Below are 57671 nucleotides of genomic sequence, written 5' to 3'. Positions count from 1 at the left end.
ACGGGGGCGAGGAAAAGGTGTACACCGCCTCCGCCGACTGGATGAGCCGCAACCTCGACCGGCGGGTAGAAGTGGCCTTCCCCATCCTGCAAGAGGATCTGAAAGCCGAAGTCCGCCACCTGCTCGACCTCCAGCGCCAGGACAGCGTGAAGTCGCGCGACTGGCAGAATAACTTTGTGGGCTCCACTACCGACAGAGCCGGGGAAGCCGAGGAGGTACGTGCCCAGTTCGAAACCTACGCTTACCTGCAACAGCTGGCCAAAAAGAAGCGCAAGTAGAACGCTGGCACGCGGTGTTTGCAACGCAACAAGGCCGTTTCCCTAGCCGGAAGCGGCCTTGTTGCGTTGGCCTTCGTGGCCCGGCCAGACGTTGGGCTACCGCGCCGCAACAAGGGGGTAGCAGCGCGGCACTGCGCGTTTCTGCATTGAGCGGCATTGAGCGGCATTGGCCACCGGCCAACGCCAGCACCTTCTCAGGCGTGGGCTTTGGCGCGGGCAGTTTTGCCGGCTTGTCGCCCGGCCGCCGCTTCCGCCGTTGGTTCCGGCCCCACCCGCGCTGGGTGCAGCTTGGTGAGCTTGCCGGCCAGCTTGCCGGCCGATTGAGTGATGACGCGCGTTACTTCCGGGGTGCGCGCCAGCTCTTCCGCTCCGTGAAGGTGGGTATCGAGCAGGCCGGCCAATTGGTCGGTGAGGGCCTGGCGGGTGGTTTTGGCAGCGCTTCTCTTAGCCCGCTGGCGCAGAATCTGGTCGGTGAGGTGCTCAATGGTTTTGCCAATGTTCTTGGGCAGCTTGCTGGCACTGGGCAGCGCCAGGTGGGGCAACAGCACGATGGTGAGTTGGTCGAGCAGTAGTTTTTTGGAGGCTTTCATGGGTGGCAGTGAGGAGGAAGGCCACGGGGGCCGGCCGCAAAAGTACCACCACCGCCCCCTGCCCCAGGTTAGTAAATCATCATCTGTTCGTTATGCCTTGGCACCGGGAGCCGGCCATCCGGCTTACTCAGGCCCTAAAAATCTGCTAGTCAGAGACTCCGTATAGCCCCGGCAACCGGCCTGCCCGTGGCCGGTAAGGAGGAAGCCCCGGAACACTGCGCCCCTGTTGCGTGTTGCTGGCCGCATACTGCGTATATTCGGTTAACACGGCATGATCATCAGACCGTATTCCGATTCACTCCTGACGTTTCTTCCCCATGACTACCACCTTTTTTCCAACCGTCGCCGCCCCATTCACCACGCCCGTTCACGAGCTGAAAGTGTGGCCCGCCTGCTTTGCCGCCGTTGAGCAGGGAAGCAAGCCCTTCGATGTGCGCCTCAACGACCGCAACTACCAACTCGGCGACGCGCTGCTGCTGCGCGAGTACGAACCCGAAAGCGAGCAGTACAGCGGCCGCACCGTGGAGCGCTGGGTCAGCTACCTCATGCAGGGCGGCACCTTCGGCCTCGAACCCGGCTGGTGCGTACTCGGCCTGGCCGAACATCCGCCCCTGCCCCCCGGCGTGAGCGACACGCGACTGTGGTAAGTCCCGCCTGCCAGAACGGCTCCGCCCCTGCCCGGGACGGAGCCGTTTTGGCAGGCAACCAGGGGGCCAGGCGCAGCGGTCGGGTTAGCGGCGTATCTTCCCCGCTTTCCCGGCCTTCCGCGTCGCCTATGCCCCTGCCCTTGTCCGAGAGAAGCCGCGCCATCCGGTCTGCCCGGCAGGGGCAGCGGGCCACCGAAGAACGGGCCGATGCCCGGGCTTTCCGGATGGCTTTCCTCGGGCAGTACCGGCAGTTGCCGCCTCCCCTGCCGCCGGCCACCGTCTACATCGCGCCAAACCAAAACCGCCCCCGTTAGTTAACCCCCATGCCATTACCACCCGCCCCCGACTCCTACACGGCCGACTACCGCCCCGACCTGGGGGTGCTGGTTATGCGCTGGCTGCGCCCCCATTCGCTGCCCGAAACTCAGGCCTCTTACCAGCACCTGCTGGCCCTGGCCCGCCGGCACCGCTGCCCCAACTGGCTCCTCGACGGCCGCCGCGACGGGCCGCTGGTACTCGAAACGGCCCGCTGGCTCGGCCAGGACTTTCTGCCGGCAGTGGCCCGGGAACTGGCCCCGGAGTTGCTGCGCCTGGCCGTGTTCAGCTCGCCCGCCCGCCTGGAGCAGCGCTTGCTGGACGCGGAAGTGTCGCCGGCCGTGGCCGAGGCCCTGGCCCCTACCCAGCCCTACCGCACGGCCCTGTTTCTGGATGAGGGCGAAGCCCTGGCCTGGCTCACCGCCTCCCAGCCCTAGCTCAGGCAGTCTGCACGCGTTCTGATGGCCCCCAAAAAGCCCCGCAGCGCTGCCAACCGGGGCAGGGTACTGCGGGGCTTTTGGGGCCATCAGAACGGGTGAAGGCAGATTTTAGCGGCCCTGGTTGATTTTCTTCAGGAACTTGCGGGGCGGCACCAGGAATACCTCGATGCTGGCGTAGGGCACGGTACCCAGCGTGTTCTGCACCACGCGGTTGCGCGAGCCGCTGAAGAGTTGGGGCAGGGTACGTTCGTTGCTCGCCGCGTCAACGGCGTTGAAGTTGACGTTGTAGCGGTAGCCGCCCTCAATCCCGAACCAGAGGAAATCATAGATTTCCCGCTCCAGACGGAGGCGGAACTTCAACTCCGTTTCCCGCAGAATCAGCGTTTGCAGGCCGTTGGCCAGTGGCTCCCGCAGCTTGATGTTGTAGTTCATGCCATCGACGGTGTAGCCCCCGAACAGCAACGTTTTGGCGTTCAGGTTGCGGCGCACCGTCACGCGGGCCGGAAACAGCGACTCCACGCCCCAGCGCGGGTTGAACGTGCGGTTGTAGAGGATGACGGGGTAAATACTCTGCCGCCCGAACGTGTAGCCCACCTGCGCCCCCACGCCCCAGGACAGGTAGGGGCTGCGCTTCCAGCCGTAGATAAACTCGCCCGACATCTTCAGGTAGTCCTGGATGCTCAGCTCCGAGGAGGTGTAGTCGCCGTTGAGTTCGCCCTTCACCCGGGCCAGGTACCAGTGCACTTCATCCACGGGCCGGATAACGGCCAGTTGGGTACCGACGGTTTTAAGGCCCTTGTCTTCGAGGTTGCGGTAGAAAGAAGCGTTGTCCGGGTTCTGGAACTGGAACTCCTCCCGGTCGTAGTTGAAGCCCAGAATAACCTTGAGGTGGGGATGATTCCAGACCGGAATATAGCCCTTGATGAAGGCCCGCCGGTTCTTGACAACGGTGCTGCTGGCCTTGCCGGCCGGCGTCTGGTCGTTGAGGTCGGAGTTGATCTTAAAGTCGGCCAGTCCTTCCAGGTGCGCAATCAGGCCCTTGCTAGGCCCCTGCCCCACCACCGAGGGCACGGCAAACTCCTGGGACCGGCCTACCTGGTCGGCGCGCAGCGTGTCGTTGGGCAAGGGGGCCGGGGGCGGATACACGGGCGGCGTGGTGGGCCTTACCTGGGCCTGGGCCGCCAGGCCCCCGGTAAGTAGCAGCACCGTGGACAACGGTCGGATCAGGGAACGGAATCGAGGGGAGAGAAACGGCATACGCGGTCAAAAGAGATGTTACCGCCTTAACGGCTTTTCGCGCAAAAGGATAACCCTCCAGTGTCCAGTGGTCAGTTGCCAGTTGTCAGTTGCTAGTTGTTAGTTGCTAGTTGTCAGTTGTCAGTTGCCGGTTGCCGGTTGCCAGAACGACACTGACAACTAACAACTGACAACTAACAACTGACAACTAGCAACTAGCAACTGATAGTATTTAGAACAGGAAGTCGAAGCCCACGAAGACCAGGTTTTCCTCGCCCACCGAGTAGGTGGCGTTGATGACGGCCTGCTTGAGCACATCCACCCAAACGCCCCCGCCGTAGGCCTTATGCAAGGCCTTGAGGCCGGTTTTGGTGTCGTAGGCCGAGTAAACGCGGGCCGCGTCGGCCAGGCCCAGAACCCCAAACTTGCCGGGCAGCAGGTAGGCGTTGAAGCTGAAGAGCTGCACGCGCACTTCGCCGTTGGCGTACACCGATGAGCGGCCGGCGTAGCGGGTGCGGCGGTAGCCGCGCAGGTTGGTGGTGCCGCCCAGCGTGTTGGCCTGGTAGAAGCGGTAGTCGCCGAAGTTGCGGTTGGCCCCGATGCGGCCGGCCCAGGTGAGCTGGAAGGGAAAGTTGGGCGAGAGGTAGAACCGGGCCTCGCTAGCCAGACGGCCGTAGCCGAGCTTTTCGCCGTTGAGCTGGCGGTTGTACTCGGCCGAGTTGTAGATGCGCAGGCCGATCCGCGGGTTCTTGGGCGAGCTGGCTACGTCGAGGTTGAGGTAGGTTTTGCCACCCAGGTAGCGGTTGAGGCCGAAATCGGAGGCCCGGATGCCCCGGGCCGCCTCCCCTAAACCGTTGTAATTGCCATTCTGGTCCAAGCCAAGCTCAATCTGGCGGCCGATCTGGTCGCGGTCGACCCGGAACTGGTCGTACTGGGGGCCGAAACCGAATTTGAGGAAGCTGAACACGTCCTTTTCCAGCATCGGGCTGACAAAGAAGCGCGAGAAGCGGATGCGGTAGGTGTCGTTGATTTCGCGGTTGGTTACCCGGTCATCGAGGCCGGCCAGCACGTTCTTGGTGTCGTTGCCCTCGCCGAAGTAGTTGTACAACAGCTGGGGGCCGTAGAGCTGGGAAGTGATGCGCAGGTCGAGGTCGCCGAAGATATCCACGAAGTGGCCCAGGTAGCGCACGTTGTAGGCGCTCTGGGAAGGCGAGTAGTTGGCCGCCAGGCTCTGCTCGGTGGCATAGGGGGCCTTGCGGAACCCGTAGGTGCGGTACACCGCCCCCCCGCCCAGAAACAGGCGGTCGTCCACGTTGTAGCCGAAATACAGGGTCGGGCCGAAGTAGTTGAGCGTGTAGTCCTTGCGGTCGGTGCGGGTGTGCTGGTCGTAGCGGCTCACGTCGAGGCCTGGCTTGAGGCGCAGGCGGGCGTCGGGGCCGGGCACGATGACGTTGCCCGAATCGGCGTCGTACACGTGCAGGCGGTGGCGGAAGCCGGCCACGTTGGAGCGGTCCACGATGGAGTCGCGGTCGGTACCCCCGATGATGCGCACCAGGGGGCCGCTTTTCACCTTGCCGGTCAGCTCGTACTGGTCCTCGCCCTCGAAGCCGTAGAGGCGCAGCTCCTTGGTCACCTTGTTGTCGAAGGTACGGTCGAAGAGCATCTTGGTCAGCTGGCCCTCCTTGTTGATTTTTTGCACCGTAACGTGGGTTTTGTCGCCGGGCAGGCGCTCCACCACAAACCGTTCGCGCTTCCTGGAGCCCTTCACCTCCGTTACCTTGCTGAGCATGGTGTAGTAGTCGGCGGCCACCTGGGGCAGCAGGTCGCGGCGGCTTTTGAGCTTGGCCACGATTTCGGCCCCGTGCAGGGCATAGATATCGGCCGGCCAGCGGTCCTTAAACGTCTGCTCAATTACCTGGTCGGTGAGGGCGGCTTTCATCTCCTGGGCCTGCTTTACCCACTCCTCCCTGCTCACGGAGGCCAGGTACACCCGGTCGTTGCTGAGGGCCGTCAGGTTGAGGCCCTTCCAGTCGGCGTAGTCCTTGCCGAAATTCTGAAAGTTGCGGATGGCCCACTTGCGCGAGGCCAGGTACGGGAACAGCCCGTCGCCCTTGAAGAAGGCAATGTCGCGGTCTTCGGGCACGGCCGTAAACTTACGGTCCCCGTCCTTGTCCTTCTTCTCAGCCCAGCGCCACTGGTCCTCGTGCCGGTCCCAGTCGCCGATCCACATATCGAAGAGGCGGGAGCGGGCAAAGGCTTTTTCGTTGACGCGGTTATCGTTGTCGTCGGTGATGCGCTGGAACACCTTGTCGGTGCCCACCAGGTTTGTGGCGTTGCCCAGGCTTTCCACGTTGGCCTGGTCGTCTTTGGCATCCTCCTCCAGCGCGCCGGTGGTGTTGCCGAAACGGGGCAGGTACTGGCCCAGCAGCGGGTCCTGGGGGATGTAGCGCAGTTCGGGGTTGGTGTGCAGAATGCCGGCGGCCGAAGCCAGGGGCGGAATGGCGATGGAAGCGAACGGGTGCTGGGCCGAAATCTGGTCCTGCAAAATGTCGGCGGCCGCGCCCGAGCGCAGGGCTTCGGGCAGCACGGCGGCAGGATCCTTGTCGAGGCCGCGCAGGGTGTAGAGGCGGCCGGCTTCGTTGCGCAGCTTCAGGGAAGCCGTCTGCTTACCGCCCCCGATTTTATACGGGGTCAGGCCACCCTTCTCTGTGCCCAGGTCCAGGACCGGGAATTTCACGGGCGTTGCCCACTCTTTGCGGTAATGGTCGCCGAACAGGAACTTGTGGAAGCGGCTGCGGTCGGCGTAAGCCGGGTTCACGGCCGTCGTCACGGTGCTGTCGGCGAAGTGGGGGCGCTTGAGGCCCCGCTGGTCGGCTATTTCCTCCACTACGTCCGTTTTCTGGGCATACATGGACGTGCGGAACACCCGGCGGCCGGTTTCGCCGGTGCCTTCGGGCACGAAGTATTCCACCCACACCTCCCCGTTGTCGTAGTAATTGACGCGGGCAAAGCCTTTTTCCTTGTCCGAAAACAGGGCCTCGCCGCCGCTACCGGGCTTCACGTGCTGGGTTTTGCAGCCCGAGCCGCTCACGATGTGGTTGAGGCTGCCCTGCTTGAAATATTGCAGGTTGTGCTCGTGGCCGGCCGCGTACACCACGTTGGGGTACTTCTGGAAAATATCCATCAGCCCCTTTTTGTAGGCCTGATACAGCGGGTGGGGCAAATCCTGGCTCACGCCGCCGTACTTGCGGGCAAACGGGTAGATGGAGCCGATGACGGGCAGCGGCACGAAGGCGTACTTATAAACAATAGAGAGCGGGAAGAAATGGTCGGCCAGGGTGAAGTAGCCCCCGTGGATGCCGTCGGAAAACAGCGGGTGGTGGGCCACCACGATGATGTTCTTGCCCTTGTTGCGCTGAATGATGTCCTCCATCTGCACGAAGAACTCGGTTTCGTTGGCAATGCCGCAGCCGCTGTTGGTGCCGTAAGGCCGCTCGCCGGTGGTTTGCAGAAACCACTGGGAGTTGATGGCAATCATCACCACGTCGTCCTGGAGGCGGATTTCTACCGGCCCGGGGCAGGCGTCGCGGGGCAGCAGGAAGTCGCCGGTGTAGGGGAAGGCCGCCGAGTCGGAGCGCAGATAATCCTCCACGAACTGCTGCTCGCGGTTGACCTGGGCCACGGCCCCGCGCTGGCCCTGCTTCCAGTCGTGGTTGCCGGGTATCATGTACTTCTCGCCGTCGTAGTCGCGCAGCACCTTCAGCTGGTCCACAATGCGGCGCTCCGATTCCTTGCGGTCGGAGGCGCCCTCGGTGGGCAGGCCGTACTCGTAGATATTATCGCCCAGGTACACCGTGGTGCTCTTAGCGCCGGCGGCCAGAATCTGCTGGCGCATGAAGTTGAGCGAGGGCTCACCGCCTTCCGCCTGGGGGGCGGGCTTGCCCACGTCCCCGATCAGAAACACCGAATACCGGATGCGGGCGCTGTCGGGCGGGGTTTTCGACTCCCAGTTAACGCCCTCGCCGCGGTAGTTGGGCCGGGTGGGATGGGCCGTTTGGGTGGCGGGCTTCTGCTGGGCCAGCGCCGGCACGGTCAGGCCCGACAAGGTCAGCAGCAGGCAACAGTTCAGGAAATATTTACTCATACAGCAAAGGCGAAACGGAGTCGGCGCGTCGGCGGTTCACCAACGGGTAAAAGGCGTAATTAGAAAAGATTGCGGTAAACTTACCCAACCCAACGCGGAGAGCACTCCGAAGGTAAGCCTGGTGCGCTGCCCTACGCAAATCGGCCGGCTACGGTTAGGGGGCAAACGGGCCGGGCCTAACCGTAACCGGCGCATTTGCGTTGTAAGCCGATACCGCCCCGGTCGCTCCTTATTTGTTTGCCCCCTTCGCTCTGATGGAACCCACTCTTACCCCGAAACCGGCCAAAGCCGAGATTATCAGCCAGGCCAAGTCGTACGTGCTGGCGTTGCTGGAAGACCAGCTCCCCGGCCAGTTGGTGTACCACGCTCCCAAGCACACCACCATGGTGGTGAAGGAGGCCCGCGCCCTGGGCGAGGCCGCCGAGCTGGCCGCCCCCGACCTGGAAGCGCTGGTGCTGGCGGCCTGGTTTCACGATGTGGGCTATATTGATACCTACGACGGCCACGAGTTTCGCAGCGCCGAGCTGGCCGGCGAGTGGCTGAGCAGCCAGCACTACCCCCCCGAGCGCGTGGCCCTGGTCCAGCAGCTCATCAAAGCCACCCACCGCGACGCGGAGCGCACAACCGACCTGGAAAAACTCCTCGTGGATGCCGACATGAGCGGCATGGGCCGGGAGGATTTCTTCGCCAACGGCGAGCTGCTGCGCGCCGAGTGGGAAACGTCGTTGGGCAACGTTTACTCCAACACGGAGTGGGCCGAAAGCCAGCTGGAGTTTCTGACCGGCAGCAAATTCCTGACCCGGCCGGCCAAAGACCGCTACCGCCGCCAGTTCAAAGACAACATCAAGGCCCAGCGGAAACTGCTCAAGAAGACCGCCAAGAAGCAGAAGAAGAAGGTGGAGGAAGAGCAGGGCACCTTCGCCGAGCCCAAGCGGGGCATCGAAACCATGTTCCGCACCATGTACAGCAACCACATGAAGCTCTCGGACATGGCCGACAAGAAGGCCAGCATGATGATTTCGCTCAACGCGGTGCTCATGTCGCTCATCATCACCTATTTCGGGGCCAAGCTGGGCAGCAAAACGGCCGCCCTGGCCAACGTGGGCGTCCTGCGCAACCCCATCATTGCCGTGCCCATGGGCATTCTGCTGGCCACGGCCCTGGCGTCCGTCATCACGGCCATCCTCTGCGCCCAACCCGACGTGACGAGCTTCAAATGGCTCAAGCGCAGCCCCCAGATTGCCACCAACCGCCGGGTGAACCTGCTGTTTTTCGGCAACTTCAGCAAGCTCAGCCTCGACGACTTCCAGAGCGGCATGACCGAAATCATGAGCCAGCGCGACGCGCTCTACACCAACATGGTCACCGACATTTACTACCTCGGCGACGTGCTCACCAAAAAGTACCGTCTGCTGCGCCTGAGCTACACTATCTTCATGGTCGGCCTGATTCTTACGGCTCTCTCCTTCGGCATCGCCCTGCTCTATAAGATGTAGGCAGGCAGTGGGCGGAGTGCCCCCCAAGCAAATAGAGAAAAGGCCGGTGCCCAACTGCGGGGACCGGCCTTCCTTTGGGTAACAGCGTATCGCGGCTTACCTTCGGGCTAAATGCATTAGCATTATCCAGCGCTCAACGAAACATCGTCGGGCCTCTACCACCCGCTAATATTCTGATTTTGACCCTCCCCTTGTTCCCTCCAACCACAGTTCAAGAGCTATATACTACGCTACGTGACCGTAGTGCTCACTGGCGCAACGAAGAGGAAGTCCGCTTCGGTTGGATGAGTGCCATTCAGAGCACGCTCAATATTACGTTTGACTTGGAGCGGGGCCGGCGCGACTCCAGCTACAACAACATCATTATTGAGTTCAAGGGCAAGGGTTTTTTCAACGGGCGGGCCAACAGTGCCAAGTTCCGGGAGGCCATGGACGACCGGCTGGCGAAGTACATTCCTCGTCTGGCCCAGGAGCAAAGGTTAGACCCGAGCGACTACATCGGTATTGCCATTGACGGCAACCACATTGCCTTCGCCCAATGGCTGAATGGCGGATTGCAGGCCGGCCCGTTGCTCCCATTGTCGGCTACTTCCGTGGGCTTGGTGTGCGCCGCCATTAAAGCCGGTTACCGCCGTGCCGTTACCAACCAAAACCTGATTGCGGATTTCGGCCCGGCTTCGCCCGCTGGTATTGGCCTGATGCAAGAATTGGCCGACTTGCTTTCCACGGCACTTGCCGAGGAAGGAGGCAACAAAATCACGATGCTCTTCCAGGAGTGGCGCACACTTTATGGACAAATTTCTGACGCCGCGCGGCGGGCAGCGGAAGCCTGTCAGGCCGAGCTACGGTTTCAGGTTGCCGTATCCGCCGACTTGCTGGTGCCGGCCAGCCTGTTTATCATCCATACCTACAATTCGCTTTTGATGAAGCTGCTGGCCGCCGAGATTATCGCCAGCCACGGCCTCACTGCTTTCCCTTCGTTCAGCCAAAATGTACTAGCCCAGCCGGCCGCCCAATTGCCCACCACGCTGGCGCATGACATAGAAGGCGGGGCCTATTTCAACGCGGCCGGCATCAAGGGCTTTGTGGAGGAGGCTATTTTCTCGTGGTATCTGTCGGCCTTTACCGATGATCAGACCAACGAGCCCCTGCTGACCGCCATCCGGACGCTCCTGGCGCGGCTCTCTCTTTATCGCACCGATAAGCTGGAGGTGGCGCAGGCCACCGATGTATTAAAGAGCTTTTACCAGAACCTGGTGCCCGACGTGCTGCGGCGTAGCCTGGGCGAGTTCTACACGCCCGACTGGCTCGTGAAATACAGCGTGGATAAGGTAGCGCCCGCTACCTGGCAGGGAGTACGGGCTCTGGACCCTACCTGTGGCTCGGGGTCGTTCCTGCTCGAAGTTATCCGCCGCAAACGGCAGCAAGCCCAGCAGGCCGGGCTAAGCGCCGGGGAACAGCTCGACGAACTCATGCAAACCGTCTGGGGCTTCGACCTGAACCCGCTGGCCGTGCAAACTGCCCGCGTGAATTACCTCATCGCGGTGGCCGACTTGCTGGCGCAGGTGCCCGGGCATGAGATTGAAGTACCCGTGTTGTTGGCCGATGCCGTGTATTCGCCGGCCCGGCAACCCTACGAAACCGAGGATGTGGTGCGTTACCGGGTGGGGTCGGAAGTGGCCGATCTGGAAGTGGTTCTGCCCGCTACCTTATCCTTAGACCGGCCACGGCTGGACCAGGTTTTTACCCTGCTGGGTGCGGCGGTAGAACTTGATAAGGAGCCCGCCGACGCACTGGCAACCCTGGTAACCCACCGGGCCATTACGGCAGCCGAGGCGCAGCAGTGGGCCGGCTCACTCACCCAAACTTACCAGAACGTACTGCGGCTGCACCGCCGTAACTGGAACGGCATCTGGTTTCGTATCGTGCGCAATTTTTTCTGGTCAGCCACGGCCGGCGAATTCGATGTCATCATCGGCAACCCGCCCTGGGTACGCTGGGCCAGCCTGCCCCCTCTCTACCGGGAGCGGGTTAAGCCAACCTGTGAGCAGTACGACATTTTTTCCTCCACTCCGTTCAGTGGCGGAAACTCGCTTGACATTTCCGGCCTCATCACCTACACCGTAGCCGACAAATGGCTTAAACCCAATGGCAAGCTCGTATTCGTGCTCACGCAAACGCTCTTTCAGAACCCATCTTCCGAAGGCTTCCGGCGTTTTCAGATCAATGCTTCTACCTATCTCATCCCGCGCGAGATAGATGACCTAAAGGCCCTCAAGCCCTTCGCCGACGCCAGCAATAGTACGGCCGTGGCAGTATTCGAGAAAACCACGGTACCCGAAGACCCCTACCCGGTTGCCTACCGCGTGTGGGACCGGAGCGAAAAAAACTCCCGGACGATTCCGGCTTTACTCAGCCCGGCCGAAGTAATGGCCCGAGTGATGGTTACGCCCCTGGAAGCCCGGCCGGTAGGAGGCCTGGGTTCGCCATGGGCTATTTTGCCGGCGGGTCGTCATCAGCAACTGGCCGCCCTGCAAGGCACCTGCGATTGGGTGCAGGGGCGCAAGGGTATAACCGCCGACCTCAACGGCATCTACTTCGTAACGGTTGACGCGGAAAACGCAGCATCCAACCGCGTGCAGATTACGACCCGCCCTGAAGCTGGCCGTACCGACATTGGCCCCAAACGCCAATTCTGGATTGAGCCCGATTTGCTGTATCCCCTTCTGAAAGGCGCGTCGGATATCGGCCCTTGCCGGCTTACCCGCGCTCATAACCTGTTCACGCTGGTTCCCAACCAGGGTATTTCGCGTCAGCAGTATGCTACGGCTGAAAACCAATTAGCCGTTGATTTGCCGCTTACTGCCCGCTATTTCCAGCACTACTCCACGGCCTTGGCCCGGCGCTCTACCTACCGCCTGCGGATGCCGGGTGCCCCCTTCTACGCAGTGTATAGCGTGGGTTCCTACACGTTTGCGCCTTACAAAGTGGTATGGGCCGAGCAAGGCACGTTTGGGGCGGCCGTAGTAACGCACGCCCCGGTTCCATTGCAGGGAGAGAAGCCGTTCGTACCTGACCACAAACTTTTCTTCGCTGATTTCGACCACCCCGAGCCAGCCTACTATTTGTGTGGGCTGCTGAATGCGCCCAGCGTGAAGGAGTACATCGAGAGCCACAACATTTCCATTCAGCTAGGCGACGTATTCAAGCACCTGACCCTGCCGGCTTTTGATGAGCAGAATCCCCAGCACACGGCCCTGAGTGCGCTGGTAGAACAAACGCACTCCTGCGACCAGATCGATTACCCTGGCTTTCTGCAACTAGTAAAGGATACCGCCGACGCTATTTTGGTAGTAAGCTGACCGCTTTTCACTTAGTCAGGTTCCCACCCACTGCGTTTGGTAGAAGCCGGCTGTTGGGTTTCAAGCCCGCTTAGTACGTTACGAAAACCCTATTCCAATGGACCGCAAGAAACTGCAAGCCCTCCGCGCCAAAATAGAGGCTATCGACCTGCCCGCCGCTGACCGCTACGGCCGGAATTACCAGGATGAAAAGCTGCAAAAGGAGTTAGCTGCCGCTGCAACTGCGGCCGTGGGGCTGCTGGCCAAAGCCAAGCTGGTACGCGGAGCCAACCACCAGAAGAAGCTGATGGCCCTGGCCGACAAGCTGAAAGTAAACCCTAACTCCTTCGGGCATTCGCTGGTAGACACGGCGACTTTGCGCACGGCACGCACTGCTTTGCTCAAAACCCTGAAAACCGTGGATGCCGAAAGCCGCAAGGTGTTCATCGTGCACGGCCGTGATGAGGCCATGCGCCTGGCGGTGCAGGCATTCCTTCACCAAGTAGGGCTTGATGACGTGGTACTCAGCGAAGCCCTCAATAAAGGCGATACCATTATCGAGAAGTTTGACCGGGAGGCGCGCGACTGCGGCTATGCTATTGTACTGTGCAGCCCCGATGATGTAGGCGGGCTGAAAGCCGTTGGTAAGGCCGCTTCACCCTTAGCCCCCCGCGCCCGGCAAAACGTAATTCTAGAGCTAGGGTATTTCGTGGCCCTGCTGGGCCGTCGCCATGTATTCGTGCTTATGGCGGGCAGCGTGGAAATGCCCAGTGACTTTAGCGGCGTTGTGTATGAAGGCTACGACAAAGCTGGGACCTGGAAGCGCCGCCTGGCTGATGAACTAAGCGAAATGGACTTTTACATTGACCCCGCCGTACGCAAAAAGCTATAAATCCGGACCGGGACAAATTTCCCCATCTGCCCCCGTGCCCCTTGGCGCGGGGGCAGTTCGCGTACACGGGAGCCACCTTTGGTAGAGTCCGGTTTATTTTTTTACTGAACTCTACCGCCGGGTAGAGTTGCTTTTATTTTTTAACCGAACTCTACCCAGCGGTAGAGTTGCACTAGGTATTTTGTTCAGCTCTACCTACTTTACCCCGGCTATGCCCAACCCTGCCCTGCCTTCGCGGAGTGCCTGCGCTTTGGTGCGGGCGCACTTTGGCCTCACCCAGGCCGAGCTGGCCCGGTGGCTGGGCGTGAGCGCGGGCATGGTGGCCCACCTGGAAACGGGGCGCAAGCCGCTGAGCCTGGCCCTGGCCCGCCGCCTGCGGCCCCTGGAGCTGCTGCTGCCGCCCGCCGCCGGGGGCCTGGGACCCGAGCCGCCGCCCCCGCCCGACCCGCTGGACCTGACCACCCCCGCCCCGGCTGCCCTCCCGCCAGCGCCCCCCCTGGAAGCGGCCCCGCTGCGGGCGCGGCTGCGGCGGGTACGCTACCTGGCCGGCAAGGCCCGCTTCGAGTTGGAGGGCCGGCAGATGCTGGCCGGGCAGGCCGCCCGCCGGGCCTGGGGCCTGGGCGTGCTGGCCGCCCTGCTGGCCCCGGAACCCGGCACCGGCCCCGTGCCCGCCCCCCTGGCCCCCGACCCCGCCCTGCGCCCCGCCGAGGATGCCCGCTGGCTGGCCCGCCTGCGCGCCGATACGGCCCCGCCTCCCCTCACCCCCACCCGCCGCGCCCTGCTGGCCCTGCGCCTGCACCTGCTGCTGGAGGAGGCCGCCGCCCTGGAGGCCCTGCTGGCCGCGCCCGGTTCCGCAGACGCCACCTGAATGCCCAGGTAAACAGCTCGGCGACCTGGCTGGGGCACTGGCAGCGGGAAACCGCCCCCGGCTCACGCAAGTCCCCGGCGGCGGCTCCGTGTTCGCTCGGAATGACGTTCACTCACTCACTCACTCACTCACTCACTCACTCACTCACTCACTCACTCACTCACTCACTCACTCACTCACTCACTCACTCACTCACTCACTCACTCACTCCTTACCGCTTCGCCACCAGCTCCGCCAGCCCGATCAGGGAGCGGCCCAGGAAGCGGTGCAGGCGGCGCAGCTGGCCGAAGCGCACCAGGCGCAGGTCGCTGGCGATGTGGCCGTAGCGCAGCTCCAGGGTCAGGAAGCAGGTGTCGATATCCACTACTTCGAGGTGGTAGAAGAGCAGGGCGTTGGGGAAGAGGCGGAAGTGGGAAATCTTCTCCACGTAGGTGATGTGGCCCTCGTCGTCGTCGAGGCACTGCACGGTCTGGAAGTCGATCTGGCCGTTGAGCACGTCCACCTTGTAGCTGGTGCCCAGGCGGCCGGCCTTGGTCACGTCGTAGTGCACGGCGGTGGCCCCTTCCATCCATTGGGGGCGCAGGCGGAAGTTGCTGACCACGCGCAGGGCGTAGGCGGCCGGCACGGGCAGGGGGCGGCGCACCTTCAGCACCCGGCCCCGGCCGGTGGGGGCGCTGTCGCTCGGGGCGGCCGTGTTCAGCAGCAGGCGCAGGGGCGAGAGGTAGGCGTACTGGTAGGGGGTTTCGCCCAGGTACTCGTAGAACGTGGAACCGGGCGAGAGCCGGGTCCAGTCGAAGGCGGCGGCCAGCGCGGCCGGGGGCTGGGTGCGGGTGTAGCCGTCGGAGAGCAGCACGTACTCGGAGCCGGCAATATTGTTTTTCAGCAGCCGGTGCACCACAATCACGTCGCGGCCCATCAGCTTGGTATGCTCCCGGATGCGGGCCACGCTCACGCGGCCGTAGTGCACCACAATTTTGAGCGTGAGGGCCAGCTCCTGGAGGGCGGCGGCCAGCTCCGAGCCCGTATCGCGCTCCACCAGGCGCAGGTAGTTCTGAAAGTCGAGGTAGATGCGCCGGCACTGGCGGACCAGGTCGGCCACCGAGGGCGGCGGCCCGAGCCGGTAAAACAGCACCGCATCGCCCTGAATCTCGTTCACTTCCAACTCCAGAATGTTGGCCTCGATGAGAATTTCCAGCAGATCGGCCACCAGAAACGGCGCCTGCGGGCTGCCCGATTGCTCGATGAAGCGGGTGAAGCCGCTGATGTCGGGAATCAGCAGCAGCGCGGGCTGCTGCCCGTCGGTGGCCAGGGCCGAGGCGGAGCCCACTACCCGCCGCCGCGCCCGCAATTCATCCAGTACGCCCATCTGAGTCAGCTAACCGCTCCTGGATAGCGGCTGGCGCCACTCCGAAATACCGGCCTGCCCAACGGGGCCTCAAACTCCTCCATACACCAGTTGCTGACGAACACGTAACCAAAAAAAAGCCGGAGCCCCGAAAGCTCCGGCGCGAATATACGCCCCTCGTGGCCCCGGCCCCCGCCCCGGGGTTTGGGCAGCCCACGCTTTCGGCGTAGCTTTGTCGAGGCACAGTTGCCGGGCTGCGTAGTTCAACGGATAGAATAGGCGTTTCCTAAACGCTTGATATGGGTTCGATTCCCGTCGCGGCCACTTATGGTGAGGTGGTAAAATGGTGAGTGGGTGTTCGGCCGGCCCTGGGGGCACAGGTTGCGCGTTCAGGAACACCGAACATCCACTCACCATCTCACCTTATTCAATCAGTCCTTCCGTCATGGCGAGGCGGATGAGGGAGGCGGTGTTTTTGGCCTGGGTTTTCTCGATGATATTCTGGCGGTGGGTTTCGATGGTGCGCTTACTGGTGAAGAGCTTTTCCGAAATTTCGGCGTTGGTGTAGCCTTCGGCAATCAGCTGGAGCACTTCCAGCTCCCGCCCCGACAAATCGGCCCGCCCGGCCCCGGCCGCCGTGTTTTCTGCGGGGGCAAACACCCCCACCGGCCCGGCAGCGGGCGGGCGCTCCATCAGGCGCGTGAGCAGCGCCAGGCCGATTTCGGTGCATAAGAAGGGCCGGCCGGCCGCCACCGTCCGGATGGCGTGGATGATTTCGGTGCTGTCGGCATTTTTGAGCATGTAGCCCAGGGCCCCCGCCCGCATCAGGCGGTACACGTAGTTCTCGTGCCCGAGCATGGACAGCACCAGGACGCGCACCTGCGGAAACTGCTCGCGCAGCAACGGCATCGTGGCAAAGCCATCGAGCACCGGCATATTAAGGTCCATCAGCACCACGTCGGTGGGCGTGGTGGCCAGCAGCTCCAGCAGCTGCCGGCCGTTGCCGGCCTCCCCCACCACGCGCAAATCCGTTTCGCGCGACAACAAGGCCCGGATGCCGTTGCGCAATATGGTATGGTCGTCGGCGAGTAGTATTCGGATCATAGCGAGTATAACGAAGATGCCGGCGCTCCGGGTTGGGCTGAATTCGAGCCGGCCCCACCCGGGCAATAGTACGCAAAACCACCGGCTTTGCCGGACCCTTCCGGGCAGGGCACCGGGCTATCCGGAGTACCAGCAACCTCCCGGCAAGCGCAAAAGGGGTATAACTACCCCAAGCAAAACAGGTATTTTTACGCGAAAATCACTCTACTCTGGTGCTTATCTTTGGCAGGTTGGGTTCAGGCTCAACGGCTTATCCGCTCTGAAACAGAATTCTTTCCCTACCATTGCCACACCTCACATGGAAGTTTATCGCGAGATTCTACCCGACAGCTACCTGCTGATGCTGACCAGCCCGGCGGAGCCGGCCGATGCCATTCATCTGACCCAGGCGCTGCGGTGGGCCAGCCAGAGCGGCAAGCGTAGTATATGGGTGGATTGCAGCCAGCTACCCGCCCTGCCGCCGTCGTCGTTGCGGGTGCTGTTGCGCTACTACCAGCGGCTGCGGCGGCGCCAGATTCCGCTGGTGCTCTGCCACCTCAATGAAGCAGCCCGCCACTGCCTGGACGCGCTGCCCAGCGCCCAGCGCCCGCCGATGGTGGCCTCGCTGCTGGAAGCCGAGCACTACTGCCGCTTCACCCACCCGCTGCTGGCCCGGGCAGTAGCCGCATAGTAGCCGCATAGTAGCCCCCCGTTGCTGGCTGGTTCGGCCCGGCGGGCCGGCAGCATTCCGGTCTGAATGCGAATTTCTGCGTAAGCTACGGCGTCTCAACTGTTGCCTGCATGAATTCAGCCCCGCTTTCCGGCCTCTACGCGCCCTCCCTGAGCCTGCTCACCGACCTCTACCAGCTGACGATGGCCTACGGCTACTGGCAGCAGGGCTTGCAGGACCGCGAGGCCGTGTTTCACCTCTACTTCCGGCGGGCGCCGTTCCAGGGCGGGTACGCCGTGGCGGCCGGCCTGGCCCACGTGGCCGATTTCCTGGAAAACCTGCGCTTCTCCGACGACGACCTGACCTACCTGGCCAGCCTGCGCAGCGCCAAGGGCGCCCCGCTGTTTCCGGCTGATTTCCTGGCTTACCTGAAAACGATGGAGTTCCGCTGCGACGTGGACGCCATGCCCGAGGGCACGGTGGCCTTCGCCAACGAGCCCCTGCTGCGCGTGCGCGGCCCGCTGCTCCAGGCCCAGCTCATCGAAACGGCCCTGCTGACGATCATCAACTTCCAGACCCTGATTGCCACCAAGGCCGCCCGCATCCGCGAAGCCGCCGGCACCGATACGGTGCTGGAGTTCGGCCTGCGCCGCGCCCAGGGTCCGGATGGGGGCCTCTCGGCCAGCCGGGCCGCCTACCTGGGCGGCGTGGATGCCACCAGCAACGTGCTGGCCGGGCAGCGCTTCGGCATTCCCGTGAAGGGCACCCACGCCCACAGCTGGGTAATGGCCTTCGAGGATGAGGAAACGGCCTTTACGGCCTACGCCCAGGCCTTCCCCGACGACTCCGTTTTTCTGGTGGACACCTACGATACCCTCGAAGGCGTGCGCCACGCCATTAAGGTAGCCCGCACCATGCGCGCCAACGGCCACGAGCTGGGCGGCATCCGCCTCGACTCGGGCGATTTGGCCTACCTGAGCCGGGAGGCCCGGGAGTTGCTCAACGAGGCCGGCTTCCCCGGGGTACGCATTGTGGCCAGCAACGACCTGGAAGAAAACCTGATTACCAGCCTCAAGCTCCAGGGGGCCAAAATCGACACCTGGGGCATTGGCACCCAACTCGTGACGGCCTACAACCAGCCGGCCCTGGGAGGCGTGTACAAGCTGGCGGCCCTGCGCAAACCCGACGATTCGGGCTGGGATTTCACTATCAAGCTGAGCGAGCAGCTGGCCAAAACCAGCACCCCCGGCATTTTGCAGGTGCGCCGCTACGAAAGCGAGAAGGGCCAGCCCCGGGCCGACATGCTCTACAACACGGCCGAGCCCCTGCCCGCCCAGCTCACCATCGTGGACCCGCTGGATGCCACGCGCCGCCGGGCCGTGCGCCCCGAAACCGCGTTCCGGGAGCTGCTGGAGCCCGTGTTCCGCCAGGGCCAACTGGTGCAGCCCCTGCCCACCCTGGCCGAAAGCCGGACCCGCGCCCACCGCGAAGTGCTGGCCCTGGACCCCAGCATCCGGCGCTTCCTCAACCCCCACACCTACCCCGTGGGCCTCGAAGAAACCCTGCACGACTACCGTACCCGGCTTATCCGGGAGAAGCGCGGCGTACAGGGCGGGTAGTGTGCCGGAAGACCAGCGGGTTCTGACACGTCCTCCCCCACTTTGCGGCCCCGTCTTCTGGAGGAAAACCAGGAGCGTTCAGCTCCTGGCAAGACCAGCTTCTAGCCCTGCTGCCACCGGCACCAGAAGTCGTAGCCTTGCTGGTTGAGTGCCTCTTTTTCGGCTTCACTCAGCCATAACACCACGTAATCTTCGTGGCTTATGGTGCCCAGCACTAACTGGCCGTTGCAGTAGAAAGCAGGGTCCTCAAAATCATTTGCCGGCCAGTCGAGGTACTGCATGGCCCGGCAATACGCCTGGATGGCAGGGGTCAGCCGAAAGCGGTGCGTTGCTCCGTAGACCCTGGCTACCTGCTGAGGCAGCGCCACTTGCGCCTGCCGGAAAATGTCGGACAGCGGACCTTGCCGCAACAATTGATTTAGCGCCAGATAATTGACCGAGAGGAGAACCCGCTCCAACAACGCTGGCCATTGGTGCGCCCGCTGGCCGAAGGCAGCGTCAAGAAAGTACAGGGGGGCAGGAGTAAATTCCATGGGTTGCTGAACTGGCTGCAAGTATTCCCCCAACGGCAGGGACCAAGCTACCCCTCGTAGCGCAGCTCGCCCGCGCCCACGCGCAGCGTAACGCCCGGCGCGGCCGTGATGCGGCCCGCTACCTGGGCCTGGTAGCCGCCGGCGCGCAGGTTGGCTACTACGGCTTCGGCCTGGTTGTCGTCGGTGACCAGCAGCATGCCGTTGCCCATGTTCCAGTAGAGGTAGGCTTCGGTGGGCGTGATGCCGGCCAGCTCGGCCAGCTGCTGCATGGCGGGCAGGGGGGCAAACAGGTTATCAAGCTCGGCTCCTACCCCATTCTTAAGCACCCGCTTGAAGTTATCGGCAATGCCGCCCCCCGTGATGTGGGCCGCCGCGTGCAGGGGCAGGCCCGCATCGAGCACCGCCGCCACGCCCGGCGAGTAAATGAGCGAGGGCGCCAGCATCACCTCGCCCCAGGTTTTTGGTTGAGCTGTTAGCTGAGAGCTGTTAGCTTTTCGCTTTTCGCTTTCGGGGTCGTTCTGCCCGGCAACTTTTACTTCTTCCTTCTCACTTTTTAATTCCCCGAAGGGGGCCTCGTGCCATTTCTCGCCGAAGGCCTTGGTGAGGGCGCGGCGGGCCAGCGAGTAGCCATTAGAGCGAAACGAGGGCGAGTGCAGGGCCACCACGGCCTGACCGGCGCGCACGTTGGCCCCGCTCAGGGGGCGCTCCAGGCTGGGGTGCAGCACGCCCACGGCCGTCGAGCACCAGTTGAAGTTCATGCGGGCACCGGGGTAGCCGCCGATACGGTTACCGAGCTCGGCAATTTCGCCGCCCGTTACGGCTATCTGGCTGAACTGGGCCGCGTCGTGGAGGCCGCGCATGAGTTCATCGACCACCGCGTAATCGAGCGTGTGCACGTCGATGATGTTGGAGAGGTTGGTGGGCACGAAGCCGGCTACGATCAGGTCATCGGCGACCATCGCAATCAGGTCGTAGCCCAGCGTGTCGTAGCGGTCGAGGCGCTCGGCCACTTCAATCTTGGTGCCGATGCCGTCGGAGCCGATGCCCAGGCGTTCGTTGCCGAAACGGATTTCGTTGGAGAAACCGCCGGCCAGGTCGCGGGCCGGCTCGCCGGGTTTGCCAGCGCGGGTGGCAAAGGTTTTCTGGGCCCACTCGTAGGCGTTGCGGGAGGCGTTGTTGCCTTCTTCGATGGAATAGCCGGCGGTGGCTTTGAGGGAGGAGGACATGAAAGAAGTTAGAAGTTAGGAGCTAGAAACTAGTTCCCCTCCTTGGAAAGGAGGGGTTAGGGGTGGTTGATGAACGCCAGAACGAAACTATAGCTGATTCTTAGTGCTGTTCGACGATTGTCAACCACCCCTAACCCCTCCTTTCCAAGGAGGGGAACTAGCTGCTAGCTCCTGACTTCTAGCTCCTCACAAATCAATGCTCGGTGGGCTCGGGGGCTTTGGCACTCACGGAGGGCACAGCGTCCGCAGCGGGCTTTTTCGGTTTATCGCCGCGGTGGCTCTGGCGCTCCTCCTGGATATGGCCCAGGTACTTGCTCACGTCGCCGGTGGGGTACTGGCCCGTGAAGCAGGCGAAGCAGCCGCCGCCGTGGCCCTTATCCTCGGCAAACAGCTCCTGAAGGTCTTCTACCGACTGGTAGATAACCTTATCGGCTTCGATGTAGCGGCAGATTTCCTCCTCCGTGTAGTTGGCTGCAATCAGGTCAGTGCTCATGGCCATATCGATGCCGTAGATGCAGGGCGCGATGATGGGCGGGGCGCTGCTGATGAAGTACACCTCCAGCGCCCCGGCATCGCGCAAAATCCGCACGATCCGCCGCGAGGTGGTGCCGCGCACAATGCTGTCGTCAACTACCGCAATCTTCTTGCCCTCCACGAACTCGCGGATGGGGTTGAGCTTTTTGCGCACGATGTCCTCGCGGCCAGCCTGACTGCTGACGATGAACGAGCGGCCCATGTGGTTGTTTTTCACCAGCGCCCGCCGGTAGGGCACGCCGATGGCCTCAGCCAGCCCCGAAGCCGCAAAGTAGCCCGACGAGGGCACGTCAATCACCATATCGGGCTGAATGCCCGACTCGATGACCTTGCGGGCCAGCATTTTGCCCAGCCGCACCCGCTCGCGGGCCACCAGCCGGCCATGAATCGTGGAGTCTTCGCGGGCGAAGTAAATGTGCTCGAACACGCAGAACGCCTTGGGCAGGCTGTACGGGTTCTTGTAATGCACCTCGAAGTTGTTATCGATAAAGATGGCCTGCCCCGGCCCCACGTTCTTCACGAACTCGAAGCCCAGGTAGTCGAAGCAGGTGCTTTCGGAGGTGAAGGCGTAGATGGGGCCGGCCTCGGTAATGCGGCGGCCCAGTACCAGCGGCCGGATGCCCAACGGGTCGGTGAAGGCCAGCATGCCGTGGCCGGCAATGATGGTAACGGTGGCGTAGGCTCCCTTCACCAGCTCCTGAGTGGTTTCAACGGCATCAAAAATATCGACGACCGACAGCGCATCGAGGTTTTTGAGGCGCAGCTCGGAGGCGAAGGTGTACATGATCAGCTCCAGGTCGTTGCTGGTTTTGGGCAGCACGTGGTACTTTTCGTGCAGGCGCTTGGCAGCCGAGCGGAAGTTGATAACGTTGCCGTTGTGCACCATGGCCAGCCCGAAGGGGTAGCTGGTGGTAAACGGCTGGGCCAGCTCCGCATCGCCCGAGCCCTGGGTGGTGTAGCGGGCGTGGCCGATGCCGATGTTGCCCTTGAGCTTGCGCAGCTGCTTGGGCCGGAACACATCGGAAATCAGCCCGTTGCCCTTGCAGAGGTGGAAGTTGCCGTCGAAGGTGGCCATGCCGGCCGCATCCTGCCCCCGGTGCTGGAGCGCGGTGAGGCCGAACACAATGTCGTGGGCAACATCCTCGGGGCCGTAAAAACCTACTATTCCGCACATCTTGGGTTGTCAGTTGTCAGTTGTCCGTTGCCGGGCCGCTGGGGGTGGGTGGTGTTCTAGTAGGTCGCCTCACCCCCCGGTCCCCTGTCCTTCAGAGAGGGGGCCGGGGGGTGAGGACGTATCCTTGGGTAGTTTTACTGGTTGCCTTTGCCTTATCAGCTCCGCCAGGGTTTCGGCGTACACGTGGTGCTCCACGGCCAAACCGCGGCGTTCTACTTCGGCCAGCGTTTCGGCCCCGCGCAAATCCACGGGGTGCTGGGCCAGAATGGGGCCGGTATCGAGGCCTTCATCCACCAGATGCACCGTTATTTTGGTTTCGGCTAGCTGATTATCAAAGGCCCATTCGTAGGCGTGCAGGCCCTGGTGCTGGTGGGTGTCGGCGGGGTGGATGTTGACGATGCGGCCCGCGAAGGCCCGCACGAAGGTGGGCGAGAGGATGCGCATGTAGCCGGCCAGCACCACATAATCGGGCTGGTAGCCGTTGAGAATGTCCACTACCTCGGCATCGAACTCGGCCCGCTTGCGGCCCTGGCTGCTGAGACTGGCAGTGGGGCAATCCAGGGCGGCGGCCGTTTCGAGGCCGGGCGCGTCGGGGTTGTTGCTAAAGACCACGGCCACTTCGGCCAGTTCCTGCAACACACCCTGATGCACGGCCTTCACCAGGGCCACCATGTTGGAGCCCCGGCCGGAGAGCAGGATGGCGAGGCGGATGGCCTTATGAGTTGCCTCACCCCCCGGCCCCGCAAATGCTTGATGCGCATTATCCTTCAGAGAGGGGAAGCCTGACGATTCAGTTTCAACGGATACGTCAGGCTCCCCCTCTCTGAAGGAGAGGGGGCCGGGGGGTGAGGCAACCGTATGGGCCTGATTATTCTTCACCGCAGTTCACTGAAAATACGCGTCGGCTCCGGCCGTTGGCCAATGTCGGGACGGAGGTAAACATATTGAAAGTTAACCTTTTCCGCTTCGCGGTACACGTGCGCCACGGCATCTTCGAGCTCCGCGCCGTGGCCCACCAGCACCAGCACCCGACCGCCGTTAGTGAGCAGCTCACCCGTCTCATTGCGCCTGGTAGCCCCGTGGAAAGCCAGGATGCTGGGGTGGAGCTGGTCGAGGCCCGTGATGGGAAATCCGGTGGGGAAGCCGGCGGCCGGGTAGCCGCCCGAGGCCAGCACCACGCCCACGTAGTGGCCGGGGCGCTGACGCACAGTGCAACGGGCCAGCGTGCCGTCGAGGGTGGCCTCGATGAGCTCCAGCAGGCTGCTTTGCAGGGCGGGCAGCAGCACTTCGGCCTCCGGGTCGCCGAGGCGGGCGTTGTATTCGAGCAGCTTGGGACCCTGGGGCGTGAGCATGATGCCGAAATAGAGGAAGCCCCGGAACTCGAACTGCTCAGCCTGGATGCCTTCCAGCGTGGGGTCCACGATTTCGGTGCGAATGGCGGCCAGGATGTTATCGTCGCAGAACGGGACGGGGCAGTAAGCGCCCATGCCGCCGGTGTTAGGCCCCTGGTCGTGGGCCAGCAGCTGCTTATGGTCCTGGGAGGGGCTGAGCAGACGGATGCGGTTGCCGTCCGTCACGCCAATAATGCTGATTTCGGGGCCGCTTAGCTTTTCTTCGAGCAGGAAGCTAAACCAGCCGCTGTGCTGGGCCGCCAGGTCGTCGAGGGCGGCCTGGGCTTCTTCTACCGAGGAGCATACGTACACGCCCTTGCCGGCCGCCAGGCCATCGAACTTCACTACCACCTGCCCGTTCAGTTCGGCCGCTTTGGCGCGGGCCTCCTCTAGCTTATCGGAGCGGAACTGCCACGACATAGCCGTTGCCACGCCGTGGCGACGCATGAAATTCTTGCTCCACACCTTGGAGCTCTCCAGCGTCGCCCCCGCCCGACCCGGTCCGAACACGCGGATATCGGAACCGGCAAAAAAGTCCGTGACGCCCGCCGCCAGCGGCGCTTCAGGACCAACCACTAGCAGCTTCGCACCGTGTTCTTCGCAGAAGCCTTGGATGGCTGCAAAGTCGAGAACATCGATTTCGGGGTGGCTGTTGGGGATGCCAGCGTTGCCGGGCAGCACGTGCACGGTGGCCCCGTCCTGGGTGAGTTTCCAGGCCAGGGCATGCTCGCGGGCTCCGCCGCCGAGGAGAACAATATTTTTCACTGGGTCAAATTGTCAGAAGTAAAACCATACGCCCGCTCCACCTTGCACACCCGCACCTGATAGGCAGCGTACCACTGCGCCCGCCCCCGCTGCTGGGCTTCGAGGTGGTCGAGCTGCCGTTTCCACGCTCGGATTGACTCCTCATCCCGCCAATATGATACGGTAATGCCTAATCCGTCGCGTGCGCTTTCAAGGCCCAAATAGCCTAGTTGCTGTCGTGCCAGTTCGTCCATCAGCTCCGCCGTTTCGGCGTAGCCCTGGTCACCCTCGGTCCGCAGCGAACTGAAGATGACGGCGTAGTAAGGCGGCGCGGGTGTGGAGGCGAGGAACATAGTAAATGGTATCCTTACATCACCCGAAACTCGGCGTCAGCAGCGCGCAGCTTGGCTTTGGTTTGCTGGATTTCCTGGCTGAGCTGCTCGCGCAGGCGGGGCAGGTTCAGGGCGCGCACGGCCGCCTGAGCGGCGTTGTCGGGGCGCACCACGGTGAGGTTGGGCGTGGAAGAGGGCATAATAACCGACGAGTTGAGGTTGGCGGTCAGCTCGGCGAAATCCTTCCAGGGCGGGCAGCTGATGACGGGCACGTTCACGTTGGCGGCCAGCGCCCCACCGAGGCCATTGCTCAGGCCCGCCACGGCAATGATGACGCCGGGCTCTACTGAGTTATTCCACACCTCGGCCATGCCCGTGATGGCCTCGCCGTTTTTGTGGGCTGAGGTCACGCGCAGCTGGGTGAAGATGTTGTAGGGCTCGAAAAAGGAGCGAATTTTCAGGCAGTGCTCTTTGTCGGCGGGTGAGCCCATCACGATGTTCACCCAGGCATCTTTCATAATGCCGGCCCGCACGAGGTTGCCCACGAGGCGGGCGCGCACGTCGCCGCCGGTGGTAGTTTCGTTGCCGGTGGGCAGGGGCGCGCCGGTGATGCGCTCGTAGATGTCGAGGTAGCGACGGCTAACTTCCTGGGCCACTTCGGGGGTGAGGGCGCGGGGGTACTGGCCGTCCTGCTTGTTGGCAATCAGCCACTGGCGCACGTACTCCTTGTCCATCTGCTCCACCGCCTCGGGGTTGCGGGCGTAGTCCTCGGCGCTCCAGAACCGCGACGAGTCGGGCGTGTGGATTTCGTCAATCAGAATCAGCTCCCCCTCGAACAGGCCGAACTCATACTTGGTATCAACCAGGATAATACCGCGCTCGGCCATCCAGGCGGAGGCAAAGTTGAACAGTTCCAGGGCCTTCACCCGCATCTGCTCGTACAGTTCGGCCGATACCCAGCCTTCGCTCACCAGGTTATCGGGCGTGATTTCACGGTCCGATTCCTCCTTGGTAGTGGGCGTCACGATGGGCTCCGGGAACTGCTGGTGCTTGGTCAGGCCGTCGGTTACCGTGACGCCCGAGAACGTGCGCTGGCCCTTTTGGTAGCCGCGCAGCATGGAGCCGGTGATGTAGTTGCGCACAATCATCTCCACCCGAATCGGCTCGGCTTCCTTGGCCAGCGTCACGTTGGGGTCGAGCAGGCGGATGACGTGGTTGGGCACGATGTGCTGGGTTTTGTCGAACCAGAAAGCGGCCAGCCCGTTGAGCACCGCGCCCTTGTGGGCCACCGGCGTTTCGAGCACCGAATCAAAAGCCGAGAGGCGGTCGGTGACCACGATGAGCCGTTCGCCGGAGGGCGCGCGGTACGAGTCGCGGACTTTGCCGCGGTGCAGGAGTTCGAGCTGGGGAGTGGCGAAGTGGTTGAGGGTGTTCATATCGGGACCCCTCCCCCCGGCCCCCTCCCCAAAAGGGAGGGGGTGCCAGACGAGGATGTTTGGGGTAGTTTTAGGTGATGAATTGACTTTATTAAGGTCTGAATCTTTTTGAAAACCAGGGCTGGGTTTAAGCTAAACGAGCTCGGATCTGCTGCACTACCTGGGCGGGCTGATGCAGGATTTCGTGGTTACTGAAGCGCAGCACTTCGTACCCCAACTCTTGGAGCACCGTAGTTCTATCCTTATCGTAAGCGGCTTGTTCGGCATCGGCGTGAACTTCTCCATCCGCTTCCACTACCAGCTTGGCTGTTAAGCAAACGAAGTCTACGATATAGGAATCAATGGCATGTTGCCGCCGAAACTGTACGCCCAGCTTTTCCCGCCGTAACTCATCCCACAGTTTTGATTCGGCTTCCGTGGGCTGCTTGCGGTTTTCCCGCGCCCAAGACCCCAGGATTTTCCACTTCTGAGCAGTGGTCGTGAAAATATGCTCTTGCGCCGTCTGAAATTCTCCGGCTGGCTTCGCCACCACAGACAGATCATCGCCTATCGTAGGCTGGCTCCCCCTCCCTTTTGGGGAGGGGGCCGGGGGGAGGGGTCTACCGGGCAACGCCGCCACATGCGCCACAATGTTCCGAAACAGCCACAACCCGTCCCCGTCCTCGCTCAATGAAGCATCGGCCCTTTTCCGCCGTGCCCAGTCGGGGTGGTTGTACAGGGAGAGGAACGCTTCCGGGTGGGGCATCAAACCGAAAACGCGGCCAGTGGTATCGGTCAGGCCGGCGCAGTTCAGGTCGGCGCCGTTGGGGTTGGCGGGGTACACGTCCGTCGGCGCACCGTCGAAATCGGCGTAGGTGAGGCAGTTCAGGCCCCAGGCTTCGATGGCGGCCCGGGTTTCGGTATCCTGAATGATGAGGCGGCCCTCGCCGTGGCGCACGGGCACTTCCATGGAGGTAATGCCTTTCAGGAAGGGCGTATTCGACTTCGGGTTGACGGCCAGCCGCACCCAGCGGTCCTCGTAGCGGCCCGAGGCGTTGTGGGTCAGCGTCACTTCGGGCGTCACGGTGCCGCCCAGGTCGGGCAGCAGGCCCAGTTTCACCAGCACCTGGAAGCCGTTGCAGATGCCGAGCACGTGCTTGCCGTTGGCCACGAACTCCCTGATATCATCGAGCAGCGTGCGGCCCTGGTCGTTTTTGCGGTAGCGCAGCTTGTTGGCCAGCACCACGCCCGAGCCCAAGTCGTCGCCGAAGCTGAAGCCCCCAGGGAAGTTGAGGATATCGTAGTTGTGGATGCTGACGTGGCCGTGCAGCACTTGGTTGAGGTGCACGATGGTCGGCTTGGCGCCCGCCAACTTGTAAGCCGCCGCAAATTCCTCCTCGCAGTTGATGCCGAACCCGGTCAGGATGAGGGCCTGAACTTTGGAGTTGCCAGTTGCCAGTTGCCGGTTGTCAGGCTGTTCTTGTTGCGAGTTGTCAGTTGTCAGCTGCTCGTTGTCGGGCTGTTCTTGGGTGGTTTCTTCCGTGCTGCTTTTCAGCGGCTCATTGCTTTCGTGGCCGCCGTCAACGCTCTTGTAGCCGGGCAGCATGATGTTGCCATCGGCGTCTACTACCTCGTAGCCGGGGTCCTCGGGCCGGGGGCGCGGGGGCAGGTTCAGGTCGGGCAGGTTGGGTTGTTGCTTATCGTCTTCCATTATACATGCGCGGTTTCGTGCTGGCCAAAGCCAATAATACGGTTCACCGGCCCGTTGGTCCAGGTGTGGCGCAGAGCGGCGCAACTGGCCGATATAACCGGCTGGTCCTGGTGGCGCACCGTCAGCTGGCCGTTGGCCGTCACGCGGCCCAGACGGGTGGCGCGGCCGCCGAAGTGCTGCTCGAAAGCCACCACATCTTCCGGCGCCACTGTGGCCACGAAGCGCGAGTGCGACTCCGAAAACAGCTGCACGTGTATCGGCAGCCCTTCCGCCAGCTCCACCTTGGCCCCGAAGCCGTAGCCGAACGTGGCTTCGGCCAGCGCCACCGCCAGCCCACCGTCACTCAAATCGTGGCAGCTCTGAATCAAGCCCTGCTCGTTGGCCTCACCCATTAGTATATAGAGTGCCTTGGCGGCTTCGAAGCGTACTTGCGGCACGTTGGCGCCCAGCTCACCGAAGAGTTGGTAGAACTCCGACCCGCCCAGCTCATCGTAGGTTTCGCCCAGCAGGTACACCACGTCGTCGGCCTGCTTGAAGTCGGAAGTGATGGTGCGGCGGACGTCCTCAATTTTGGCGGTCATCGAATACAACACCGTGGGCGGCACCGAAATCTTCACGCCGTCGGCCTTGAAGTCGTTTTTCATCGAGTCCTTGCCGCTGGTGAGCGGGATGCAGTAGGCGGCCGTGGCGTCGCGCAGGGCTTGGGCCATGCGGACGAGCTTAGCCAGCTTGAACTTGCCGTCGGGGTTGTTTACGGGGTCGTACACCGAATCGGGCACGCAGAAGTTGTCGTTCACCGACCAGAAGTTGCCGTCGCCGTAGCGCAGGTTAGGCAGCTTGCCGCCCACGGCCACAATCTGGCGCACAGCCTCGTCAAACGAGCCCGCCGACATGGCGTAGGGGTCCAAATCACCGTAGCGGGGCAAGATGCCGTTGCTCACGGCCACGCCTTCCCAGCTCTCAAAGTTGAAGCGCACCACGGCCGCATCCTGCGGGGCCTGCCCCGTCGCGCCCATCAGGGGCTTGATGATGGTGCGGCCCTTCACCTCGTGGTCGTACTGCCGGATGACCGACTCGCGGGAGCAGATGTTGAGGCTGCCGAGCAGGCGGGTGAGGATGCTGGTGTAGGTAACCCCACCCCTAGCCCCTCCCTGGTGGGGAGGGGAACTAGTTTCTAGCTTTATACTAGTAGTAGAGCTAGTCCCCCTCCCCACCGGGGAGGGGCTAGGGGTGGGGTTCTCCAACAGAGCCGCAATAGCGGGCTCCTTCAGCTCCGGCCGTTTCCACTCCGCCTCCAGCACCTTGCGCGGCACGCCGTCGTGCAAAAACCCCATATTAATATGGGCCACCGAACTCCCGGCGAAGCGCACGTCCAGCGCACCGTTGGCCGTGAAGTAGCCGATGTCGGTCAGCTCCACTTCCATCTCGCGGCCCAGGGCCAGCAGCTCGTCCATCTTGGCCGGCTCCACCGCCAGCGTAAACCGCTCCTGCGATTCGGAAACGAAGATTTCCCAGGGACGCAGACCGGGGTATTTCAGTGGCACCTTCTCCAGCTCCACCACGGCCCCGCCCGAAATGGTGGCCAGCTCGCCGACGCTCGACGAAAGGCCGCCCGCGCCGTTGTCGGTGCTGCACCGGATGAGGCCGCGGCGGGTGGCCAGAATCAGGAAGTCCATGGCCAGTTTCTGGGTAATGGGACTCCCGATTTGCACGGCCGTGGCGGGCGAGGTTTCGTCTAGCTCAATCGATGAAAAGGTAGCGCCGTGGATACCGTCTTTGCCCACCCGGCCGCCGGCCATGATGATGCGGTCCTGGGGCTCGATGTTTTTCTCCCACGAATCAAGGCCAGCCAGCTGCATGGGCAGCACGGCCCCGGTGCCGCAGTACACCAGCGGCTTGCCGGCGTAACGGTCATCAAACACGATGCTGCCGTTCACAGTGGGCACGCCCGACTTGTTGCCGCCGTCCTCGATGCCCTTGCGCACGCCTTCAAAAATGCGGCGCGGGTGCAGCTGGTTGCTCAGCAGCGTACCATCGAACTCGGGGTTGCCGAAGCAGAGCACGTTGGTGTTGAACAGCAGCCGCGCGCCCCCGATGCCGGTGGCCAGCGGGTCGCGGTTGTTGCCCAGAATGCCCGTAATGGCCCCGCCGTAGGGGTCGATGGCCGAGGGCGAGTTGTGGGTTTCCACCTTCCACACAAACAGCGAGTCGGGGTTGATGCGCACGGCCCCGGCGTTGTCGGAAAACACCTTAATCAGCCAGTCGTTGCCATTAGCCCGCAGCTGGCGGTCCACTTCGGAAGTAGCGTCCTTGATGTAGGTTTTGAACAGCGAATCCACCTCGAATTCTTCGCCGGTGTCCAGGTCGCGGTACTTGATCAGGGCCGCGAATTCCTTATGCTTGCAGTGTTCCGACCAGGTCTGGGCAATAATTTCCAGCTCGCAATCGGTGGGGTCGGTGGGCAGACCAGCGGCCTGGCGTTCGGCCTGCATGCTGGTATAATGGTCGCGCACGGCGCGCATTTCCTCCAGGTTCAGGGCGTACAGGTTATCCTTGGAGAGCTTAATCAGCGCCTCATCCGAGAGGCCGGCCAGCGGCACCGTCTCCGTAATGGGTTCGGCCCCGCCACCGGGCCGCGGTGTGTAGTCGCGGATGTCGGTAACGGGGCCGGTTTCGAAGCGGTTGATTTGCTTGTTGCCGAGTAATTCCTGGGCTACGCGGCGCAGGTCGGCTTCGGGCAGGGCTTCTTCGAGGAAGTAAAGCCGCTTGCTGAAAATGTGCTGGGTGTGGGTATCGAGCGGCTCATTGAGCAGGTCGCCGAGGGCGTTCTGGGCCGAAATACCCTCGTCGTCAGTTACGCCGGGCAGCTTGGCGACCAGGATGTAGCTGCGGTATTCGGGGCCGTGGCGGAACTCATCGAGGGCCACGTCGTGCAGCACCGGGTCCTGGAGGCAATGGGTGGCGAAGTCGCGCAGCTGCGCATCGGTTACCGGGTAGCGCACCGTGTAAAGGGCGGTGCTTTGCACGCGGCCGGTGCGCAGGCCGAGGTGGCGCTGGGCGGCTTCCGCCACGCGCTGGCCGTCCCCGTCGTGCTGACCTGGCTTAAGCAGGAGCTGAATGGTTCTCTGGGTCGATTCCAAAAGAGAGGAGTTATCTATTTTTCGGGTTTCCCATGCACGAGGAACGTCTCGTCATGAGGAAGCACACCCCACGCGGAGGCACGCCGAAAATGCCTTGCTCCGGGGCCGTTTGCGCCGCAGTAGGTTTAAGAAAACGCTTTTTCCGGCCGACTGCCGGGTTTCACCACCGGAAGACTGGCCCGACAAAGCGGGCAATCAGCGGGTGCGTAGGTGGCCGCCGTAACCGGCAGCAGGGCAAAGTTCGGAAAAGAAAGGTCAGCTTGTCCACTGGTGCGGTCAATTAAACTGGCCACGGCCAAAACTTTCGCCCCCAACCCTTGCAGGAGGCGCGCTACCTCGTTGGTGCTCTTGCCGGTGGTTACCACGTCCTCGGCAATGACAATTTTCTGCCCCGGCTCCACGATGAAGCCCCGGCGCAGGGTCATCTGGCCCGCGTCGTCGCGCTCCGTGAAAATACCGGGCACGCCCAGCTGCCGGGCCAGCTCATAGCCCATCACCACGCCGCCCATAGCCGGCCCCACCACCACATCGGGCACCAGGCCGGCTTCCCGCAGTTGCCGGGCCAGCTCGGCGGCGGCCGGCGCGGCCAGGTCGGGCCGGCGCAGGAACCGGGCGCACTGCACGTAGGTGTCGGAATGCAGCCCGGAGGAAAGCCGGAAGTGCCCGCGCAGCAGCGCGTCTTCCTGCAACAGTTGCTGCTCCAGGGTTTCGGGGGTGAAGGTCGGTTGCGAAGTTGTCAAGAGAGAAAAGAAGAAGGAGGTTATGCAGAGTGGATTAGGTAACAAAAGGTCATGTCATGCTGAGCGAAGCGCAGTCGAAGCATCTCTACCGCAGTGGTAAACTCAACGACAGTGTTAGCATTGCGGTAGAGATACTTCGACTGCGCTTCGCTCAGCATGACACGGCCTTTTCGTTCTATTACACCCCCACGGCCCGCAATTCCCGCATTTGGGCCACCAAATCCCGGGCCGTTACTGCCGCATCCTCCGCCTGCCAAAGGGCGCGGGAGGTGTTGATGAGCAGCCCGGCCCCATCAGGCCGCAAGCCGGCGCGCAGCGTGGCGGCCAAATCACCGCCCTGGGCACCCACGCCGGGCACCAGAAACCACTGTTCGGGGCAGATTTCGCGCACGTCAGCCAGGGCTTCGGGGTAGGTGGCGCCCACTACCAGGCCAATGCCGCCGATTTCCGCATCGAGCCGGCAGGCGACTGTAGCCACGCCGTGGGCCAACGAGCCGCCGCGGGTCAGGGCCATGTTCTGCATCGAGTATTGCGACTTATTGCTGGTTTTGGCCAGCACGAACACCAGCTTGCCCTCACGCACGAAGGGCCGCACCGCGTCGTCGCCCATGTAGGGGTTCACCGTCACGGCATCGGCCCCCACCACATCGTAAGCGAAGCGGGCGTAGTGCTCGGCGGTGCTGGCAATGTCGCCGAACTTGCCGTCCAGGATTACCGGAATGTCCTGCGGGATGCGCTGCACGGTTTCGCGCAGCAGCTGCACGCCGTTTTCCCGGCTCAGGAAGAAGGCCAGGTTGGGCTTGAAGGCGGCGGCAAACTCGTGGGTCTGGTCGATGACGTCGGCCAGGCGGCGGGCTACCTGGGCGTCGTCGCCCACCGGGTCGAGGCCGACGCAGAGCAGGGAGTTCGCCTTCTGAACGCGCTGAATGAGTTTTTGCATAGGTGGGAGAGGACTGTAGCACGAAGCTTTTGCTTCGCGGGTCGTTGAACGATATCGTTTGGCGGTCAGCAACGCCCCGCGAAGCTGGGGCTTCGCTGCGCTGTTCTGCGGTTCGCGCTGCGGCTACTGCTGCACCGGCACGAGGCGGCCGCACTCGGCGGCCACGCGGGCGGCCAGGCCGGGCTCCAGCCATTCGGCGCTGGCAATCTGCACGGCCGAGGCCCCGCAGCGCAGGTAATCGGTAACGTGGCTGGCCGTGAAAATACCGCCGGTCCCGAAGATGGGCAGCGTCAGCCGCGCATCATGAGCCAGCTCCCAGACGCAGCGCAGGGCCACCGGCCGCAGGGCTTCGCCCGAGAGGCCGCCGGCCACGGGTGGGGCCGTGGCATCGTCGGGCAGGTGCAGGGCCTTGAGCAGATTGGTGGCCGCCAGCGCGGTGGCCCCGCCCTCCTGGGCACCCAATGCGAGGCCCCGGATGTGCTCGGGCCAGGGCGGCAGCTTCACCACTACGGCCGCTTCGGGGGGCAATTCGTTGCGCACGGCTTGGGTGGCCTCGCGCACAAAGCGGGCGGTCAGCTCCTCGCCTTTCCCGGTGTCGGGCTGGGCGATGTACACTTCGACGCCCGCAATCAGACTACCCACCTCGCGGGCCAGGAAACGCGCGATTTTGCGGAAGCCCGGCACGCCGGGGGCCGTGATGCTCACGAATACCGGCACGCCGAACCGGCAAAGGCCGGGCAGAAACTCCTGCACCAGTATCTCGGCGCTTTCGGTGCGCATGTGGGTGGCGTTGAGCAGCGTCTGCTCGTTTACCTGCCAGATGCCTTCCTCGTAGAGCCCGGGCTGGGGCTCCATCGTGACGGTGCGGGTGAAAATGGCCCCCAGCCGCTCGTAGCCGGAGCCTTCCAGCTGCCAGGCGGCGGCGGCCAGGCACACCGGATTTTGCAAAGTGAGGGTGCCGAGTTGCATAGGTTTTCAACGTAAAATTTTCCGCCAAGAAAGGCCCTCCTGCGTGCGCAGCAGCCCTTCTCCCGGAAAAGCAGTTCTGTATCTCCGTCATCGGCTGAGCGCCAACCGATGCGAACCCGATAAACGGGGTGGCCAATTCGCGGACCGACTTGCGTCAGAATCCCCCCTGATTTCTATCACCCCGCAGCCTTGTACCACCCCGCCCCGGAGCCGCCGTTGGGTAGCATCGGGTTACTCTTTCGGTTGCCAGTATCAGTGTTCAGTTGCCAGTGCCCAGTTGCCAGTGTCCAATAGGCAAAACAGCGCAGTCTGGCAACTGGACACTGAACACTGAACACCCGTCCTAAAGCAAAGCGCCCGGTTGAAAACCGGGCGCTTGCTGGAAAGGAAAGCTAGATGACGTTTTCGCGGTTGATGAGGAAGGGCACGCAGTCGCGGATGTCGGTTTGGCCGAGGATGAACTGGGCCACCCGGGCCATGCCCACGCCGGCGCCGGAGTGCAGCTTCACATCGTGGTCTTTGTGGAAGTCGATGTACCAGTCGAAGTCGGAGAGCTTCATGCCCTGGCGCAGCAGGCCGGCCAGCATGGAGGAAGTTTCGAGCTTGTGGCGCAGCTTTTCGGCGTCGAACTCGCGCTCGGCCGAACCGGCCGATTCGCCGGCCAGCGGCAGCAGCAGGTCGGAGGAATTCACCACCCGCGGATCCTCGTCGTTGTTGCGCATGTTGAAAAACTTGATTTCCTCAGGGTAGTGCGTTACGAACATGGGACCCATCAGCTCAGTCAGGCGGCCTTCGTGGGGGGCCTCCAGGTCGTCGCCCCACACCAGCTCGGGGAAGCCTTCGGTCTTGAGCAGCTCCACGGCGTCGCCGTAAGTCATGCGCTTGAAGGTGAGGTTGCTCAAATCGGCCGGGTTGCGGTCGAACAGGGCCAGCTCAGCAGCGCAATCCTGCGACACCTGGCGGGCGGCCGAGGCCACGATGCCCGAGAGGTGGCCGAGCAGCTCGTCGAGGTCGCCGACGTGCTCAATTTCGAAGAGGCTGAACTGGGCCAGGCGGCGGTTGTCGGCCTTCAGCTCCTTGCGGAAGCTCTGGATTTCGCCGTACACCCGGCCGCCCCCGATGGCCTGGGTCAGCATTTCGATGTAGAGCTGGTTGGACTGGGGCAAAAACATCTTCTTGCCGTCGTACCAGTCGATGGTGAACAGGGTGTCGGTGTTTTCGCAGGCCCCGGTTACGCCCACAATGTGGGGCATGTTGTGGATGCCGATGAAGCCTTCCGATTCCACGTACTTGCGGGCGCCGCGCATCATGGCGTCCCATACTTTAATCACGGCCATCCGCTTGGGGTCCGTGCTCAGGTTCACGTTGCGGGTGGCGGCAGGAGCGGCGGCAACCATCTGCTGGGCGAGGGTGGTGTTGTCGTTCATGTGGGTAGGTACCAGTATGGGTGAAAAAAATCAAAAAAATGCGGGGTTACGCCTTGGGCACTCCGGCCCGGACCGAACCGGCCGGGCATAAAAAAACCGCTTCGGAAACCGGAGCGGTGCAAAACGGAAATACCAGAAAAACGAAAAAATCAACGGGGGAAACGACCTTTCGGTCATCTCGCAGGACGGCATTTCGCTCGGTCCCGCGCTTCATCAGGAAATGTTGATTGAGCTGAAGCACGATGCAAAAGTACCAATTGCCTGCAAGCCTGCAAGAGGCAGCATGTTACCCTTATGTTATCAAAATGTTACCCCGTCGTTCTTTTGTCTTTCCGACAATACGGCGAACTTATTTTTACTATATCCCTGTTAATCAGCCTAATTTGATTACCCTAAACATGTACGCAACTATTCTGATTGCTGTAGTATATTTGCTCTTTACTTACCACGAGTTGGGTTAATCATCTTACCATAGCAGAGGTATTTATAATTAAAGTACAATTTATCACCATCACATTGTCTGGTAGAGCAACAGCATGAGCCAGTGCTACCCGAAAAATTCATGCTTTTATTCCTCCTTTTTTCTGCCCCGCCAGGCGACCGTTGTTTCCGATCCGACTTTACTTTATCTTATCATATTCATAATGGCCCGCGTTTTATCCAATCGACTACCTTTGTGGAGGTCTTTTTCTTCTTCGGTTTTACTTCTTTTTCCCATTCATGACATGAAAAAAGTTCTACTTAGTCTGTTAGTGGGAGGAACGCTGCTGCTACCCTCTAAAGTATGGGCCCAAGCGGAGGAACCCGCCCCAGTGGAGTACAGTGAGCGGGTGCCCATGCCAGGCGCGGGCCGCACCGTACTCTACGGCCGCGCCCTCGACTGGGCTCAGAACAAATTTACTTACACGCCCAAATCGGGCCTCAGTACAGTAGAGGCGGCCGCCACCATCCGCGTGACGGGCACGGGCCAGGTAAAGCAGGTAGATAACCGGGGCAAGGACGAGCCGCTAACGGTGCTGTTCACGTTCTCCTTCCAGGCCACCGACAACGGCTACTCTTACCAAGTAAGCTCGTTCCAGATCGTGGCCGACCCTAAGCAGCCTTCCCAGACGATGGAGTTTGAAGCCTACCGGGCGCAACGGCGCGAAGACAAAAACAACGATAAAACCCATAATGACCGGCGCATTACGGCCCAGGCAAACTCCCTGGCCAGCGAAGCCGCCATGTCGTTCCGCTCCTATATGAACAGCCAGCCCGCCGAGGGCAATATCGGGCTGGTCGAAAACTAGCCGGTTCCGACCGACGGCAGCTATTAGCGCCGTACAAGCCCTGGTGCGTAGTTGCGCCTTGTCCTTACCCAAAACTTTTTCAGCGTCACAGAAACAGCGTCAGGGGCAATTTTCCGTCAGTTGATGCGGCTCAAACAGCGGTCAATTTGGGAAGCAACCGCACAAAAACGCCCTTTCGGCCACATGATCGAAAGGGCGTTTGAGTTTTGGGTAAGGACAAGGTGCGTAGTTGCGCCAGGGCTTTCGTGCCTGGCAGAAGCTTGCAGGGCTTGGCTGGGCCGTAGCGCCTGGGCAGCGTGTGCGGGCGGGCAGTTCGCGGGCATCAAGGGCCATGCGCACCCGTCGAGGGTATTGCTGAAACGGGGGTCGAGGTTAGAGACGATGATGCGCACGTGCTGCTTCACCTACCAGCGCGGCAGCACGCGCACGCCGCTACCACCCGGTTCCGGCTTCGTAAGCAGCTTCTGCCAATCGGGCAACTCGCGCAGGCGGGTGGGGCCATTTCGCCCTTGCGCGCACGATAGCAAAGCACCCTGACTCGGTACACCCCGCAGCCCGGCGGCATCTTAATTCCAGCCTGATATGCAGGTCGCGCAGCACCTGGCCGATGAATCCGCGGCCCGTCAGGTGGCCCTGCCGTTCATACGGGCGTGCAACTCGCGCAACTGGGCCAGATGCTGCCACAAGGAGCGCAACCTTTCCAGCGGCCACCGCCCCGAATTGCCCGAAAACCAGGACGGCGAATCCGATACGACAGCCATATGCCCTGACCGGAGGCTGGCAGCTCCGAGCCAGGCCTGCTGGTTTCAAATTTCCGAAACCCAGATTAGTCCGGCGTTATGAACGGGTTGCGAAACCATTGCGGATGCCCTTGCGGGGCACCGCATACAAAAAGCCGCGTTGCAGCGCGGCTTCCTGTTCATCTCCCCTCAATTCCTTCTCACTTTACTCAAAATAAAAGTACGCCCTTTTACTCAGCCCGGGAAACGACTTTAGACGAAGCAGCAGAAACCCAAAGGCAAAGGCCCGGTTTCCAACGACTAAACACTAAAAAGCCCTCGCTTCTGCCACCAGGCAAAACGCCAGAAGGCCCGGCGCAAACCGGGCCTTCTGGTAAGCGCAATCGAAACAAGTGCCTCAGTTAGTTGGTCGGACCGCTGTCTACGCGGGCCTCCACCACCGATTGCACGGACGTGGACACTGCCGACAGCAGGTTGTAGCCCGTAGCCGATTCGATGGCATCGACGGTGGTCCGGTAGGTGCCCCAGGAGGTATTCAGGGAGTTATCGTTGGGCGTATCGATGGCAATGACGCGGGTGCTGCTGGTGACGCGGGAGGCGTCGCCGGCGCCTGTCGGCAGCACGACCACTACTTTCCAGCAGCGGGCGGGCACGGTTACGCGGCCATTGTCGAGGGTGGTTTTGTAGCCAGCCGAACCAGTTCCGCCCTTGCCGTAGCTGCCACAGATGATGTAGAGCTCGTTGCCGGCATTGACGAGGGTGCGGCAGTAGTTTTCCAGGCCGGCCCAGGTGCGCTGGTTGTTGTTGGGCGCCTGCGGAATCATGTTGTCCATCAGGAAAGTAGCCGAGTTGTCGGCGACGGAGCCAGTCCGGTCGGCGGAGGGGCACTGGTGGCCCCGGTCGAAGCCAGAACCGGAGTAGCTGGTGCTCCCCACCCGGTACCAGCCGCTGGGCAGGGTGTTGTCGGCCGCGAAGTTGTCCTGGCGGGGAGTACTGCCAATCCAGGCGCTGCTCAGGTGCCAGCTCACCCAGTTGGGCGTACCCCGGTCGCGGTGATACGACATGGTATACTGGGGCTTGGTGATGAGGTAGTTCCAGTAGAAGTACGAATCGGCCTGCGCCCCGCTGGGGTTGCCCAGCGCCAGATTATTGTCACGCGTGGCCGTGGCGTCGGCACTTTGCACGGCGGCACTGGGGCTGGCGGTGGGCACTACGGCGTCTTTGGAGCAGGAGGCGGCAAGGCTGGTGAGCAGCGCCAGGCCGAGCAGGCGGATAACGGTACGTGACATGCAGTGTGGGGTGAAAGAGTGGAACAGTGCTTAGCGGCCGCAAAAGTGCTATTTTATCAACCGCTATAGGTTACCACAATATTATCATTTACCCGCTTATAATCACTCCCCTCCTCTTCATCTCCCACTCAGCCCCGACAGTTATTTTTTGATAATATTTCATCTAAACCAGGCCTTGCCCCCATACGCCCATCGATTTTCTAGTATGATGCTGCATTTAATTGCAATACCCTTAACAGCCGACTACGTTTCTCAACGCTTATGCAAGGCCGGTTGGTAAGCATTATTTGAAGCCTCCGCAGCCAGCTTCAGGACTGATTTGGCACCAGATTATGCAATAAGTCGATCCATTTTCCTCACCCTGTTTCCTGCCCGGATTCGGTGGAACGCGAAGAGCCCCGCTGACCTGCAACAGCGGGGCTCTCTGACTCGCATAACAATCAAGCAAACGAAGAATAGGGTAGTTTAAAGACGGTGGTTGCCCGTTGCCGGCCGCTTAGTGGCCACTCAGCACCAGTCGTTGCGACGCTACCTGCTGGCCAGCGGCATCCTGTACTATCACCTGATACATGCCGGCGCGCAACGTTTCCACGGCGACCCGACCTTGTTGCTCCGTTAGAGGCTGCTGGCTGACCAGGCTACCCTGCATGTTGTAGACCAGCAGCTGGTACTGCCCTTCGGGAAGCCCCGACATGGTTAGTCGCACGATATCGGTGGTAGCAGCTGGGTTGGGGTACACGGCCAGGGAAGCGGCCACGTCTTTGCGCGCTACCACTACTACCGAGGAGTACACTTGCGTACCATCCGCATCTACCTGGCGCAAACGATAGTACAGTACTCCGGCGGGCAGCAGAGCCGCCTCCGTATCGCGCAGCGTGTACGCCCGACCGGTGGCGGTAGTACCCGCAGCCTTCACCCGACTCACGGCCACAAAACCCTGGCTGGGGTTAGCCGACCGTTCTACTACGAAATAGTCGCTGTTGAGCTCGGTAGCTGTTTGCCAGGCCAGGTCCACGGTCTGGCCGTGGGCCTTGGCCGTAAAACCCACCAGTTGTACGGGCAGCGGAGCCGGAACCGTAACGATGCTCGGGAAACCAGTGGGGCGGTCCTCAGCAAAGCCGTAGTATACAGCCGTTCCGCTCAGCAACGATACCCCGGTCATCAGCTCCACTTCCACCCAGTCGAAATCCTGAGTTGTGCGGAACGACACTTCCCGCCGGCCATCGGCCAGCACTTCCAGTTTCAGCAAGGCGCTACCGGTGGCACTTTCGGCTAGCTCGGTGCCATTGGCAGTGTAGGTATTTACCCGGATGTTGGCCAGCAGATCCACGTCGAGCAGGTTCGTATTCGTTCCCAGGATTACGCCGGCCGTGTTGCCCGCCTGTCCCGGCCCGTCCAGCTTCATCTTCAGTCCGATGGTGTAACCGACGGTCAGGGGCGTCTGCACGGTAGCGAAATTCGTCAGGCTGTTGTCGGCGGTGCGCTCGGGGTTGTTTACCGAGCAGAGCAGGCAGAGGGCCAGCAGCGGATTCGACTTTTTGATGCTCACCTGGTACTTGCTGGCGGCATTCCCGAACTGGGAAAGCCGGGGAGTTTCGTCGCGGAAAACCCGGGGCTCCAAGCCGAAGCCATAATAAATGCGCAGGTTGTCGAGGGCGCTCAGCAGGCTGGTGCGCCGGATTTCTACCCGGTCGTAGGGCTTGCTGGTCGGGAAATGTACGGCATACTGGCCGCCGGGCAGCAGTTTCAGATTCAGCAGGTTGACATTGTTGCTGCTATCCTGCACGGTAGTGCCCAGATAGGTGGTAATGCGCAGGCCGTCGAGAATGCTCACGTCCAGCAGCCCCCCGTTGCCTACCACGAAGCCCGCCTCATACCCTGCCGGGGCGGTGCCTTCGAGTTGGGTGCGCAAGGTGGTTGGGCAGCTCAGGTCTACCAACGAACCCATGACGGCATACTTGGTCAGGTCCTTGTCCACGGCGTTCAGCGGGTTGCTCACCCGGTCGTTTACGCACACCGTAATGCCCCGCTTTATAACCGCAGTGCTGTAATTGCTGGCCGATGGGTTGTCGAAGCGCGACAGGTAGCCTTTTGCGTTGTTGATAACGTTGGCATCAATGGCATAGGCGTAATACACCTTCAGGTTGTAGCCCAGGCTCAGCAGGGAAGCTGCTTCGATTTCGATCTGGTCAAATGGCTTGGAGGCGATAAACTCCAACCGGACCGGGCCGGTGTTCTGGCCCAGCACCAGGCCTGCCAGCGCGGCACTAACCGGCATTTCTTCCTGCACTGTAGAGCTGGTTCCGTTCTTCTTCAGCGTGCGGATAATAATAGCATTGGTCAGCGTCAGGCCCGCCAGGTCCAGCACGCCGCCACTGCGCTCTACCACTACGCCCGCCCGGTAATTGGTAGGGGCACCCGGGGCCGGGCCAGTTAAGTCCATCCGCAACCGAATGGAACTGACCAGCGAGGAAACCGGCACGTTCATGACGGCGGCCGACTTAAAATCGGCATCGGTGGCCAGAGCCGGATTGGTTACGCTTCCAAAGCAGACGGTTATGTTGTCCTTGGTGGTGCAGGTTTGGGTAACTTGGGCTCCCTGGGGGCCGCTGTTGGCGTAAATGGCAGGGCTGGCGGCCCACCCGGGCAACGTACAAAAACTACAGACCAGGCAAAGAATGGCCGACAGCCATTGGTGTGTGCGGGAAGAGTAGAGGCGTAACATAGCAGCAGCAATTGGTTGGTACTCACCCATATGGGGGAGCCACATCCCTGGTACCAATTACGCCGCCAACTTTAAATAAATTCTTTTAAAACTTGATTATCAGTATCTTATGATAATAATCAAAAACACATATTGCTTCATTCCGGGATTCTGCTTCCTAAATCGGGAAAGTTTGGTATCCCCGTAAATCCCGCTTATACTCGCGTCATTGCCCGTTTTATCCCTTTTTTCGGCTTCGAAAACAGCTTTTCTGAGAATTGAACATTCCCGATACCTGCGCGTCCCAACTTTGGACGGGACGCGCGCCGGTGGTGTTCTGGTCTCGCTTCCCTCCTTTTTGCGATGAGCATCCCTTTTCCTATTTCTATCTTCATTGTTGAGGATAATGCCTGGTACGGTGAACTGCTGGAATACAAGCTGGCCCAGAACCCCGACTACACGATTCGCCGGTTCACCACTGCCCAGTCCTGCCTCGACAACCTGGGCGACAAGCCCGACATCATCACGCTCGATTACTCTTTACCGGACGGTAAAGGCGACCAAGTCCTCCAGCAGATCAAGGAGCGCCTGCCGAATGTGGCCGTCATTGCCATATCGGGCCAGGAAGACATTCGCACGGCCATCGGGATGCTGCGCCAGGGCGCGTACGACTATCTGGTGAAGGATGAGGAAACGGTTGACCGGTTGTGGAATACGGTGGGCAACATCCGCAAGCAGCTGGAGCTGCGGCAGGAAAATACGCGCCTGCGCGAACAAATCGGCCAGAAGTACGACGCTCAGCGGGCCATCCTGGGCGAAAGCAACCAGATCAGGCAACTGTACGCGCTCATTGAGAAGGCGGCCCGCACCAACATCACCGTTTCCATCAGCGGCGAAACCGGCACGGGCAAGGAGCTGGTAGCGAAGGCCATTCACTACGGCTCCGACCGGCGCAACGCGTCGTTCGTGGCCGTGAACGTAGCGGCCATTCCGCGGGAGCTGGTAGAAAGTGAGCTGTTTGGCCACGAGAAAGGGGCCTTTACCGGAGCCGTAGCCCGGCGCATTGGCCGGTTTGAGGAAGCCCACAAGGGCACGCTGTTTCTGGACGAAGTGGCCGAGCTCGACATGAGCCTGCAAGCCAAATTGCTGCGGGTGTTGCAGGAGCGCGAGGTAAGCCGGGTGGGCGGCAGCTCCACCATTCCGTTTGACGCCCGCCTGATGGTGGCCACCCACTGCGACCTGGCGCAGGAAGTGCAGGAAGGCCGCTTCCGGGAGGATCTGTACTACCGCCTGCTGGGGCTGCCCATCGTGCTGCCGCCGTTGCGCGAGCGGGGCGAGGATGTGCTGCTGCTGGCCGATTCCTTCCTGGGCGAGTTCTGCAAGCAGAACAACATGGCCACCTGCACCCTGTCGGAGGCGGCCCGCCAGAAGCTGCTGCGCTACTCCTTCCCGGGCAACGTGCGGGAGCTGAAGGCGGTAGTGGAGCTGGCCGCCGTTCTGGCCGAACACGACCAGATTCAGCCCCAGGACCTGCCGCTGCGCCATTTACAAACGGAAACAGCCGTGCCCGATGTCATCAGCAACGAGTCGTTGCGCCACCAGATGGCCGCCATTGTGCAACGGTACCTGGATGCCCACAACGGCAATATTTTGCAGGTAGCGGCCAAGCTGCAAATCGGAAAGTCCACTGTGTATCGTATGGTACAGAACAACGAAGTGCACATCCGCTGACCCTTTGCGGGCCGGCCTACCCTCCTGCCATGGATTCGATCAGCCACCGTCATCAGCGCCGGCAACTGCGCCACGTCCGCCGGGCCTGGCAGCAAGCTCACACGGCCTGCCTGGATGCTCGCTCCCAGCTGGCCGAGTTACAGGGCCGTTCCCAGGCCGCTACGGCCCAGGCCGCCGCCCTGCTCCAAACCATGACCACGGCTATTCTGGCCGAAAATCAGGACCATACGGTTATGCTGGTCAACCAGCGCATGTGCGAGCTGTTTGGCCTAAACCAGCCAGCAGCCTATTTCATGGGCCAGCCGGTGGCGCTGTTGCTGCGCAAAGCCCGGCTCCGGGTACCCAACCGCAAGCGCATCCAGCAGCAGAACCGCCAGCTAACCGAAGCCCAGGTGCGCAGCAGCGGGCAGCTCATCAGGCTGCACGACGGCCGCGTGCTGCAACAGGATTACCTGCCGGTGGTCCAGAACGGCGTCACCATGCTCCACATCTGGAGCTACGAAGACGTGACCGAAGCGCAGCTGGCCCAGCAGCGGGTGCAGGAGCTTTCGCAGCTGGCGGAGCAAAGCCCCCAGCCCATCATCCGCTTCCGGCCCGATGGCCAGGCCCTGTACCACAATCCGGCCGCCGCCCCCATCCTGAAAAACCTGACGAAAACCGCCGCCGCCGATACCCGGACACTCTTGCAGGCCGAAATCGGGCGGGCACGGGCCAGCGGCGAAACCCGGACGCTGGAGCTGAGCCTGGCCAATGAGTTCTACCTCTGGACCATCGCCCCCCTCGGCCACGACCAGGGAGCCAACGTGTACCTAACGGCCATTGGGGAGCGCCGCCGCGCCGAAGCCGAGCTGCTGCGCAACCAACTCTTCACGGCCCGTATCAACGACACGGTGCCGACTATCGTGTTCATCTTTGATCTGGTGGCCCAGCGGCTGGAATACTGCAACCGCCAGGTAGAGCTTATTTTAGGCTACAAACCCGAGCAGGTGCTGGCCATGGGCTCGGATATGGCCCGGCAGCTGCTGCACCCCGACGACTTTATAGTGGCCCAGCACCGGAGCGGGCAGCGCGATAAGCTCAAGGAGAGGGAAGTTATGCAGTCGGAGTACCGCTTTCGTCACCACGATGGTTCCTGGCGGTGGTTGAGCATACGGAGCACTGCCTTTACCCACCATCAGGATGGGCAGGTGCACCAACTGGTGGGCTCGGCCGCCGATGTGACGGAGCGCCGCGAAACGGACGAAAACCTGCGCCAGAGCCGCTTTTTGGTGGACCGCATTACCAACACCATCCCCAATCTGGTCTACATCTACGACGTGGCAAGCGCTTCCAACGTGTACTGTAACCGGTTCATGGAATCCATGCTGGGCTACACAGAAGCCGAGTTGCAGCAACTGGGCAGCAACATGATTTCCCATATGACGCCTCCGGCTGAAGCCCGGCGGCTGCGGCAGCACTTCGGGGAAGTGGCCCGCCAGCGCGATAGTGAGGTGCTGCACCTGGAGTACATGCTCTACCACCGCAACGGCTCTATCCGGTGGCTGCGCATCAGCAACACGCCTTTTGCCCGCAACGAGCAGGGCCACGTCACCCAGATTATCGGGAGTGCGGAGGATATTACCCGCTGGAAAATCGCGGATGAGCAGCGCCGGTCTGCCAACCGCCGCCTGGCCGAGCAGAACCGCCTGTTCCGGCAGGTAATCGATACGGTACCCAACCTGATCTACCTCAAGGACGGGCAGGGCAACTACCTGCTGGCCAATCAGGCAACGGCCCAGCTCTACGCCCTCAGCAACGAGGCCTTGCTGCAAACCCCGGCCGCCAACCTGCTCCGGCGCTTCCCCGACCTGCACCGCCACCATATGCAGGATGAGCAGGTATTGCGCACCCAGCAGGAAATCGACGTGGAAGAAACGTTTGATGATGAGCAGGGCCACTTACGCTGGTTCCGCACCATCAAGCGCCCCTTCGTGCTGGCCGACGGCACGGTGCAGGTGCTGGGCGTCGATAACGACATCACCGAACTCAAACTCACCCAGCGTGCCCTGGAGCAGGCTAAGGAGGTTGCCGAACAGAACGCACAGACCCGGCAAACTTTCCTTACTAATATGAGCCACGAAATCCGGACGCCCATGAACGGCATCATGGGGCTCACGGAGCTGCTGGTCAAAACAACGCTTACGCCCGAGCAACGGCAGTTTCTGCACCACATCCAGTATTCGGCCGAAAACCTGCTGGTCATCATCAACGACATTCTGGATATGGCCCAGCTGGGGGCCGGACGGGTGCGGCTGGAGCAGGTGCCCTTCGAGTTGCAGGAAGTGCTTAAAGCCAGCTGCCAGGCCCTGCTGCCCAAGGCCACGGAAAAGGGCATCAGTCTGCGCCTGCAACTCCCCCATGCAGCACCCAACTGGGTATCGGGCGACCCCTACCGCCTGCGGCAGGTGCTGCTGAACCTGCTCAACAACGCCATCAAGTTCACCGAGAAGGGCCAGGTGCTGCTCACCTACCAGCGGGTGAGTTTGCCGGGAGCAGTGGCCCGGTACCAGTTTTCGGTTCTCGATACCGGCATCGGCATTTCGGAGGGCCAGTTGCACCAGCTCTTCGAGCCTTTCACGCAGGCTTCGGCCAGCACGGCCCGCGAATACGGCGGCTCGGGGCTGGGACTGAGCATTTCGCGCGGTCTGGTTGAGTTGCTGGGCGGCGAGCTGACGGCCGAAAGCAAGCTGGGACAAGGCAGCACGTTCCGCTTTACGCTGGAGCTGCCCCCCGCGCAGGCCGTGGCCCAGGCCGTGGCCGCCCCCCCGCCCAATTATCAGCTGCTGCGGGGCCGGCGGGTGCTGCTCACCGAAGACAATGCCGTCAACCAGCTGCTGGTGCAGGTCATGCTCAAGGGCTGGGGAATAACAGTCGATACGGCCTCCTCCGGCGCGGAGGCCCTGGCTTTGTTCCGGCAGCACCAGTATGCGGTGGTGCTCATGGATATCCAGATGCCCGGCATGGACGGGGTGGCCGCTACCCAACTGCTGCGCCAGCACCCCGACCCGGCGCGGGCCGCCACGCCCGTAGTGGCCCTCACGGCCCACGCCATGCCCGGGGAGGAGGCGCGCTACCTTACCGCCGGCCTCGATGCGTACCTGTCCAAACCCTTCCAGGAAACCGAGCTCTTCCACGTGCTGGCCAAGCTGCTGAACCTGACGCCCGACGCCCCGCTGACGCCCACCGCCCTGCCCTGCCCCGCCCTACTCCCCCCCGAACGGCTCTACGATGTGGAGCAGCTGCGCCGCCTGTCCGACAACGACGAGGTATTTATCCGGCGGCTGGTGGCCATCTTCGTCAGCACTACCCCACCCGTGGTAGCCGACCTGGAGCGGCACCTGCGGGAGCAGAACCTGCAAAAGCTGGGGGCCGCCGCGCATCACCTGAAAAGCTCCATCGACGGCCTTCAGGTAACTCCGCTGCGAAGCGTGTTGCGCGACCTGGAAGCGGCGGCCTACGCCCCCGCAACGGCCGACTGGGAGCGCCTGACTCAGGGAGTGGAGCAGGTTCGCCACATCGTGGATGAGGTCATCCGGCAGCTCCAGGCTGACTTTTCCGCGTAACGCCGCGCCCGGCCTCCGCTGGAAAGCCGGCCAGTCCGGGTGCGCTGCGGCAACCCGCCCGCCCGCTGTCCCTGATCCGGCCCCGCCATCCATAGCCGGCCCAGCGCGGCCCCGGTTGGCGGGGCCGCAGCCACTGCCCGCTACGGGGCCGCGCACTGGCGCACTGGCGCCCAGCGCCCGGCGCGCAAGCACATAATTATGCGGCAACTTAGGCGGGGTATTTGTAGTTACTTGTCTGTACAGCTCCGGCAACGCTCCGCATTTCAAGCTGTAGTAGTTGGCTTAAGCTGCTTTTTTTCTCTTATTCCTTTTTCTGTATGACGCTCCTGATCTTTTTCGGAATTGCCCTGGCCACGGTTTTGCTGGCTTTTGATACCATCAACAATGTTAAGGCCATGCTCCGGCCCGAGCCCGTGCGGGTTCGCAACAACTAGTAGATTCCCGGCTCCGGCCCTGAACGCGCAAGAGGCCCCTGCAATTGCAGGGGCCTCTTGCGTAGCTGCTAATGGGTGCGTCGGTCAGCGGATGACGAGCTTGCGCATTTCGCTGGCGTTGTCGGCTTCCAGCTTCACATAGTAGAGGCCGTTGGCAAACTTGCTCAGGTCGAGGGTGCGGGTGTAGCGCTCGTTGAGCTCCGTCAGCGTTTCGCGGTACATCACCGTGCCGATAACGTTGAGCACGCGCAGCTCCAGCTTACGGCCTTCGAAGCCGTTGATGGCAATGTGCACGATGCCGGTGCTCGGATTCGGAAATACCAGCAAAGCCTTTTCTTCGCTCGGTTTGGGAGCCGGCCGGGCCGCCGCCTGGGCGTGGGCCCCGGATAAACTACTGGGCAAACCCACCGCTAAAAGAGCAAACAGGAAAAAAACGCGTAGGAGTGGCATCATAGTATACTTCTTTGGGAGGGCGGCGCAAGCGTGCCGGACGGACTATTCCTAACGACGGGCAAGGATTTAGGTTGACAAAAATACTAGCGCGGCCGGCTAAATCAGCAGAATATAATACTTCTTCGATGAAACCCTGTTCTTTCGGCTCACACTCACCTTTTTACCCTGCAAAATAAGTTGGACGTTGTCATTATAGGGGGGGGCTTAGGGGGCTTGTGCGCGGCACTGGATTTGCGCGGGCGCGGTCACGCCGTAACGCTGGTGGAGCGGCGGCACTACCCGTTTCACCGGGTGTGCGGCGAGTACGTTTCCAACGAGGTGCTGCCCTACCTGCGGCGGCTTGGCGTCGATCCGGCTGTGCTTGCGCCGGCCGTTATTACCCGGTTCGAGGTGAGTTCCCCGGCCGGCCGCCGGCTGCGCGCGCCCCTCGACCTGGGCGGCTTCGGCATCAGCCGCTACGTGCTCGATGAGTTTTTGTACCGGCGCGCGCTGGCAGTGGGGGTGCAGGTGGTGCAGGCCACCGTCAGCGACGTGGAGTTTGAGGCCGCCGCCGATGCCCACCATGTAGTGCTGGCCGATGGCCGCCGCCTGCCCGCCCGGGTGGTGCTGGGCACGTACGGCAAGCGCAGTGCCCTCGACCGGCAGCTGGCCCGCCCTTTCTTCACCCAACGCTCGCCTTACCTGGGCGTCAAATACCACCTGCGTTACCCCGACATGCCCCGCGACCTGATTGCGCTGCACAATTTCGCCGATGGCTACGCGGGCATCTCGGCCATTGAAGAGGACAAGTTCTGCTTTTGCTACCTCACCACCCGCCGCAACCTCAAGGCCCAGGGCACCATTGCGCGGTTGGAGGAACGGGTGCTGGCCCGCAACCCCCACCTGCGCCACATTCTGGCAACGGCCGAAGTGCTTTACCCGCAGCCGGAAGTCATCAACGAAATTTCCTTCGCGCCCAAAACCTGCCTGGAGCAGCACGTGCTGCTGGCCGGCGACGCGGCGGGCCTGATTACGCCCCTCTGCGGCAACGGCATGGCCATGGCCATCCACGGGGCCAGCCTGGCCGCTACCCATGCCGATGCCTTTCTGCGCCGCCAGCTTACCCGCCCCCAGCTGGAGGCTGCCTACACCGGCAGCTGGCAACGCGCCTTTGCCAGCCGCCTGCGGGTGGGCCGCACCGTGCAACGATTATTCGGGCAGCCGCTGTTGAGTGAGGTAGTGGTGAGTGGGCTGCGGCTGCTGCCCGGAGCCGTGCAGGGCCTGATGCGCCGGACCCACGGCCAGGTTTTCTGATCCTTCCCCGTTGAATTCAAGCGGTTTACCCGTTGAAATTCCATCATCCCGAATCCACCACGAAAAGCTGTAACCTTCGGGGTTGCTTTTTTACGTAAACTGCCTCTGATGAGTAGTTATTTGTGTGCCATTGGCACAGCCAACCCGCCCCACCGTATCCCGCAACTGCAAATTGCCGATTTCATGGCCAGCGCCCTGGAGCTGGACGAAAAAGGTACGCGCAAGCTGCGGGCCCTCTACCGGGTGTCAGGCATTGGGCAGCGCTACTCCGTGCTGCCCGACTACGCCCGGGCTAACGGGGAGTTCGAGTTTTTCCCCAACACGCCCGGGCTGGAGCCCTTCCCGTCGGTGGGCCAGCGCATGGCCGAGTACCGCCGCCACGCCCTGCCGCTGTCGGTGGCGGCCGTGCGCGCGTGCCTGGAGCAGCTGCCCGAGGTCGATTACGCCAGCATTACCCACCTGATTACGGTGAGCTGCACCGGCATGTACGCCCCCGGCCTGGATATCGAGCTGGTGGGGGCGCTGGGCCTTTCGGGGCACGTACAGCGTACGTGCGTGAACTTTATGGGCTGCTACGCGGCCGTAAACGGCCTGAAGCTGGCCGATGCTTTCTGCCGCGCCACACCCGGAGCCCGGGTACTGGTGGTGTGCACGGAGCTATGCACCCTGCACTTCCAGAAAAGCCAGCAGGACGACCACCTCGTGTCCAACGCCCTGTTCGGCGACGGGGCGGCGGCGGCCCTGGTGCAGAGTGCGCCCGCGCCCGCGCGGCCCAGCCTGGCCCTCACGGCCTTTCACTGCGGCCTGGAGCCCGACGGGCACGCCGATATGGCCTGGCACATCAACGACTTTGGCTTCGAGATGACGCTCTCCTCCTACGTGCCACGCATGATTCAGCAGGGCATCGGGCAGCTTACCCACCGCCTGCTGGCCGATTTGCCGGTGCGGCTGGCCGATATCCGGGCATTTGCCATTCATCCCGGCGGCCGCAAAATCCTGGAGTCCATTGAGCAGGCGCTGGGCCTGACCACCCACGACAACCGCTACGCCTACCAGGTGCTGCGCGACTACGGCAACATGTCGTCGGCCACGGTGCTGTTCGTGCTGCGCGACCTGCTGGCCGGTTTCACGGCGGCCGACGCGGGCGCCCCGGTGCTCAGTTTCGCCTTCGGCCCCGGCCTCACCCTGGAAGCCATGCTGCTGACGGTGGCCGTTGGCGAGGGGAAGCAGGTGGCGCAGGTGGCCAGCATGAAAAGCGCGGCCCCAGCCCCGGCGCTGGTCGCGTAAGCCCCCAGCTGCCGCTCAGGTCCCTCAGTATTGCCCTCAATGCTCACCTTAGTAAAACAGATGGCTGATTTGCGCGCTCGTTCCCATCAGGAAGAGCTGATGGATGACCTGACGCTGGCCTCGGAGGAATTGCGGCAGAACCTCGACGAGCTGGAAACCGTGAACACCTGGCTGGGGGGCTACGCGCCGGTGCTCGATGCCCTGGACCGCCTGCGCCCCCACTTGCCGGCCACCCGCCCCCTGCGCCTGGCCGACCTGGGCAGCGGCGGCGGCGACACGCTCCGCCGCATTGCCCGCTGGGCGCGCCGCCGGGGCGTGGGCGTGGAGCTGGTGGGCGTCGATGCCAACGCTTTCATGCTGGACTACGCCGCCGCCAAGTGCGCGCAGTACCCGGAAATCCGCTTCCAGCAGGCCGATATTTTCTCCCCGACCTTCCGGCAGCAGCCCTTCGACGTGCTCACGGCCAGCCTGTTCTGCCACCATTTCTCGGATGATCAGCTGACCACTATGCTGGCCCAGTGGCACCAGCAGGCCGGGGTAGCGGTCATCATCAACGACCTGCACCGCCATTGGCTGGCCTACCACAGCATCCGCTGGCTCACCCGGCTGCTGGGGGGCTCCCGCCTCGTTCGCCACGACGCACCCCTGTCGGTTGCCCGGGCATTCACCCGGCCGGAGCTGCAACGACTGCTGGCGGCGGCCGGCATCGGGCGCTACACCCTGCGCTGGCGCTGGGCTTTCCGGTGGCAGGTGGTGATCCTGAGTTAATGCCCCTCCGGGGCATGGGGGAACAGCTGCGCACGAAAAAACGAACAGGCCCCGCGGGCAAACCTGATTTGATGCCGGAGCCGCTTGCCTTACTCGCCAGCTACCAGCGCCTGCCAGGCCGCCACCGGATCGGGGGCTTGCCAGACGGCCCCGAGCACGGCGGCCCCGGCAAAACCGGCGGGCCGGATCAGGGGCAGGGTGCGGGCGCTGATGCCGCCCAGGGCCACCACGCTGGCGGCCGGCACTTCCCGCAGAACGGCCGTTACGGCCGGTAGCTCGAAGGCACTGGCATAGCCGGCTTTGCTGAGGCTGTCGAAGAGGGGGCTGAGCAAGACGTAATCGTAATCCGCCGCCAGGTTCCGCACCTCTGCCAGCGTGTGCAGGGCCGTGGAGAGGGTGCAGCCCCGGGGCAGCGGCGGCCGGCGGCCCGAGGCGCGGGCGGCGGCCGGGAGGTGGAGGCCACCAACGGCCAACTCCCGGGCCAGCTCGTGGTGGGCGTGCAGCACCACGCGGGGCAGCCAGGCGGCGGGCAGGGCCTGGAGCCAGGCAGCCGTTTGGGCGCGGGTCCAGGCGGGGCGGCGCAGGTGCAGGCGGGCGGGCGGAACGGGGGCCGTCAGGAGCTGCGCCAGAATGGTTTGCTCCCGCGGATGGGGCACGGGCGGCGTCAGCAGCAGCAACCCGAAGCCGGCGGGGCTCACGCGGTTTCGCCGCGCAGGCGGGCGGCGTAGGCTTCGGGCAGCAGGCGCAGCTTGCGGGTGTTGTAGTCGAAGCAGAGCATGCCGGTTTTGGCCCGCGCAATTTCGCGGCTGTCCTGGTTGTGCACCCAGTACACTAGGTCGAAGCCGTACTTGCCCAGGTCGGCGGCGCCCACCTGAATCCGGAGCGTATCGCCGTAGAAGCCCTCGCCCTTGTACTCGATGGCCACGTCGGCCATGATGTGGCCCAGGCCGGTGGCGGGGTCGAACTCGGGCTGGCCCAGGTGGCGCAGCAGCTGCACCCGCGCCTCGTGGAGCAGGCTGAGCAGGGCGTCGTTGCCCAGGTGAGCCCCGTAGTTGAGGTCGGTGATGCGGATGGGCAGCTCCAAGGTGAGCAGGTAGCGGTCGGGCAGGTCGATTCGGATGCGGGCCATAGGCCGGCAAGGTACGCACCGCCGCCCACACCGCGCCCGCTAAACGGGCGCGGCTTTGCCGGGGCAAACCGCTATCTTGGGCTACCGTGGCCGGGGCGGCCCGCCCGGCCCTAGCCGGTTTTTCTGTTCTCTTTCTGTATGCCTACCCCCCACCTGGAAGTACGCGCGACGGCCGATGGCTCCAGCACGCTTTTCGTTCCCGCCCTCAACGAGCACTACCACAGCACCCACGGGGCCTGGCAGGAAGCCCGCCACGTGTACCTGGCCGCCGGCCTCGAACCGGCCCTGGCCGCCGCCACCGGCCCGGTGTGGGTGCTGGAAATCGGGTTCGGCACCGGCCTCAACGCCCTGCTCACCCTGGAGCGCAGCCTCTCGGCCGCCCACCCCGTGTTCTACGACACCATCGAGAAATTCCCCCTGCCCTGGTCGGTGGTCGAGCAGCTCCACACCGAAACCTACCTGGGCCAGCCGGAGCTGCACGACTACCAGCACCAGCTGCACGCCGCCACCTGGGGCCGGGCCGCACTGCTCACCCCCCAGTTTGCGTTGCTCAAGCTGGCCGGCGAGCTGCAAACTACGCCCCTGCCCACCGATACCTACCAGGTCATCTACTTCGACGCCTTCGCCCCCGACAAGCAGCCCGATATGTGGACCGACGCCGTGTTTGCCCAGCTTTATCGGGCCACCGCGCCCGGGGGCTGCCTGGTGAGCTACTGCGCCAAGGGCTCGTTTAAGCGCAGCCTGCTGGCGGCGGGCTGGCAGGTAGAAAAGATTCCCGGCCCACCCGGCAAGCGCGAAATGATCCGGGCCTGGAAGCGGTAGCCGGAGCTCAGGCCGGCCATTTTACGTGGCCAGACCGGGCAGAAAGAAGTCCCTGCCCTTTGGAGCCATGGTCAGCTTATGCACCCCAAGCTGCCTTTAAATTTGTGGGGTAGGATAAAACCAGGACTGGCAACTAAGGCTGGCTCCCCCTCTCCATTTCATTCCGCGCATCAAGCGGCGTAGGGGGCCGGGGGGCGAGGTGAACGCGAGAACGGAAAGAGTACACTGACTCGGGAACCGCTCTAGGTGAGCGGGTCAAATTTCAGTTCGCTCCTGCCTGCTCCCACATCCTGCGTAAATGGCTGCCCTTGCAAGTCGAAAGTTACTGGGTACCGACGGGCCGGACTGGCGGCGGGGGCGGCTACTGGTCCACTATTTCCCCATATCGCAGCCACATAGCCAGCACACTCACTACCCCGGGCAGCATGGCGACCACGAATGCTGAGCGAGCTTCTGCGCTACCGGATGGGGTACTCTTCGGTTATGGACCACACGTTGGGCAGGTGGTGAGGGGCTATGGGGCACTATAAAAATACCCAGTAGTAGGTATATAAATTACTTACTATTTAATATAACTTTATCCCTACGTCTACTCGTCTCATTGATGGAGTGGATTCCCGCAGCTCCGTCGTCGTCCAGCACCCGTCGTTGCCTCGTCCTTGCCGCCGCAGTTTCGCCCGGAGCTTACCGCCAGTGGGGTGGGCTGATGGGCAGCCTTGGTTTGCGGACACCTGGCGGTTGCTGGCTCTTGAGTCCGTTGGCCCTCTGCAAGCCGCCGGCTTTGCCTCGTAGCCGCTCCCGGCCGTTTTTCTCATACACCCCCGTGCCCCATGAAAAAGCTCTTCCTCCTGCTGGCCGTTCTCATCAGCGCAGCCTCCCAGGCGCACGCCCAGCAACCCAATCTCTGCAACCTTGCCTTCAATACCCAGGCGCAGCTGGATGACTATGGCCGCACGGGGGGGTGCGTTATTGCCAACTCCCTGTCCATCAATGGGGGGTCCAACATCTACCCCGGCACCATCCGGCACCTGAATGCCTTGGCCCCGCTGCGGGAAGTAAATGGCGATGTAGTGCTCAACTTAGGCGACCTGACCGACCTCAACGGCCTGAAGAACATCACCCGCATCGGCGGCAATCTGACCATCTCCGGTGCCACCAGCCTCAATGGCATCGGGTTGCTGGCAAACAACGACCTGCTGGAAAGCTTGCAGACGGTGGGCGGCGACATCACGATCAACATCAACCCGTCCCTCGCCCTAATCTCCGGCTTCCTGCTGAAGCTGAGCAATGCAAAAGCGATTATTATCCAGGGCAACCCCAACCTGGTCGATGTCAGGGGGTTTGGGATGCTCTCCCGAAGTGGTTCCATCTACTTCGCCTCGAATCCCAAGCTGGCCGCCATTCAAGGCTTCAACAGTTTGTATACTATCGAGGGAACGTCCCGGGCAGCCGGGGCCCTGTACTTCACCGGGTGTCCTCAGCTGGAGATAATCGGGGGGTTCAACGCGTTGCACGACGTGGACCAGTTGTTTATCCAATCCAACCCGCTGCTGCGCGACCTGGCCGGTTTCAACAATCTGCGCCGCGTGCAGTATCTCAGCATCGGCAACAACGACCGGCTGCGTTCCATTACCGGGTTCAATAACTCGCTCCAGGCACTGACGGGAGCCGGCCAGGTTTCTATCAGTGGCAACGCCGAGCTGCGCACGATCAGCGGGTTTCGCGGCCTCCAGGCCACGAGCCTGAGCGTTAGCCGCAACCCCATGCTACAGGAAATCAGCGGCTTCAACAGCAGCCGGGTGGATGAATCGCTATACGTGACTGACAACGCGGGACTGGAAAAAATTACCGGCTTCCGCGACCTGGTTGCTCCCAAGTACCTGACCGTTTCACAGAACCCCCACCTTATCCTGCTCACCGGCTTTACGGGCGCGCGCGCGCCGCAGTGGCTGAATCTGACGGACAGCCCCTTGCTGACGTCCCTGCGCACGGGCTTCGCCTTCGCCGACTACTCTCCCCTGGCGAGCCTGTCCTTGGTCAGAAACACCTCCCTGGCAACGTGCGCCGAGCCCTGGGTGTGCCAGTACCTGCGCCGCAAGGGCCCGGCCACCATCACCGGCAACGGGGCCAGCTGCACGCCGGCCATCATTCTGCAAACCTGCACGCCCCCCTCTACTACCGATGTGGTCGTAGCCGGGGTGCAGGCTATCGGCGGTACTTACCGCAACGTCACGGTTACCAACACCGGGGTGGCCACGCTCAGCAGCCCCCTGGTAATAGATGGCACGCTCACGGTGCAGGGGGGCGGACTGCTTACCGCCTGCCAGCCCATAACCGGCACGGGCAGCTTCGTACTCGCCGCTGATGCCCGCCTGGTGGTCTGCGACACGGCCGGCCTCTCGGCTACCGGGGGCGAGGGGGCCGTGCGCGTGCTGGGCACCCGCAGCTACAGCCCGGAGGCCGATTACCGCTACGCGGGCACGCAGGCCCAGGCAACCGGCACGAGCCTGCCGGCGCAGGTGCGCCGGCTGGAAGTCAACAACCCCGCCGGCCTGATCCTGAGCCAGCGCCTGACGTTCACGGAAACCCTCACGCTGACCGCCGGCACGCTCACGACCACCCCCGACTACCCCCTGACCCTGCGCTCCGATGCCGCCGGCACGGCCCTGGTCGTCGCCGGCGGTGGCGTCGTCAGTGGCCCGGTTACGGTGCAGCGCTACGTGAGCCCAGCCCTGAACCCGGGGGCCGGGTACCGCCACCTGGCGGCCCCGGTGGGCGCTGTTACCGTCGCGGACCTGAAGACTGCCTCTTTCACTCCGGTGGTCAACCCCGCCTACAACACCGCCCCCGATCCGGCAGCGGTTACGCCCTTTCCTACCGTCTTTTTCTACGAAGAAGCCCGGCTGACCGGCCCCCGGCCCTTCGATGCCGGATGGGTTTCGCCCGACAGCCTGGCAACCCTATTGCCGGCCGGCCGGGGCTACCAGGTGCAGCTCGCCGCTCCGGCCACGGTGGATTTCGTGGGTCCGCTCACGAGCGGACCCGTAACCCAGGTGCTGGCCCGGGGCGCGGGCGCGGACGCCGGCTGGCACCTGGTAGGCAACCCCTACCCCAGCCCGCTGGATTGGAGCCGCGTGGCCGCCGCCGACCGCAACGGCCTCGACGCAGCCCTGTACGTGTGGCAGGGCACGGGCCCGACGACGGGCCGCTACCGGGTGCACGTGAACGGAATCGGGGCCTCCCCCGTGCTGGCCCTGGGGCAGGGGTTTTTCGTGCGCACCAGCACCCCGGGCCAGCCGGGTCGGCTGAGCCTGCACGACGCGCACCGGCTGACCACGCCCACTACCCTGCCCGTACTGCGCCCGCAAGCCGACCCGCGGCCCCAGGTAGCGCTGACGCTCCGCGGAGCCGGCGCGGCCGACACGGCCTACGTGTACTTTGAGGTGGGAGCCACGGCCGGCTTCACACCCGCCTACGATGCCCTGAAGCGCCCCAACCCCGGCAACCCCGGCCTCGCCACGGAGGCCGACAGCGTGGCCCTGGCCATCAATGGGCTGCCCGAGCTGCTGACAACCACCCGGGTACCCCTCCGGCTGGCCGTGCCCCAGGCGGGCAGCTACGCGCTGCAAGTGGCCCGGCTGGAGAATTTTGCCGCCGGAACCACCCTCTACCTGCTCGATACCCAGCGCAACACCCGTACTCTCCTGGCCCAGGGCACAGCCGTTGACTTCCCCCTGACAGGCACAGGCGCGCCGGACCGGTTCGCCCTGGAGTTCCAGCCTTCTCTGGTAACCACAACGGGACGCCCAGCCAGCAACCAGCTCCTGCGGGTGTACCCCAACCCCGCCCACCAACAGTTCGAGCTGCACCTGCCGCCGCACCCGGGGCCAGCCACGGCCACGCTCTACAACGCCTTGGGGCAAGCCGTACGGACGCAACCCGTGGCCGGCGACCAGGCAACAGTAGACACCCGCACGCTGGCAGACGGCGTGTATGTGCTCCGCGTCGTGACGGCCACGGCCAGCTTTACGCAGCGCGTAGTGATTGAGCAGTAGGACGACCCACCAACAGCAGCCCGGGGGCCGGGGCCGCGTGAGGCCGCCCTACCCGCACGGCCGACGGCGGGCTAACCGGCACCCGCTGCCCGGTTTTGGGAGGCTGCGTGGGGAAGGTTCAGGAGCGGGTTCAGGAGGAGAGTACGACAAGACCCGGGACCGCCGGCACCCTGCTTCCGCAGTGTGGCGGCCCCGGGCATACTACACCACCATGAAGCAGCGTTGTATGGGTATTTCCGGAAAACTGAAAATACCCATACACCTTTTTCCCGTTGCTATGCCTCGTCCTTCTCTTGCTTCCTCTCACCTGCTGGTGCGGCTGCGGGCCTGGTTTGGGCTGCGCCAGCCGGAGTTGGCGCTCTACCTGGGTCTGAGTACCATTCAGGTGCAGGGCATCGAAACCGGCCGCCGCCGCCTCACGCTGCCTGTCACGGAGGCGCTGCTGCCGCTGCTGGCCCACCTGCCCGCCCCCGACGCCGACGCGGCGGCCCCTACCGCCGCCCTGCCCCCCGACCAGCCCGCTCCCACCCCGGCCGACCTGGATTTCCGGCGGCGGGTATGCCAGCAACGGGCGGCCCGGCTGCGCACCCAGGCGGCCCGCCTCAGCCAGCAAGCCCACCAGGCCCACCGCTGGGCGCTGGTCCTGCCCGCGCTACTGGCCGCCCCCCCCGACCCCGACCCCGAGCGGGCCACCTGGCGCACCGGCTGGCTGCGGCGGCAGGCCCGGCCGCTATCGGCGGCGGCCGTCACGCGCTGGCACCTGCTGCAAGCCCAGGCCCAGGCCCTCGAAACCGAAGCCGCCGCCCTGACCGCCCTGCTGGCCACCGCGCTGGTT

General features: G+C 62.9%; 42 protein-coding genes and 1 tRNA gene (2 of these 43 cut by a window edge). 20 read left to right on the top strand and 23 right to left on the bottom strand.

All coding sequences use genetic code 11. From position 1 onward, the window contains the following. On the top strand, nt 1-278 hold the 3' portion of the coding sequence (gene ppk1, locus D0T11_RS10965; protein ID WP_119655830.1) for a polyphosphate kinase 1. 1816 nt of this gene lie to the left of the window's left edge; only the last 278 of its 2094 coding nucleotides appear in the window; its start codon lies beyond the left edge, outside the window; the stop codon is at nt 276-278. 194 nt (nt 279-472) lie between these two features. Here ppk1 and D0T11_RS10960 read toward each other — a convergent pair whose 3' ends face one another. After that, nucleotides 473-868 carry a hypothetical protein gene (locus D0T11_RS10960; protein ID WP_119655829.1) on the bottom strand — a complete coding sequence of 132 codons (396 nt, stop codon included), beginning with the start codon at nt 866-868 and terminating at the stop codon, nt 473-475. A 317-nt stretch (nt 869-1185) separates the two neighbouring features. Between D0T11_RS10960 and D0T11_RS10955 the strand changes: the two genes are divergently transcribed. The 3 genes from D0T11_RS10955 to D0T11_RS10945 all read left to right on the top strand — a co-directional run bounded on the left by D0T11_RS10955 (nt 1186) and on the right by D0T11_RS10945 (nt 2267). After that, entirely contained in the window at nt 1186-1515 is a 330-nt protein-coding gene (locus tag D0T11_RS10955) for an ASCH/PUA domain-containing protein (protein WP_119655828.1), read from the top strand. Between the two features lie 128 nt (nt 1516-1643). Further along, complete coding sequence (locus D0T11_RS10950; RefSeq protein ID WP_119655827.1) at nt 1644-1829, top strand: hypothetical protein; 186 nt, start codon at nt 1644-1646, stop codon at nt 1827-1829. Nucleotides 1830-1838: 9 nt separating this feature from the next. Next, nucleotides 1839-2267 (top strand): hypothetical protein, encoded by a 429-nt coding sequence (locus D0T11_RS10945; RefSeq protein ID WP_119655826.1) that lies wholly within the window; start codon nt 1839-1841, stop codon nt 2265-2267. A gap of 111 nt (nt 2268-2378) precedes the next feature. On the opposite strand, the gene D0T11_RS10940 is transcribed toward D0T11_RS10945, so the two are convergent. Both D0T11_RS10940 and D0T11_RS10935 read right to left on the bottom strand, forming a co-directional pair. Beyond that, nucleotides 2379-3476, bottom strand: a complete 1098-nt coding sequence (locus D0T11_RS10940) for a DUF6268 family outer membrane beta-barrel protein (RefSeq protein WP_245990756.1) — start codon at nt 3474-3476, stop codon at nt 2379-2381. A gap of 262 nt (nt 3477-3738) precedes the next feature. Continuing rightward, complete coding sequence (locus tag D0T11_RS10935) at nt 3739-7650, bottom strand: metallophosphoesterase (protein WP_245990747.1); 3912 nt, start codon at nt 7648-7650, stop codon at nt 3739-3741. Between the two features lie 254 nt (nt 7651-7904). Between D0T11_RS10935 and D0T11_RS10930 the strand changes: the two genes are divergently transcribed. The 4 genes from D0T11_RS10930 to D0T11_RS10915 all read left to right on the top strand — a co-directional run bounded on the left by D0T11_RS10930 (nt 7905) and on the right by D0T11_RS10915 (nt 14247). Beyond that, the gene (locus tag D0T11_RS10930) at nt 7905-9146 is read left to right on the top strand and encodes a Pycsar system effector family protein (RefSeq protein WP_119655824.1); all 1242 of its coding nucleotides are present in this window, start codon (nt 7905-7907) and stop codon (nt 9144-9146) included. A gap of 284 nt (nt 9147-9430) precedes the next feature. Further along, nucleotides 9431-12508, top strand: a complete 3078-nt coding sequence (locus tag D0T11_RS10925) for an Eco57I restriction-modification methylase domain-containing protein (RefSeq protein WP_119655823.1) — start codon at nt 9431-9433, stop codon at nt 12506-12508. A 97-nt stretch (nt 12509-12605) separates the two neighbouring features. Further along, complete coding sequence (locus tag D0T11_RS10920) at nt 12606-13379, top strand: TIR domain-containing protein (protein WP_119655822.1); 774 nt, start codon at nt 12606-12608, stop codon at nt 13377-13379. A gap of 211 nt (nt 13380-13590) precedes the next feature. Beyond that, nucleotides 13591-14247 (top strand): helix-turn-helix transcriptional regulator, encoded by a 657-nt coding sequence (locus tag D0T11_RS10915; protein WP_147374617.1) that lies wholly within the window; start codon nt 13591-13593, stop codon nt 14245-14247. Between the two features lie 211 nt (nt 14248-14458). Here the strand turns inward: D0T11_RS10915 and D0T11_RS10910 are convergent, their stop codons facing one another. After that, entirely contained in the window at nt 14459-15613 is a 1155-nt protein-coding gene (locus D0T11_RS10910; protein ID WP_119655820.1) for a DUF2652 domain-containing protein, read from the bottom strand. 231 nt (nt 15614-15844) lie between these two features. Between D0T11_RS10910 and D0T11_RS10905 the strand changes: the two genes are divergently transcribed. Beyond that, nucleotides 15845-15916 (top strand) — tRNA-Arg (locus D0T11_RS10905). Between the two features lie 99 nt (nt 15917-16015). On the opposite strand, the gene D0T11_RS10900 is transcribed toward D0T11_RS10905, so the two are convergent. Continuing rightward, nucleotides 16016-16696 carry a response regulator transcription factor gene (locus tag D0T11_RS10900; RefSeq protein ID WP_119655819.1) on the bottom strand — a complete coding sequence of 227 codons (681 nt, stop codon included), beginning with the start codon at nt 16694-16696 and terminating at the stop codon, nt 16016-16018. A gap of 298 nt (nt 16697-16994) precedes the next feature. Here D0T11_RS10900 and D0T11_RS22525 point away from each other — a divergent pair, with 298 nt between their 5' ends. Both D0T11_RS22525 and D0T11_RS10890 read left to right on the top strand, forming a co-directional pair. After that, nucleotides 16995-17366, top strand: coding sequence for an STAS domain-containing protein (locus tag D0T11_RS22525; protein ID WP_182888349.1), 372 nt, complete (start codon nt 16995-16997; stop codon nt 17364-17366). A 110-nt stretch (nt 17367-17476) separates the two neighbouring features. Beyond that, on the top strand, nt 17477-18964 hold the full coding sequence (locus D0T11_RS10890) for a nicotinate phosphoribosyltransferase (protein WP_119655818.1): 1488 nt from the start codon (nt 17477-17479) through the stop codon (nt 18962-18964). 101 nt (nt 18965-19065) lie between these two features. Here the strand turns inward: D0T11_RS10890 and D0T11_RS10885 are convergent, their stop codons facing one another. The 13 genes from D0T11_RS10885 to D0T11_RS10820 form a co-directional block, all read right to left on the bottom strand. Continuing rightward, nucleotides 19066-19497 (bottom strand): hypothetical protein, encoded by a 432-nt coding sequence (locus D0T11_RS10885; protein WP_119655817.1) that lies wholly within the window; start codon nt 19495-19497, stop codon nt 19066-19068. Between the two features lie 47 nt (nt 19498-19544). Beyond that, nucleotides 19545-20723: an AIR synthase-related protein gene (locus D0T11_RS10880; RefSeq protein ID WP_119655816.1), complete on the bottom strand. Its 1179-nt coding sequence runs from the start codon at nt 20721-20723 to the stop codon at nt 19545-19547. 193 nt (nt 20724-20916) lie between these two features. Continuing rightward, on the bottom strand, nt 20917-22431 hold the full coding sequence (gene purF / locus D0T11_RS10875) for an amidophosphoribosyltransferase (RefSeq protein WP_119655815.1): 1515 nt from the start codon (nt 22429-22431) through the stop codon (nt 20917-20919). Between the two features lie 69 nt (nt 22432-22500). Further along, nucleotides 22501-23310, bottom strand: coding sequence for a phosphoribosylglycinamide formyltransferase (purN, locus tag D0T11_RS10870; protein ID WP_245990745.1), 810 nt, complete (start codon nt 23308-23310; stop codon nt 22501-22503). Continuing rightward, nucleotides 23307-24587 (bottom strand): phosphoribosylamine--glycine ligase, encoded by a 1281-nt coding sequence (gene purD / locus D0T11_RS10865; protein ID WP_220473720.1) that lies wholly within the window; start codon nt 24585-24587, stop codon nt 23307-23309. Before purD ends, purN begins: the two co-directional genes overlap by 4 nt. Then, a complete protein-coding gene (locus D0T11_RS10860) occupies nt 24584-24919 on the bottom strand; it encodes an antibiotic biosynthesis monooxygenase family protein (protein WP_119655813.1) in 336 nt (111 codons plus the stop codon). Before D0T11_RS10860 ends, purD begins: the two co-directional genes overlap by 4 nt. Before the next feature lie 14 nt (nt 24920-24933). Further along, the gene (locus D0T11_RS10855; RefSeq protein WP_119655812.1) at nt 24934-26334 is read right to left on the bottom strand and encodes a phosphoribosylaminoimidazolesuccinocarboxamide synthase; all 1401 of its coding nucleotides are present in this window, start codon (nt 26332-26334) and stop codon (nt 24934-24936) included. 127 nt (nt 26335-26461) lie between these two features. Next, nucleotides 26462-28024, bottom strand: coding sequence for a phosphoribosylformylglycinamidine synthase subunit PurQ (locus D0T11_RS22520; protein ID WP_182888348.1), 1563 nt, complete (start codon nt 28022-28024; stop codon nt 26462-26464). Further along, nucleotides 28024-31164 (bottom strand): phosphoribosylformylglycinamidine synthase subunit PurL, encoded by a 3141-nt coding sequence (locus D0T11_RS23125; protein ID WP_245990743.1) that lies wholly within the window; start codon nt 31162-31164, stop codon nt 28024-28026. Before D0T11_RS23125 ends, D0T11_RS22520 begins: the two co-directional genes overlap by 1 nt. A 125-nt stretch (nt 31165-31289) precedes the next feature. Beyond that, a complete protein-coding gene (gene pyrE / locus D0T11_RS10835) occupies nt 31290-31904 on the bottom strand; it encodes an orotate phosphoribosyltransferase (RefSeq protein WP_182888347.1) in 615 nt (204 codons plus the stop codon). A gap of 178 nt (nt 31905-32082) precedes the next feature. Continuing rightward, nucleotides 32083-32844 (bottom strand): orotidine-5'-phosphate decarboxylase, encoded by a 762-nt coding sequence (gene pyrF / locus D0T11_RS10830; protein WP_119655811.1) that lies wholly within the window; start codon nt 32842-32844, stop codon nt 32083-32085. 123 nt (nt 32845-32967) lie between these two features. Next, complete coding sequence (locus D0T11_RS10825; protein WP_119655810.1) at nt 32968-33813, bottom strand: dihydroorotate dehydrogenase; 846 nt, start codon at nt 33811-33813, stop codon at nt 32968-32970. A gap of 392 nt (nt 33814-34205) precedes the next feature. Next, a complete protein-coding gene (locus D0T11_RS10820; RefSeq protein ID WP_119655809.1) occupies nt 34206-35240 on the bottom strand; it encodes an amino acid--tRNA ligase-related protein in 1035 nt (344 codons plus the stop codon). A 725-nt stretch (nt 35241-35965) separates the two neighbouring features. Here D0T11_RS10820 and D0T11_RS10815 point away from each other — a divergent pair. Further along, nucleotides 35966-36529, top strand: a complete 564-nt coding sequence (locus D0T11_RS10815) for a DUF4468 domain-containing protein (RefSeq protein WP_182888346.1) — start codon at nt 35966-35968, stop codon at nt 36527-36529. A gap of 1141 nt (nt 36530-37670) precedes the next feature. Here D0T11_RS10815 and D0T11_RS10805 read toward each other — a convergent pair. Together D0T11_RS10805 and D0T11_RS10800 are read right to left on the bottom strand one after the other, a co-directional pair. Beyond that, nucleotides 37671-38558, bottom strand: a complete 888-nt coding sequence (locus D0T11_RS10805; RefSeq protein ID WP_119655806.1) for a DNA/RNA non-specific endonuclease — start codon at nt 38556-38558, stop codon at nt 37671-37673. Between the two features lie 496 nt (nt 38559-39054). Next, on the bottom strand, nt 39055-41208 hold the full coding sequence (locus D0T11_RS10800; protein WP_119655805.1) for a T9SS type A sorting domain-containing protein: 2154 nt from the start codon (nt 41206-41208) through the stop codon (nt 39055-39057). Nucleotides 41209-41625: 417 nt separating this feature from the next. Between D0T11_RS10800 and D0T11_RS10795 the strand changes: the two genes are divergently transcribed. Next, nucleotides 41626-42993: a sigma-54-dependent transcriptional regulator gene (locus D0T11_RS10795; protein WP_119655804.1), complete on the top strand. Its 1368-nt coding sequence runs from the start codon at nt 41626-41628 to the stop codon at nt 42991-42993. A 29-nt stretch (nt 42994-43022) separates the two neighbouring features. Continuing rightward, nucleotides 43023-46595 carry a PAS domain S-box protein gene (locus D0T11_RS10790; RefSeq protein WP_119655803.1) on the top strand — a complete coding sequence of 1191 codons (3573 nt, stop codon included), beginning with the start codon at nt 43023-43025 and terminating at the stop codon, nt 46593-46595. 518 nt (nt 46596-47113) lie between these two features. Here the strand turns inward: D0T11_RS10790 and D0T11_RS10785 are convergent. Continuing rightward, on the bottom strand, nt 47114-47482 hold the full coding sequence (locus D0T11_RS10785) for a T9SS type A sorting domain-containing protein (RefSeq protein WP_119655802.1): 369 nt from the start codon (nt 47480-47482) through the stop codon (nt 47114-47116). A 177-nt stretch (nt 47483-47659) separates the two neighbouring features. Here D0T11_RS10785 and D0T11_RS10780 point away from each other — a divergent pair, with 177 nt between their 5' ends. The 3 genes from D0T11_RS10780 to D0T11_RS10770 all read left to right on the top strand — a co-directional run bounded on the left by D0T11_RS10780 (nt 47660) and on the right by D0T11_RS10770 (nt 50830). After that, nucleotides 47660-48775 (top strand): NAD(P)/FAD-dependent oxidoreductase, encoded by a 1116-nt coding sequence (locus D0T11_RS10780; protein WP_119655801.1) that lies wholly within the window; start codon nt 47660-47662, stop codon nt 48773-48775. Nucleotides 48776-48883: 108 nt separating this feature from the next. Beyond that, nucleotides 48884-50062 (top strand): type III polyketide synthase, encoded by a 1179-nt coding sequence (locus D0T11_RS10775; RefSeq protein ID WP_182888345.1) that lies wholly within the window; start codon nt 48884-48886, stop codon nt 50060-50062. A 60-nt stretch (nt 50063-50122) separates the two neighbouring features. Continuing rightward, a complete protein-coding gene (locus D0T11_RS10770; protein WP_119655859.1) occupies nt 50123-50830 on the top strand; it encodes a methyltransferase domain-containing protein in 708 nt (235 codons plus the stop codon). Nucleotides 50831-50919: 89 nt separating this feature from the next. Here D0T11_RS10770 and D0T11_RS10765 read toward each other — a convergent pair whose 3' ends face one another. Next, complete coding sequence (locus tag D0T11_RS10765; RefSeq protein ID WP_182888344.1) at nt 50920-51528, bottom strand: thiamine phosphate synthase; 609 nt, start codon at nt 51526-51528, stop codon at nt 50920-50922. Then, complete coding sequence (locus D0T11_RS10760; RefSeq protein WP_119655799.1) at nt 51525-51959, bottom strand: acyl-CoA thioesterase; 435 nt, start codon at nt 51957-51959, stop codon at nt 51525-51527. The genes D0T11_RS10765 and D0T11_RS10760 overlap by 4 nt, the downstream gene beginning before the upstream one ends. Nucleotides 51960-52097: 138 nt before the next feature. Here D0T11_RS10760 and mnmD point away from each other — a divergent pair, with 138 nt between their 5' ends. From mnmD to D0T11_RS10745, 3 genes are all read left to right on the top strand, one after another. After that, nucleotides 52098-52781 carry a tRNA (5-methylaminomethyl-2-thiouridine)(34)-methyltransferase MnmD gene (gene mnmD / locus D0T11_RS10755; protein ID WP_119655798.1) on the top strand — a complete coding sequence of 228 codons (684 nt, stop codon included), beginning with the start codon at nt 52098-52100 and terminating at the stop codon, nt 52779-52781. An 830-nt stretch (nt 52782-53611) separates the two neighbouring features. Next, a complete protein-coding gene (locus tag D0T11_RS10750; RefSeq protein WP_119655797.1) occupies nt 53612-56836 on the top strand; it encodes a T9SS type A sorting domain-containing protein in 3225 nt (1074 codons plus the stop codon). 277 nt (nt 56837-57113) lie between these two features. Further along, nucleotides 57114-57671, top strand: the 5' portion of a protein-coding gene (locus D0T11_RS10745; protein WP_147374616.1) for a hypothetical protein. It continues 21 nt past the right edge of the window; 558 of the gene's 579 nt are visible here — the first part of the coding sequence; it begins with the start codon at nt 57114-57116; its stop codon lies beyond the right edge, outside the window.

The organism is Hymenobacter rubripertinctus, assembly GCF_003583925.1.
GTDB lineage: Bacteria > Bacteroidota > Bacteroidia > Cytophagales > Hymenobacteraceae > Hymenobacter > Hymenobacter rubripertinctus.
This window is presented reverse-complemented; position numbering and strand designations above follow the sequence as displayed.

Coding starts and splice junctions, on each gene's coding strand:
- D0T11_RS10960 (WP_119655829.1), bottom strand. CDS start 868: ATGAAAGCCTCCAAAAAACTACTGCTCGACCAACTCACCATCGTGCTG.
- D0T11_RS10955 (WP_119655828.1), top strand. CDS start 1,186: ATGACTACCACCTTTTTTCCAACCGTCGCCGCCCCATTCACCACGCCC.
- D0T11_RS10950 (WP_119655827.1), top strand. CDS start 1,644: ATGCCCCTGCCCTTGTCCGAGAGAAGCCGCGCCATCCGGTCTGCCCGG.
- D0T11_RS10945 (WP_119655826.1), top strand. CDS start 1,839: ATGCCATTACCACCCGCCCCCGACTCCTACACGGCCGACTACCGCCCC.
- D0T11_RS10935 (WP_245990747.1), bottom strand. CDS start 7,650: ATGAGTAAATATTTCCTGAACTGTTGCCTGCTGCTGACCTTGTCGGGC.
- D0T11_RS10930 (WP_119655824.1), top strand. CDS start 7,905: ATGGAACCCACTCTTACCCCGAAACCGGCCAAAGCCGAGATTATCAGC.
- D0T11_RS10925 (WP_119655823.1), top strand. CDS start 9,431: ATGAGTGCCATTCAGAGCACGCTCAATATTACGTTTGACTTGGAGCGG.
- D0T11_RS10920 (WP_119655822.1), top strand. CDS start 12,606: ATGGACCGCAAGAAACTGCAAGCCCTCCGCGCCAAAATAGAGGCTATC.
- D0T11_RS10915 (WP_147374617.1), top strand. CDS start 13,591: ATGCCCAACCCTGCCCTGCCTTCGCGGAGTGCCTGCGCTTTGGTGCGG.
- D0T11_RS10910 (WP_119655820.1), bottom strand. CDS start 15,613: ATGGGCGTACTGGATGAATTGCGGGCGCGGCGGCGGGTAGTGGGCTCC.
- D0T11_RS10900 (WP_119655819.1), bottom strand. CDS start 16,696: ATGATCCGAATACTACTCGCCGACGACCATACCATATTGCGCAACGGC.
- D0T11_RS22525 (WP_182888349.1), top strand. CDS start 16,995: ATGGAAGTTTATCGCGAGATTCTACCCGACAGCTACCTGCTGATGCTG.
- D0T11_RS10890 (WP_119655818.1), top strand. CDS start 17,477: ATGAATTCAGCCCCGCTTTCCGGCCTCTACGCGCCCTCCCTGAGCCTG.
- D0T11_RS10885 (WP_119655817.1), bottom strand. CDS start 19,497: ATGGAATTTACTCCTGCCCCCCTGTACTTTCTTGACGCTGCCTTCGGC.
- D0T11_RS10880 (WP_119655816.1), bottom strand. CDS start 20,723: ATGTCCTCCTCCCTCAAAGCCACCGCCGGCTATTCCATCGAAGAAGGC.
- purF (WP_119655815.1), bottom strand. CDS start 22,431: ATGTGCGGAATAGTAGGTTTTTACGGCCCCGAGGATGTTGCCCACGAC.
- D0T11_RS10860 (WP_119655813.1), bottom strand. CDS start 24,919: ATGTTCCTCGCCTCCACACCCGCGCCGCCTTACTACGCCGTCATCTTC.
- D0T11_RS10855 (WP_119655812.1), bottom strand. CDS start 26,334: ATGAACACCCTCAACCACTTCGCCACTCCCCAGCTCGAACTCCTGCAC.
- D0T11_RS22520 (WP_182888348.1), bottom strand. CDS start 28,024: ATGGAAGACGATAAGCAACAACCCAACCTGCCCGACCTGAACCTGCCC.
- pyrF (WP_119655811.1), bottom strand. CDS start 32,844: ATGCAAAAACTCATTCAGCGCGTTCAGAAGGCGAACTCCCTGCTCTGC.
- D0T11_RS10825 (WP_119655810.1), bottom strand. CDS start 33,813: ATGCAACTCGGCACCCTCACTTTGCAAAATCCGGTGTGCCTGGCCGCC.
- D0T11_RS10820 (WP_119655809.1), bottom strand. CDS start 35,240: ATGAACGACAACACCACCCTCGCCCAGCAGATGGTTGCCGCCGCTCCT.
- D0T11_RS10815 (WP_182888346.1), top strand. CDS start 35,966: ATGAAAAAAGTTCTACTTAGTCTGTTAGTGGGAGGAACGCTGCTGCTA.
- D0T11_RS10805 (WP_119655806.1), bottom strand. CDS start 38,558: ATGTCACGTACCGTTATCCGCCTGCTCGGCCTGGCGCTGCTCACCAGC.
- D0T11_RS10795 (WP_119655804.1), top strand. CDS start 41,626: ATGAGCATCCCTTTTCCTATTTCTATCTTCATTGTTGAGGATAATGCC.
- D0T11_RS10790 (WP_119655803.1), top strand. CDS start 43,023: ATGGATTCGATCAGCCACCGTCATCAGCGCCGGCAACTGCGCCACGTC.
- D0T11_RS10785 (WP_119655802.1), bottom strand. CDS start 47,482: ATGATGCCACTCCTACGCGTTTTTTTCCTGTTTGCTCTTTTAGCGGTG.
- D0T11_RS10775 (WP_182888345.1), top strand. CDS start 48,884: ATGAGTAGTTATTTGTGTGCCATTGGCACAGCCAACCCGCCCCACCGT.
- D0T11_RS10770 (WP_119655859.1), top strand. CDS start 50,123: ATGGCTGATTTGCGCGCTCGTTCCCATCAGGAAGAGCTGATGGATGAC.
- D0T11_RS10760 (WP_119655799.1), bottom strand. CDS start 51,959: ATGGCCCGCATCCGAATCGACCTGCCCGACCGCTACCTGCTCACCTTG.
- mnmD (WP_119655798.1), top strand. CDS start 52,098: ATGCCTACCCCCCACCTGGAAGTACGCGCGACGGCCGATGGCTCCAGC.
- D0T11_RS10750 (WP_119655797.1), top strand. CDS start 53,612: ATGAAAAAGCTCTTCCTCCTGCTGGCCGTTCTCATCAGCGCAGCCTCC.